General features: G+C 56.1%; 52 protein-coding genes (1 of these 52 running past the window's edge). 18 read left to right on the forward strand and 34 right to left on the reverse strand.

Features of this window, described 5'->3' with window-relative positions; all coding sequences use genetic code 11:
• The 3 genes from coaE to polA form a co-directional block, all read right to left on the reverse strand.
• Positions 1–482: dephospho-CoA kinase (coaE, locus tag VFE46_03270; protein HZZ27003.1), on the reverse strand; the 482-nt coding region annotated here is incomplete at its 3' end.
• A 220-nt stretch (positions 483–702) separates the two neighbouring features.
• Positions 703–1875, reverse strand: coding sequence for a hypothetical protein (locus VFE46_03275; protein HZZ27004.1), 1173 nt, complete (start codon positions 1873–1875; stop codon positions 703–705).
• Positions 1876–2217: 342 nt separating this feature from the next.
• Positions 2218–5271: a DNA polymerase I gene (gene polA / locus VFE46_03280; protein ID HZZ27005.1), complete on the reverse strand. Its 3054-nt coding sequence runs from the start codon at positions 5269–5271 to the stop codon at positions 2218–2220.
• Between the two features lie 286 nt (positions 5272–5557).
• Here polA and VFE46_03285 point away from each other — a divergent pair, with 286 nt between their 5' ends.
• On the forward strand, positions 5558–7174 hold the full coding sequence (locus VFE46_03285) for a hypothetical protein (GenBank protein HZZ27006.1): 1617 nt from the start codon (positions 5558–5560) through the stop codon (positions 7172–7174).
• A 119-nt stretch (positions 7175–7293) separates the two neighbouring features.
• Here the strand turns inward: VFE46_03285 and VFE46_03290 are convergent, their stop codons facing one another.
• Positions 7294–8217: a diadenylate cyclase gene (locus VFE46_03290; protein HZZ27007.1), complete on the reverse strand. Its 924-nt coding sequence runs from the start codon at positions 8215–8217 to the stop codon at positions 7294–7296.
• Positions 8218–8497: 280 nt separating this feature from the next.
• Here VFE46_03290 and VFE46_03295 point away from each other — a divergent pair, with 280 nt between their 5' ends.
• Positions 8498–9370: an SDR family oxidoreductase gene (locus VFE46_03295; GenBank protein HZZ27008.1), complete on the forward strand. Its 873-nt coding sequence runs from the start codon at positions 8498–8500 to the stop codon at positions 9368–9370.
• Between the two features lie 26 nt (positions 9371–9396).
• Here the strand turns inward: VFE46_03295 and VFE46_03300 are convergent, their stop codons facing one another.
• On the reverse strand, positions 9397–9654 hold the full coding sequence (locus tag VFE46_03300; protein ID HZZ27009.1) for a hypothetical protein: 258 nt from the start codon (positions 9652–9654) through the stop codon (positions 9397–9399).
• Between VFE46_03300 and VFE46_03305 the strand changes: the two genes are divergently transcribed.
• Complete coding sequence (locus tag VFE46_03305; GenBank protein ID HZZ27010.1) at positions 9653–10159, forward strand: hypothetical protein; 507 nt, start codon at positions 9653–9655, stop codon at positions 10157–10159. The genes VFE46_03300 and VFE46_03305 overlap by 2 nt on opposite strands.
• A gap of 515 nt (positions 10160–10674) precedes the next feature.
• Here the strand turns inward: VFE46_03305 and VFE46_03310 are convergent.
• Both VFE46_03310 and VFE46_03315 read right to left on the reverse strand, forming a co-directional pair.
• Positions 10675–11115: a SufE family protein gene (locus VFE46_03310; protein ID HZZ27011.1), complete on the reverse strand. Its 441-nt coding sequence runs from the start codon at positions 11113–11115 to the stop codon at positions 10675–10677.
• Positions 11116–11168: 53 nt separating this feature from the next.
• Complete coding sequence (locus tag VFE46_03315; protein ID HZZ27012.1) at positions 11169–12074, reverse strand: sulfurtransferase; 906 nt, start codon at positions 12072–12074, stop codon at positions 11169–11171.
• A gap of 379 nt (positions 12075–12453) precedes the next feature.
• Here VFE46_03315 and VFE46_03320 point away from each other — a divergent pair, with 379 nt between their 5' ends.
• Both VFE46_03320 and VFE46_03325 read left to right on the forward strand, forming a co-directional pair.
• Positions 12454–14931 (forward strand): DUF1549 and DUF1553 domain-containing protein, encoded by a 2478-nt coding sequence (locus VFE46_03320; protein ID HZZ27013.1) that lies wholly within the window; start codon positions 12454–12456, stop codon positions 14929–14931.
• A gap of 111 nt (positions 14932–15042) precedes the next feature.
• A complete protein-coding gene (locus VFE46_03325; protein HZZ27014.1) occupies positions 15043–16548 on the forward strand; it encodes a DUF1501 domain-containing protein in 1506 nt (501 codons plus the stop codon).
• Between the two features lie 154 nt (positions 16549–16702).
• Here VFE46_03325 and VFE46_03330 read toward each other — a convergent pair whose 3' ends face one another.
• Positions 16703–17443, reverse strand: coding sequence for an NAD(P)H-hydrate epimerase (locus tag VFE46_03330; protein ID HZZ27015.1), 741 nt, complete (start codon positions 17441–17443; stop codon positions 16703–16705).
• 101 nt (positions 17444–17544) lie between these two features.
• Here VFE46_03330 and VFE46_03335 point away from each other — a divergent pair, with 101 nt between their 5' ends.
• Entirely contained in the window at positions 17545–17778 is a 234-nt protein-coding gene (locus tag VFE46_03335) for a zinc ribbon domain-containing protein (protein HZZ27016.1), read from the forward strand.
• A gap of 143 nt (positions 17779–17921) precedes the next feature.
• On the opposite strand, the gene VFE46_03340 is transcribed toward VFE46_03335, so the two are convergent.
• Positions 17922–19223 (reverse strand): hypothetical protein, encoded by a 1302-nt coding sequence (locus VFE46_03340; GenBank protein HZZ27017.1) that lies wholly within the window; start codon positions 19221–19223, stop codon positions 17922–17924.
• A 22-nt stretch (positions 19224–19245) separates the two neighbouring features.
• Entirely contained in the window at positions 19246–20790 is a 1545-nt protein-coding gene (gene guaB / locus VFE46_03345; protein HZZ27018.1) for an IMP dehydrogenase, read from the reverse strand.
• Between the two features lie 213 nt (positions 20791–21003).
• Between guaB and VFE46_03350 the strand changes: the two genes are divergently transcribed.
• On the forward strand, positions 21004–21231 hold the full coding sequence (locus tag VFE46_03350; protein ID HZZ27019.1) for a type II toxin-antitoxin system Phd/YefM family antitoxin: 228 nt from the start codon (positions 21004–21006) through the stop codon (positions 21229–21231).
• A complete protein-coding gene (locus tag VFE46_03355; GenBank protein ID HZZ27020.1) occupies positions 21228–21620 on the forward strand; it encodes a type II toxin-antitoxin system VapC family toxin in 393 nt (130 codons plus the stop codon). Before VFE46_03350 ends, VFE46_03355 begins: the two co-directional genes overlap by 4 nt.
• Positions 21621–21829: 209 nt before the next feature.
• Here VFE46_03355 and VFE46_03360 read toward each other — a convergent pair whose 3' ends face one another.
• From VFE46_03360 to VFE46_03380, 5 genes are all read right to left on the reverse strand, one after another.
• The gene (locus tag VFE46_03360) at positions 21830–22438 is read right to left on the reverse strand and encodes a peptidylprolyl isomerase (protein HZZ27021.1); all 609 of its coding nucleotides are present in this window, start codon (positions 22436–22438) and stop codon (positions 21830–21832) included.
• Positions 22439–22719: 281 nt separating this feature from the next.
• The gene (locus tag VFE46_03365) at positions 22720–23835 is read right to left on the reverse strand and encodes a PilT/PilU family type 4a pilus ATPase (GenBank protein ID HZZ27022.1); all 1116 of its coding nucleotides are present in this window, start codon (positions 23833–23835) and stop codon (positions 22720–22722) included.
• 39 nt (positions 23836–23874) lie between these two features.
• Positions 23875–25701, reverse strand: coding sequence for a PQQ-binding-like beta-propeller repeat protein (locus tag VFE46_03370; protein HZZ27023.1), 1827 nt, complete (start codon positions 25699–25701; stop codon positions 23875–23877).
• An 80-nt stretch (positions 25702–25781) separates the two neighbouring features.
• Positions 25782–27104, reverse strand: a complete 1323-nt coding sequence (locus VFE46_03375; GenBank protein HZZ27024.1) for a nucleotide pyrophosphatase/phosphodiesterase family protein — start codon at positions 27102–27104, stop codon at positions 25782–25784.
• 218 nt (positions 27105–27322) lie between these two features.
• Positions 27323–28213, reverse strand: a complete 891-nt coding sequence (locus tag VFE46_03380; GenBank protein HZZ27025.1) for an SAM-dependent methyltransferase — start codon at positions 28211–28213, stop codon at positions 27323–27325.
• A gap of 253 nt (positions 28214–28466) precedes the next feature.
• Here VFE46_03380 and VFE46_03385 point away from each other — a divergent pair, with 253 nt between their 5' ends.
• From VFE46_03385 to VFE46_03400, 4 genes are all read left to right on the forward strand, one after another.
• A complete protein-coding gene (locus VFE46_03385) occupies positions 28467–28709 on the forward strand; it encodes a hypothetical protein (protein HZZ27026.1) in 243 nt (80 codons plus the stop codon).
• Positions 28690–29115, forward strand: a complete 426-nt coding sequence (locus tag VFE46_03390) for a TA system VapC family ribonuclease toxin (protein HZZ27027.1) — start codon at positions 28690–28692, stop codon at positions 29113–29115. Before VFE46_03385 ends, VFE46_03390 begins: the two co-directional genes overlap by 20 nt.
• A 3-nt stretch (positions 29116–29118) precedes the next feature.
• A complete protein-coding gene (locus tag VFE46_03395; protein ID HZZ27028.1) occupies positions 29119–30267 on the forward strand; it encodes an aminotransferase class I/II-fold pyridoxal phosphate-dependent enzyme in 1149 nt (382 codons plus the stop codon).
• A 188-nt stretch (positions 30268–30455) separates the two neighbouring features.
• Positions 30456–31343 carry a protocatechuate 3,4-dioxygenase gene (locus tag VFE46_03400; protein HZZ27029.1) on the forward strand — a complete coding sequence of 296 codons (888 nt, stop codon included), beginning with the start codon at positions 30456–30458 and terminating at the stop codon, positions 31341–31343.
• A 112-nt stretch (positions 31344–31455) separates the two neighbouring features.
• Here the strand turns inward: VFE46_03400 and VFE46_03405 are convergent, their stop codons facing one another.
• The 3 genes from VFE46_03405 to VFE46_03415 form a co-directional block, all read right to left on the reverse strand.
• Positions 31456–32016 carry an isoprenylcysteine carboxylmethyltransferase family protein gene (locus VFE46_03405; GenBank protein ID HZZ27030.1) on the reverse strand — a complete coding sequence of 187 codons (561 nt, stop codon included), beginning with the start codon at positions 32014–32016 and terminating at the stop codon, positions 31456–31458.
• A gap of 80 nt (positions 32017–32096) precedes the next feature.
• Positions 32097–33410, reverse strand: a complete 1314-nt coding sequence (gene clpX / locus VFE46_03410; GenBank protein HZZ27031.1) for an ATP-dependent Clp protease ATP-binding subunit ClpX — start codon at positions 33408–33410, stop codon at positions 32097–32099.
• Between the two features lie 263 nt (positions 33411–33673).
• Positions 33674–33937 carry a hypothetical protein gene (locus VFE46_03415; GenBank protein HZZ27032.1) on the reverse strand — a complete coding sequence of 88 codons (264 nt, stop codon included), beginning with the start codon at positions 33935–33937 and terminating at the stop codon, positions 33674–33676.
• Between the two features lie 400 nt (positions 33938–34337).
• Between VFE46_03415 and eda the strand changes: the two genes are divergently transcribed.
• From eda to VFE46_03435, 4 genes are all read left to right on the forward strand, one after another.
• The gene (gene eda / locus VFE46_03420; protein ID HZZ27033.1) at positions 34338–34988 is read left to right on the forward strand and encodes a bifunctional 4-hydroxy-2-oxoglutarate aldolase/2-dehydro-3-deoxy-phosphogluconate aldolase; all 651 of its coding nucleotides are present in this window, start codon (positions 34338–34340) and stop codon (positions 34986–34988) included.
• Positions 34989–35227: 239 nt separating this feature from the next.
• Entirely contained in the window at positions 35228–37216 is a 1989-nt protein-coding gene (locus VFE46_03425; GenBank protein HZZ27034.1) for an Ig-like domain repeat protein, read from the forward strand.
• 99 nt (positions 37217–37315) lie between these two features.
• Positions 37316–37678, forward strand: coding sequence for a hypothetical protein (locus VFE46_03430; protein ID HZZ27035.1), 363 nt, complete (start codon positions 37316–37318; stop codon positions 37676–37678).
• Between the two features lie 444 nt (positions 37679–38122).
• Positions 38123–39013 carry an alpha/beta hydrolase family protein gene (locus tag VFE46_03435; GenBank protein ID HZZ27036.1) on the forward strand — a complete coding sequence of 297 codons (891 nt, stop codon included), beginning with the start codon at positions 38123–38125 and terminating at the stop codon, positions 39011–39013.
• Between the two features lie 249 nt (positions 39014–39262).
• Here VFE46_03435 and VFE46_03440 read toward each other — a convergent pair whose 3' ends face one another.
• On the reverse strand, positions 39263–40501 hold the full coding sequence (locus tag VFE46_03440) for a TlpA disulfide reductase family protein (protein HZZ27037.1): 1239 nt from the start codon (positions 40499–40501) through the stop codon (positions 39263–39265).
• A gap of 381 nt (positions 40502–40882) precedes the next feature.
• Positions 40883–41056, reverse strand: a complete 174-nt coding sequence (locus VFE46_03445) for a hypothetical protein (GenBank protein ID HZZ27038.1) — start codon at positions 41054–41056, stop codon at positions 40883–40885.
• A 696-nt stretch (positions 41057–41752) separates the two neighbouring features.
• Between VFE46_03445 and VFE46_03450 the strand changes: the two genes are divergently transcribed.
• Together VFE46_03450 and VFE46_03455 are read left to right on the forward strand one after the other, a co-directional pair.
• Positions 41753–43021, forward strand: a complete 1269-nt coding sequence (locus VFE46_03450; GenBank protein HZZ27039.1) for a hypothetical protein — start codon at positions 41753–41755, stop codon at positions 43019–43021.
• A gap of 357 nt (positions 43022–43378) precedes the next feature.
• Entirely contained in the window at positions 43379–44728 is a 1350-nt protein-coding gene (locus VFE46_03455; GenBank protein HZZ27040.1) for a BBP7 family outer membrane beta-barrel protein, read from the forward strand.
• A gap of 318 nt (positions 44729–45046) precedes the next feature.
• On the opposite strand, the gene VFE46_03460 is transcribed toward VFE46_03455, so the two are convergent.
• The 14 genes from VFE46_03460 to VFE46_03525 form a co-directional block, all read right to left on the reverse strand.
• Positions 45047–45463 (reverse strand): hypothetical protein, encoded by a 417-nt coding sequence (locus VFE46_03460; protein HZZ27041.1) that lies wholly within the window; start codon positions 45461–45463, stop codon positions 45047–45049.
• 313 nt (positions 45464–45776) lie between these two features.
• The gene (flhB, locus tag VFE46_03465; GenBank protein HZZ27042.1) at positions 45777–46856 is read right to left on the reverse strand and encodes a flagellar biosynthesis protein FlhB; all 1080 of its coding nucleotides are present in this window, start codon (positions 46854–46856) and stop codon (positions 45777–45779) included.
• 96 nt (positions 46857–46952) lie between these two features.
• Positions 46953–47735, reverse strand: a complete 783-nt coding sequence (locus VFE46_03470) for a flagellar biosynthetic protein FliR (GenBank protein HZZ27043.1) — start codon at positions 47733–47735, stop codon at positions 46953–46955.
• Positions 47732–47998 carry a flagellar biosynthesis protein FliQ gene (gene fliQ, locus VFE46_03475; protein ID HZZ27044.1) on the reverse strand — a complete coding sequence of 89 codons (267 nt, stop codon included), beginning with the start codon at positions 47996–47998 and terminating at the stop codon, positions 47732–47734. The genes VFE46_03470 and fliQ overlap by 4 nt, the downstream gene beginning before the upstream one ends.
• A gap of 44 nt (positions 47999–48042) precedes the next feature.
• Entirely contained in the window at positions 48043–48870 is an 828-nt protein-coding gene (gene fliP / locus VFE46_03480) for a flagellar type III secretion system pore protein FliP (GenBank protein ID HZZ27045.1), read from the reverse strand.
• Positions 48863–49357, reverse strand: a complete 495-nt coding sequence (locus VFE46_03485; GenBank protein ID HZZ27046.1) for a flagellar biosynthetic protein FliO — start codon at positions 49355–49357, stop codon at positions 48863–48865. The genes fliP and VFE46_03485 overlap by 8 nt, the downstream gene beginning before the upstream one ends.
• Before the next feature lie 406 nt (positions 49358–49763).
• Positions 49764–50366: a flagellar motor switch protein FliN gene (fliN, locus tag VFE46_03490; protein ID HZZ27047.1), complete on the reverse strand. Its 603-nt coding sequence runs from the start codon at positions 50364–50366 to the stop codon at positions 49764–49766.
• A 94-nt stretch (positions 50367–50460) separates the two neighbouring features.
• A complete protein-coding gene (locus tag VFE46_03495; GenBank protein HZZ27048.1) occupies positions 50461–51060 on the reverse strand; it encodes a flagellar basal body-associated FliL family protein in 600 nt (199 codons plus the stop codon).
• A gap of 209 nt (positions 51061–51269) precedes the next feature.
• A complete protein-coding gene (locus VFE46_03500) occupies positions 51270–53705 on the reverse strand; it encodes a flagellar hook-basal body complex protein (protein HZZ27049.1) in 2436 nt (811 codons plus the stop codon).
• Between the two features lie 106 nt (positions 53706–53811).
• Complete coding sequence (locus tag VFE46_03505; protein HZZ27050.1) at positions 53812–54333, reverse strand: flagellar hook capping FlgD N-terminal domain-containing protein; 522 nt, start codon at positions 54331–54333, stop codon at positions 53812–53814.
• 95 nt (positions 54334–54428) lie between these two features.
• Positions 54429–56270 (reverse strand): flagellar hook-length control protein FliK, encoded by a 1842-nt coding sequence (locus tag VFE46_03510; GenBank protein ID HZZ27051.1) that lies wholly within the window; start codon positions 56268–56270, stop codon positions 54429–54431.
• 1 nt (position 56271) lies between these two features.
• Positions 56272–56988, reverse strand: a complete 717-nt coding sequence (locus VFE46_03515) for a hypothetical protein (protein ID HZZ27052.1) — start codon at positions 56986–56988, stop codon at positions 56272–56274.
• The gene (gene fliJ, locus VFE46_03520) at positions 56988–57440 is read right to left on the reverse strand and encodes a flagellar export protein FliJ (GenBank protein HZZ27053.1); all 453 of its coding nucleotides are present in this window, start codon (positions 57438–57440) and stop codon (positions 56988–56990) included. The genes VFE46_03515 and fliJ overlap by 1 nt, the downstream gene beginning before the upstream one ends.
• A 61-nt stretch (positions 57441–57501) precedes the next feature.
• Positions 57502–57671 carry the 3' end of a FliI/YscN family ATPase gene (locus tag VFE46_03525; GenBank protein HZZ27054.1) on the reverse strand. Its footprint extends 1183 nt past the window's final position, so 170 of the gene's 1353 nt are visible here — the last part of the coding sequence; its start codon lies off the right edge, out of view — the gene reads right to left on this strand; its stop codon occupies positions 57502–57504.

Here is a 57671-nt window from a genome sequence, read left to right on the forward strand (position 1 = left end):
GCCTCGCGGCGCTCGAATTCCTCGGCACTCCAGCCCCGTTTCAGCGCTCGGGCCAGCCGCTGCTCTCGGGGGCAATCGACAAATGCCAGGGCATCGCACAGGGTATTCCACTGGGCCTTCAGCATGACCGGCGCATCGAGAATAACCAGCGGCAAGCCCTGCTTTGCCAGCTGCAGGGCCTCGGCTTTCAACCGCCGGCGGATTTCCGGATGCGTGAGCCGCTCCAGCTCCGCCAATTCCAGCGGACCGGCCGGCGGCGGCGCGAAAACAATTCGAGCTAGCGCCTTGCGATCGACCTCGCCATCCGGCCCAATCACTTCGGCCCCCCACCGCCCGCCGATGGCCGCCCGCACTGCCGGCTGCCGCAGCACTTCGTGCCCTGCCCGATCGGCATCGAGCACGGCGGCGCCGCGTTGCCGAAACAAATCGGCCACGGTGCTTTTGCCGCTGGCCACGCCGCCGAGAAGACCGAGAATTTTCATGTCACGGTTCCAGAACAAAATGGCTGGCTGCTACGAAAGGAATGCGTGGTTCAAAACCACACGGATCAAAATAGCATGTCCGCGCCGGGGATTTGGCGTCCACTCGATCTTACCAGAATCGCCAACTGACGAGAGCGGCCAGAACAGCTTTCTGCCATGCCGCCTTGCACTGCCGCCAAAACCTGGCGAACCGGCCCAGATCACCTTACTTGCGGTGCGGTTACTTCTGTCGGCAGGATTCGTTTTTAGTGAGAGTCGCGGGCGGCTCGAGCGTGTCTAAGAATTTCTTCATCGCGGCGTCGGAAATAATGTGAGCGTAATGTGTCTCGTCGACGAAAATGTCCCACTTCCCCGTGCCCAGCTCCGCGGTTCGGTTGCGGACGACGTCCGCATAGGCTCGCCAACCATCGCCGGCGAAGCAGTCAGAATCATAACGGTTGACCACTTGACACTGCTGACGGCCACGCCCATAACCGCCGAGCACAAACAATTCCAAATAGTTTGCCGTGCGGTATAACTTGCCGCTGGTCTGTTCCCAATCACCCCAATCGCTTTTCGTGACGCGCAGAAAAATCGGATAAGCCCCCGATACCGGAAAACTGATTTGAATTCGCGGTTCAATCGCTGCCGCCAACACCGTGGTCCAGCCTCCGCCTGAGAGTCCCAGCATCGAAATTTGGCGGTAATGGAAGGCTTCGGCGTAATTCAAAAAGCCGATGACCGGTTCCACAAAATACTTCGTCGCGTGGCCGTTTTTCGGTTGCAACAATTTCATTTCATCGTGCCTGGTCAATTGCATGCGGCCGACATGCGGCAAATCGACAACGGGTCGATTGTTCAGTCCCATCAGCGGCATGCAAAAAGCTGCCACGCTATATCCTCGTTGCAACAGCTCGCCGATTTGCGATTGCAGACTGAAAAAATCAACCTCATGCCCAGCGTGCACCAACACCAATGCGCCGTTGGGTTGTTTGGGAACAAAGTGGTATACATGCGAATTCAGTCCGTATTCCATTTCGAACAAGACGTCGTCGGTATGGTCGACCCATTCCCTAAATGCTTCGCACCGGCTGTCGGTCGCCGGACTCACCTGAATCGGCATAATTTTCGGAAGTTCGTTTGAATTCCAAAGCAGCTGGCATAGATGCTGTCGTAGGATGGCCGCGTCTTGCGGTCTACGAATGCTAATTTCTGTGGAAACATCTTGATTTAGCACCGGCCCATCATACTGGTCCAACATCAAATGCAGTTCGTGCGCCCAGTTATAGGGGAACCAGTGGAAACGATAAGAAAACAAGCCAAAAACGCACCCGATCGCCAACGTGAGCACCGCAAACAGCGGAACGGCAGCCTGACGTGCGCGGCCTGAAATTGGCAAGCGTGTGAACGACATTCCACTATGCTCTGACACGAAACGCCGACAATCGCAGCGGCGGCTGCGTTGAGCGGCTGGCCCTCTGGATTCTGTTCGTTGAGGCCTGACTTCACGCCCGATGGCGCGATTGTTACGTGCTTCACGCGGTTCGGGAAGCTAGCCCGGCGGGTAACTGGAAAGGCCTTGAATTCCGATTAACCTCAGCATAGTTGGCGCATCACGTGATTGCCAGCAGGCAATATGAATAATTGATGCCGCGCGGTCGTCATTTCCGGTTTGGATTGCGCCGGTTATCAGGCATGTGCAATCAAACGAATCCGTGCCAAATCACCCTACTGTGGGGATCATGCTTCGTTGCATTCAACACACGCCCCAGTTGCGGCCGGTTTTCAAATCGACTTTCAGCGGCACCTCCAAGGACATCACGCCCGACATCTCTTCGCGCACCAGTTGCTGCATTTCGTCCGTTTCGTCAGGCGGCACTTCAAAGATGAGTTCGTCATGAATTTGCAGCAGCATTTTGCTGCGCAGCGAACCCCTCACCCTACCCTCTCCCACAAGGGGAGAGGGTTGACGCGCGGCTTCCACATCTCGCCTCGACGAGTCGCCTGCGGAGACCTGCCCCTCTCCCACAGGGAGAGGGTGAGAAGATTTTAGCCGGCGGTGAATGTTCAGCATGGCCAGCTTCATCAAGTCGGCCGCACTCCCTTGAATCACCGTGTTAATCGCCGTCCGTTCCGGCAGTGTGCGCTGCCGGGCTGCTGGATCGCCGGGTTTGGTCAGCGTGATGTCACGCACGCCTTGGATGGCGCGGCGCCGCCCTTGAATGGTCGTCACATAACCTTGCTTGCGGCATTGCACCAGAATCTCGCGCAAAAATAGTTCCACGCCCGGGTAACCGTTGAAATAGGCGTCAATGAACCGGGCCGCTTCTTCCTGCTCGATCTCCAGCATCTTCGACAGGCCGAACGGGCTTTGCCCGTAAATAACGCCAAAATTTACCGCCTTGGCCACACGCCGCATTTCCGAAGTCACTTGATCCAGCGGCACATGATGCACCTGGCTGGCGACGCGGGCATGAATATCTTCGTCACGTTCAAAAGCCGCCAGCAGCGTTTCGTCGCTGGAAAAATGCGCCAGCACGCGCAACTCTATCTGCGAATAATCGGCCGCCAAGAGCAACCAATCGGGCTGGCCGGGCAGGAATGCCGAACGGATTTCGCGTCCTTCCTCCGTGCGGATGGGAATGTTCTGCAAATTCGGATCGCTGGAACTCAAGCGCCCCGTCGCCGCCACAATTTGATTGAACGACGTGTGCACTCGGCCGGTTTGCGGATGCACCATGCTGGGCAGGGCGTCGACGTACGTTCCCTTGAGCTTGGCGTATTGGCGATATTGAATAATTTTTGCCGGCAGCGGATGTTGCCGGGCCAATTCCTCCAGCACTTCGGCATCGGTGCTGGGTCCGGTTTTGGTTTTTTTGAGCACCGGCAGTTTCTGCTCGACAAACAGCACTTCCTGGAGTTGCTTGGGGCTGGCGATGTTGAATTCCCGATCGGCCAGCTTGAAAATTTCCGTTTCCAGCGAGGCCATGCGCTGCCCGTATTGAGCGCTCAATTCCGCCAGGCGCGCGGTGTCGACTTTAATGCCGTTGAATTCCAGTTCCACGAGCACTTCCACGAGTGGCACTTCCAGGTCGTGAAACAGCGGCTCCAAATTGGCTTCTTTCAGCCGCGCCGCCAGCAGCGGCATGAGCCGCAAGGCCACGTCGGCATCTTCGGCTGCATAGTGCGTGATTTCGGCGATCGGTACTTCATCCATCCGCTTTTGATTTTTGCCGCTGCCGATGAGCGCCTCGATTTTCGTCGTGACGTGGTTGAGATACCGCCCGGCGAGCTCATCGAGATTGTGATTTCGCTCGCCGGCATCGAGCAAATAGCTGGCCAGCATGGTGTCGAATTGCAGCCCGGCCAGCTCGACGCCGACGGAGCGAAGCACAATCATGTCGTACTTCAAATTCTGGCCGACTTTCCCAATCGCCGGGTTTTCCAGCACTGGCCGCAGCGCCTCTAAAGTAGATTTCGGATCCAAGCACGGCTCGCCGGCTGGCGCGCGAACCGGAACGTAATATGCCTGCCCCTCTTTCCAAGCGAATGAGTAACCGACGAGTTCCGCCCAGCGTGGATAAATGCTGGTTGTTTCCGTGTCGAGCGATATTTGCCCTTGCCGGCTCAGCTCCTCGACCAGCCACTGCAATCGCTTCGGTGTGCCGATCGTTTCGTATTGGTGCGTGAACTTCGGTGCGTCGGCCTTGGCCAAGGACCGCATTTGATTGGTCAGCCCATGAAAGCCAAACTCGGCGAAGAATTCCGCCGCGCCGGCCGGATCGTAATGACCGGCCTGGCCCTGCTGCCAATTCACAGCAATGTTCATTTCCGAATCGAGGCGCACCAACCGCCGCGTAATCGGAATTTGTTCGCGGCTGGCTAGCAAATTTTCTTTCCGCTTGCCTTTGGGCAACTCGTCGGCGCGGGCCAGGAGGTTGTCCAGCGTTTCGAATTTGGCCAGCCACTCGCCGGCCACTTTGGGACCGACCAGCGGCACGCCGGGAATGTTGTCGACCGAGTCTCCCACCAGCGTTTGAAAATCGACTACTTGATTGGGCCGAATGCCCCACTCGGCCTGGAGTGCCGCCGCATCAAATACCGAATCTTTGCGAATGTTGTAAACTGCCACCCGGTCGGAAATAAGCTGGCGACAATCTTTATCGCCGGTGACCAACAAACATTGCCCGCCCGCTTGCTCCACCTGCCGGGCCAAAGTCGCCAAAACATCGTCGGCTTCGTAACCGGGGCATTCCAAAATCGGAATTCCCAACGCGGCCAACATACGGCGAATGCTCACAATTTGCGGCCGCAGTGTGTCGGGCATTTCGGCCCGATGTTCCTTGTACCCTGTGAACAGATCGTGGCGGAACGTCAGGCCCGACATATCGAACGCCGCAAATAAATAGTCGGGCTTTTTCTGATCGAGCAAGTACATCATGTCGCGGGCAAACCCGAACACCGCTCCGGTGGGCTCGCCGCGCGGGCTGGTCATTTCCGGCAGCGCGTGGAACACCTGAAAAATGAGCGAATGCGAATCGACCACGTACACCGTTTTGCCCGTCAGATCGGGGGGCGTGGCTTTGGCTTCCACTGGCTCGGCCGGCTTTTCGATGCGATCGATTCCCATTTCGGCAGTCGATGGCGTGCCTGGAAATTCGCAATCCGGCGGCGAACGCGGATCGGGCTGCGCGGTGGCAGCAGCTTTATCAGGCGAAGCAGCGATTTTCTCGAGAGTAGCGGGAGCGTCGGCTTCCAGGCCGGGCAGTTCAATTTGCCGCTGAGGTTTTTGGCGCGAGCGCTGTTTCATTATGGCAAAGTGTAACGGCTGAATCGGTTTTATCGAACCGGTGGACCCGCCGCCTGTAATCCTGCGGATTTCCGTAAAACGTACAAATTATACGCACCACCGTGTGTTCGATCGTAGGTGGTGCGGCAGCACAGCGTCAAGCGCGGCAGGGAACTGGTCAAGTGGCTGTCGCCCGTGTGCCGAGTAACGGACTAATGAGTTGTAGGGCGCGCAGCGTGCACGCCGATTGTGTTAAGGGGGTAGAGTTTAGTGGCGATCGCCGGCCACGCGAGTGGAGATTCACGCCATGCTGAAGTTCTGGAAAAGCCGCCGCCAGTCACGGGCAAAATTTGTTCGACAAGCAGCCGGTGGCCAGCGCCATTTGCGCTTCGAAATGCTCGAAACGCGAAAGTTGCTCTCCAGCACCGGCCTGTCCGGTGACTTCAACGGCGATGGCTTTGCCGACCTGGCCATTGGCGCTCCCGGCCGAACCATTGGCGCCGCCAAAGGCACTGGCGCGGTTACCGTGTTGTATGGCACCAGCACCAGCGGACTTTCCACCGCTGGCAACCAACTGTGGGATTTGGCCCGCAGCGGCATGGCTGGCAGCGCTCAAAGCAATGATCAATACGGCGCCGCCATTGCCGTGGGCGATTTCAATGGCGACGGCTACACCGATTTGGCCATTGGCGCGCCCGGCCGAACGGTGGCAGGCGCGGCCGGCGCCGGTGCCGTGAATATCATTTACGGATCGGCCACGGGCCTGACGGTTGCCGGCAACCAATTGTGGACCGAAATTAACGCCATCCCGGGAACGCTGATTCAGGCGAACAGCGCTTTTGGAACCAAACTCACGACAGGCGACTTCAACGGCGACGGGTACGTCGATCTGGCGATCAGCGCGCCCTTTTTGAAAGTTGGCACGGTGAAAAACGCCGGCGGCGTCTATGTTTTATATGGCTCGGCGGCCGGCCTTACGCACGGCAGCACGCAGTTTGTCAGCCAAGGCACGGGGGGCATTTTGGGCACGCCCATGGCCAACAGCGAGTTTGGAAAAGCACTGACCGCCGGAGATTTCAACGAGGACGGCATTGCCGACTTGGCCGTCGGCACGCCGAACTACGTGAAAGGCTCTGCGCAACAAGCCGGCGCAGTCAATGTCATTTACGGCACGTCGTCGGGCCTGAGTTCCGCCGGCAATCAACTTTGGACGCAATTCCCTGTGGTCAATACCGTTGGAACCTTCGTCCAGGGGAACCCCGGGGCCGGCGCGTTGTTTGGTTGGTCGTTGACGACAGGCGATTTCAACAACGACGGCGTTACCGATTTGGCCGTTGGCGCGCCGGGCGAAATTGTGGGCGTCGTCAAAGCGGGTTCGGTGAATATCATTTATGGCGCCACCGACGGATCGGGGCTCATCTCCAAAGGCAATCAATTGATTACGCGCAAGGCGTTGGGATCGACCTCGGCCAACGGCGATGAGTTCGGCTTTGCTCTGGCGGCCGGCAATTTTAACGGCCAGCCCGGCGACGATTTGGCCATCGGCGCGCCCTTGGCCGAGGTGGGCAGCGTACAAGATGCCGGGCTGGTGGCGGTTGTGAGCGGCTCGACCAAAGGCTTGGTGCTGACGGGCGTCACGTTCATCAGCCAGGGCACTGCCGGCTTCGGCGATGCTGCGAAGAAGGGAGATAACTTCGGCGCGACGTTGGCCGCCGGCGATTACAACGGCGACGGATACATCGATTTGGATGTCGGCTCTCCGACGGAAAGCCTTGGCACTGCGATTGGCACGGGCGTAGTGCAAACCTTCTATGGCTCAACGCTCGGCCTCACGCCAAAGCAACAACAACTGTGGCGCGAAGGATTGCCTGGGCTGCAACTGACATTGGCTGCCGGCGATGGCTTCGGCTTGGGCGTGGGATAGTTAGGGGCTAGGGACGGGTGGCTAGTGGAGTAGTGGCTGGTGACTTGTGTCTGGTAGTCTGGTTCCACAAGGCCACCAGTGACCAGACTACCAGACTACCAGACACAAGACCCCACTCCTCAATCGAGCGCCGGTGGTTCGTATTCAAAATCTTTCCACTTCATGGCGCGGCGGAATGGCTCGATCCGCAAGAAGACTTCGCCATCGGAAAAAATGCGGACCGTGCCGTTCGATTCGCTGACCACCACCGCCACCGATTTGGTTTTCTTGGTGATGGCCGCGCCCGCCCAGTGCCGGGCGCCCAAGCCTTTGGAAAGCGTGATGCTTTCGGCCGAAGCGTCAATGTAGCGCGAAGCGGCTTCCACGGTTCCGTCCAGCGCTACCACAAACGCGCCATCCATTTGGGCAATTTCTTTAATCCCCTCGCGCGTTTTCTGGTCGAACAAGCTCCGCTCCTTGCGGCTGTAGCCCTTGACCGGATCGAACACCAGTGCGTGGCTGCTGGCCAGCACTTTGCGCGTATCGCCGACAACAAACAGCGTGCCCACCGGCTTGCCTTCGCGCCCCTCGCGGCCAATTTCCACGGCCAACTCAACCACAGTTTTGAGCGTATCCAGCGGGACCTTCGATTCCAATTGTCGTAAATCGTGCGAAGTGAGCCGGCCCAAGTGCTCGTCCAGATGAATCACGCTGATGGAGTCGATGGTTTCGGCTTCAAAGCCGCTGTAAATGGCGATTACTTTCGCCCCGGCGGCCAGAATGTCGTCGGCCACGCTCTCCAACAGGGCTTGCGTTAGCTTTTCGTGCACGGGGCTTTCGGCCATGTTCAGCACGACCAGCGGAAACCCTGCCTCGGCGGCCCCGTCCAATTCCTGCATGTAGTCGGCCGCCAACACGACGCGCTGTCCGGTAGTCACTTCGCGCAGCTCCTGCCAGGCAATGGGCCCTTCGAGCAAAATCAACAGCGCATCGGCAGTCACCACGTCCGCCAATTGGGCGGCGAGATTGATGATGCTCTGAAATTGCTCGGTGAGTTTATGCACGATCCGACAGCTCGAGCTGAATGCGATGGGTGGTTTGAACTTTTGAGTTTTTGGATTTTCAGTGCTTCCAGCCACTTGTGTCGCATACTACGGACTTTGCTCAGATCGGGCAAGCACAATGCCGGCGAATGTGCTGGCTAAAAGGTGTGGCCAGGGTTAGACTAAAATTGGATGGGCGGCGGCCTCCACGGCCCGCCAAATTTTTTTCGCACGCGGTTGAAGTGATCCAGCAGCTATGTCCCTCGGCGGCACATCATCGAACTCGGCTGCCGCACTGAGCATGTCCGCCATTGCGGCCCCGGGCCCTCCCTTGCCGTTGGCAGCGCCGGCTTCCAAAACGCGGACCACGGCCGGTTACTGGTCCGGCAAAGTCGTCCTGATTACCGGCGGCTCCAGTGGGTTGGGCCGAGCATTGGCCGAGGCTTTCGCCCGCCAGGGAGCGCAAGTGGTCGTCTCGGCCCGCACCGCCGATGCCTTGGAAGCAGTGGCCGGGGAGCTGCGATCGACAGGCGCCCAAGTGCTGGCCATTCCCGCCGATGTTACCCAGCAAGATCAGGTCGAAAAACTTGTGGAGCGAACCGTCCAGCATTTCGGCCGGCTCGACGTGTTGGTGAACAATGTGGGCCGCTCCACGCGGGGAACTTTGATGGAGACCACGCCGGAAGATTTCGCCAATTTAATGGAGATCAATTTTCTGAGTGTGGTCCGCTGCACTCGGGCGGCCCTGCCGCACTTAATCCGCAGCCAGGGGCAAGTGGTGAATATTGGCTCCCTTTCAGGGAAAACGGCGAGTCGGTACGTGGGCGCCTATGCCGCAACGAAGTTTGCCTTGGCCGCTTACACCCAACAATTGCGGTTAGAACTGCAACCGCAAGGCGTGCACGTTTTGTTGGTTTCGCCGGGGCCCATTGTCCGGGACAATGCTGGCGACCGCTATGGCAATCAAATGGAAGGCCTGCCAGCCCGGGCCGCCAAGCCGGGCGCCGGAGTGCGCATTTCGCCGGTCCGGCCGGAAAAACTCTCGCAGGCCATTCTCAACGCCTGCCGCCGCCGCCAGCCGGAGCTAATTTACCCACCGCTTGCGCGCCTGTTCATCGCCGTCATTCAACTCTTCCCGCGCCTGGGCGACTGGTTAGTGCGGAAGATGACTTAGAACTCTATTAAACTCTGCGGATTGATTTAGAAAGGGGCAACCACTTCGTATTCTACTGTCGTTTGACCAATCGAAACTCCTTTCCGCAGCACAACGCGACGTGAATCTTTTTTGCCGTCCACAATTACCAACAAATCACCTTCCGTTCCCGGAGGCAATTCACAAGACTCCGCCAAAACAAAAGTGCAACCATTCGATTTCGCAAGGCGAAATCGCAGTTCTTTTGTGACGACAAAGAATCCTTCAACTTCGGCGGAGTAACCGTCTTTGTGGTAAATTCCCATGATAACTGGCAAGGATTTGATAGAACGAGTACGCCAGTATCTTAACTTAATCGGTCCTGACGTAAAGCTCAAAGAATTTCTTGGCGATGGAACGGACGGGGCAGTTTGGGCAACGAGTAATGACACGGCGATCAAGATTTTTGCCAAAGAAAACGGCTATTTTAACGAACGGGATGCCTATCTCCGGTTAGCCGAGTTCGGGGTAACAGAAAAAATTGATGGGTTCTGGATTCCAAGAATGATCCGTTACGACGACACGTTGCTTGTTATCGAAATGGATTTGATGCAACATCCCCCTTACATTATTGACTTTGCCAAAGTCAGGATTGATCGCCCGCCCGATTTTTCAGAACAAACAATTGAGTATGAAAATCAACAGGGCCTGGAACGGTTTGGGAAAAATTGGCCACGCGTCCAAAGGCTAATGCAAAGTTTGGAAAGTTTCCAAATCTATTATCTTGATCCGTCGCCAAGCAACATCGTATTCCCGTTATCGTCTGAATAGATCCGTTATGGCCGCCTCTCTGCTATAATGCGCGGCATGAGCGATGCACCACCAAAAACTCGCTGGCGATTGCTGGTAGCCCTTATTCTTGTCGTAACAGGAATCACAGCATTTGCATGGTGGCTACTTAGGCTTCCACACACTGCCGGTCCAGCGAGCAATTCAATCTTTGTAATCGCACCCTACTGGTACAACGGCACTTAGGTTTTCGACGATTCGGCTACGGGCCTTAAGCATGAACCGTTTGTTGGAGGGACGCCAGGAATGATAAATGTACTTGTGAAAGACATTCCCGATGCCAAGAATGGTTTTCGATTGACGTTTTCAGCGCAGCCGTTTCCGGGCCATCAGTACAAGCTAACTTGGCTGCGGTGAATCAACTGGCAATTGGTACTGGATTGATAATCCACCAATGGAAGGCTGGATTTGCCCCGCGCTATTTCGATATTACAACGAAGCGCCAAAGTCTCTATACGTGAAAGCGGACGCAGCGCAGAACTAAATGCAAAGCTCCTTCACGAATTCGCCGCCGCTTTGGCCACTTGCTGGCGAATGTAATGTTGCACCGCCGCAAGACCACGCATGCGGACCATGCCTAGCGATTCCAACAGGCCCAGGCGCTTGAGCAAATCTTCCGGGGTAGACAACACCGCTTCGGGAGTTGAGCCGCTAAAGGCATCGACAAGAATTCCGACAAAGCCCTTCACCGTGGGTGCTTCGGGAGCCACGTAGGCATGAACTTGCACGCGGCCCTCAATTAGTTCGACCCAAATGAACGTGGGCGTTTGGCACTCGGCAATTCGGTGTAGCCCCTCGTTGCGCTCGGCTTCATATTTAGTCGGCAGCGGCGGCAGATTTTCCGCAAATTCCAGCAGCAGCTCCAGCCGTTCGCGCGGCTCCAAATCAGCAAACTCCGCGACAATGTCATCCAGCTTCACCCGTTCACCTTGATCCATCGTCGAAAGCCTGTCCCGCTCACACCTCATCACCTGCTCACCCCATCACCCACTCACCCGCTCACAGAAGCCGGCTCTGCATTTGCCACCGGTGCTACCCCACCCGGCTCAGTTCCCTTGGCAATCGGCACGCCCACCATGTTGCCCCATTCGGTCCAGGAGCCGTCGTAATTTTTCACGTTGCCAAAGCCGAGCAGATATTTCAGCACGAACCATGTATGGCTGCTCCGTTCGCCAATCCGGCAGTAAGCAATGGTTCGGCCGCGGCGGCTCAGGCCGTTTTCTTTGCAATACAGTTTTTCCAATTCCTTAGCGGGCTTGAACGTGCCGTCCTCCTGCACTGCCTTCGACCACGGAATGCTGAGTGCGCCAGGAATGTGCCCGCCACGCAAAGCGCCTTCCTGTGGATAGTCGGGCATGGCCAGCAGCTCGCCGGTATATTCGCCGGCGGAGCGGACATCGACCAGCGGCTTGCCGGCCCGGCTGTGTTTTTGCGTTTCTTCGCGGAAAGCGCGGATCGACAAATCGGGCTCCTTGGCCACATAGTGCGTGGCCGGGTAACTCGGTTCCTGATCGCGCGTGTAAGGGCGATTATCCAACTCCCAGCGTTTGCGGCCGCCGTCCATAATCAAGCACTTTTCGTGGCCGTACAACTTGAACACCCAGAACGCATAGCAGGCCCACCAGTTGTTTTTGTCGCCGTAAAACACAACGGTGGTGTCGTTGTCGATGCCCTTGGATTGGCACAATTCGGCGAAGCGCTGTGTGCCAATGTAATCGCGCACAATGGCGTCTTGCAAATCGGTATGCCAGTCGATTTTGACCGCCCCAGGAATATGTCCCTGGGTATATAGCAATACGTCTTCGTCGGATTCAACAATCCGGACGCTGCTGTCGTTCAAATGCTCGGCCACCCAGGCGGTGGAAACCAAAACCTCGGGGTGTGCGTAGGAAGTCATGGGATGGTCCTTTGTGTATTCAAATTTGCGTATTCGATTTAACCTGTCGCGACAATGCTGGCGGTGCTGTCAGGAAAGTAACCCCCGGCAATAACGACCCAGTAAACAGAATTTTGTGGGCTTTATTGGCGGAGGCAATGTCCAAACAGCCCCCCGGGTAGGAACGGCCCTGCCCCTTCAAACCTAACCCTTTACCACCCTTCAGCATACAAAAGCAGTTTTTCCGCCGCAATTGGCCAGAAAATCCGCCCCAAACACGAAGAAAACCTTGATTGCCAACATCTGCCGATAAACACTAATATAAACCTACCACAACACACCTGCCGTTTTCTGTTCCACACACTCACCCTAAACGCCACCGCGCTAGCGGTCCACACACATGACGCCCAACCAGGGGCTGGTCGCCAAATGTGCGGCCCGGCAACGCAACGGATTTGCGGGCCAAATTGTTAGAGTATTGTTCATCCTCATAACGTGGTCACTTGCCGGATGGCCGTTTTGCGCCATCGCGGAAGACCATGTTAGTGCACCCTCTGCGCGCATTAGCCCGGCGGCAACCGCGAAGCCAACCGGGGCAGCGCCTGCCGCCGAGGGAATCAAATCGCTTTTGATTTCCAAGCCATCGGCCGATCGCAATAGTAAGTCGGCAAAAACCGGAGAGTTCAAAACCGGCGACTGGCCGTTCCGACCGCTTTCGCGACCCGACGTGCCGAAGCTGACGAAGCTTGGCAATTGGGTGCGCAATCCGGTCGATGGCTTCATCGGACAGAAATTGGAAGCGGCCGGCATTCAGCCCAACGCGCCGGCCGATAAGCTCACCCTCTTGCGGCGGGTCACTTTCGATTTAACCGGCCTGCCGCCGACATCGGAAGAACAAGCTGCTTTTTTGGCTGATTCCTCCCCCGATGCCTATGCCAAAGTGGTCGATCGCTTGTTGGCATCGCCGCGCTATGGCGAACGCTGGGCACAGCATTGGCTCGATGTGGTTCGCTACAGCGAGACCGAGGGCTTCAAAAAAGACAGCCTGCGCCCCGATGCCCATCGTTACCGCGATTATGTCATCCGCGCCTTCAACACCGATTTGCCGTACGATCGCTTTGTCCGCGAGCAAATTGCCGGCGACGAGCTGGAGCCGAACAATCCCGAGGCGCTGATTGCCACCGGCTTCATTCGGCTCTATCCGGAAGACATCAACGCTTCCAACATGGTGCAGCAGCGGCAAGAAATTCTCGACGACATTACCGAGAACACCGCTTTGGCGTTCATGGGATTAACCGTCGGCTGTGCCCGCTGCCACGACCACAAGTTCGATGACATCAAGCAGACCGATTATTACCGCCTGCAAGCGTGTTTTGCCGCCATTTTGCCCGCCGACGGCGTTTCGATTGCCTCCAAAGACCAGGTCGAAAACTACGACAAGCGGATGGATAAATGGGAGCAGGAAACCAAGCCGATTCGCGATCAGATCGACCACGAGCTGGCCGACGAGCGCGAAGCCGCCCGGCAAGACGCCATTTCCGCGTACGATCCGCAAACACTGGCCGCCATTAACATGCCGCCGGAAAAACGCTCCTGCTTCCAAAAGCAGCTGGTGGCCGAGGCGGAAGAGTGGATCGATTCCCGCATTGCCCGCGCCTATCGGCGGTGCGATCCGGAAGAACGCAAGCTGTACGATCAGCAAATGGAAGAGCTCTCGAAGTTCGATTCCATTAAGCCCGAGCCGCTGCCCACGGCCATGTCGGTGACCGATGGAGACGGTGCGCCGCCGCCGACGTGCGTCCTCTCCGGCGGCAATTATTTGCGGCCAGGGCAAGAAGTGGCGCCCGGCTTTCCCGAATTTTTGGGCGCCAGCGAACCGGAAATTGCACCACCCGCCGGCACGTCGAATTCCACCGGCCGCCGCGGCGCACTTGCCGAATGGCTCACTCGAGCCGATAACCCCATGACCGCTCGTGTGATGATCAACCGGTTGTGGGCGAATCATTTCGGCCAGGGGATTGTCGCCACGCCGAACGATTTTGGCGCAATGGGAGGCAACCCGTCGCATCCGGAATTGCTCGATTGGCTGGCATACGAGTTCATTTCGGAGGGTTGGCATTTGAAGCCCATCCAACGGCTGATGGTGCTTTCGGCCACGTATTGCCAAGCGTCGAAAATCGATCCGTCCACTGCCGTGCATGCCGCGGCGCTGGCTGCCGATGCCGCCGACAACTTGCTGTGGCATACCCGTCGCCAACGGCTCGAAGGCGAAGAGCTTCGCGACGCCGAGCTGCAAGTTTCCAGTCAATTGAATTTGCGAATGTATGGCGACAGTGCCCATCCGGAATTGCCGCAAGTGTTGGAAGACACGAAGTACGGGTGGGATCCCGATCAAAAACCGGTCGACCGCAACCGTCGCTCCATTTACGTGCTGGCGCAGCGAAATATGCGATTGCCGCTCTTGGAAACATACGACCAGCCCGACATGCAAAACAGTTGTCCGCGGCGCACTTGCACCATTACTGCGCCGCAGGCGCTGGAAATGCTCAATGGCGAAGGAACCGAGGAAGCGGCCCGGCAGTGGAGCGCCAAATTACTGGCCGAGTGCGATCACGGGGACGGTCAGCTCGACGAAGCTAAGCTCGTCCGTACCGCGTACACTCAAGCGTTTGGGCGCCTGCCGCGAAAAAGCGAAATCAAAAATGCTGAAAAATTTGTCGAGGAGCAGGCGGCCACCATCGCCGAAGAATCAACCCCGCCGCTCGAAAAGCAACTTCCCACCCCACTGCCGGCTAAGTTCAACCGCGCCAAAGCGGCAGCCTTGGTCGATTTTTGCCACGCCTTAATGTGCAGCAACGAGTTTTTGTACGTCGATTGACAGCATCCGTATAAAGCCGCGACCGTTGGTCGCGCTGGACTAGAGATGCGTCATCAACTCCGCTTCATGCGCGACCAACGGTCGCGGTTTTATAAGATCGAATCAAAACCCATGCCCACCATTCCCCATTCCCCACTCCCCATTCCGCACTACGAATCCGCTCAATCGCGCCGCGATTTCCTGTTTCGCGCCGGCGGCGGCTTCGGCGCGCTAGCCCTGTGGTCGCTATTGAGCCGCGATGCCATTTCCATCGCCCGCGCCGGAACCGATTCTGCACTGGCTTCCGATGCCGCCGCGGCTGCCAACGCCGCGCTCAATCCGCTGGCGCCCAAGTCGCCCATGTTTGCGGCCAAGGCGAAATCGGTCATTTGGTGCTTCATGGATGGCGGACCCAGCCATCTCGATTTGTTCGATCCTAAGCCCACACTTTCCAAACTGGCCGGCCAACCGCTGCCGGCGAGTTTTCCCCGACCGGAAACTGCCATGGGCAAAACGGCCAACACGCCGCTGATGGCCAGCCAGCGAAAATTCAAGCAATACGGCCAGTCGGGCATTTGGGTCAGCGATTGGCTCCCCGAAATTGCCACGTGCGTCGATGACATGGCCGTCATCCGTTCCTGCTGGGCCGATGGTCTTACCCATGTGGGCAGCGTGTGCGAAATGAACACCGGCAGCATTCTCATGGGCCGTCCCTGCGTGGGCGCATGGGTTTTGTACGGCCTGGGAACTGTGTGCGACAACTTGCCCGGCTACGTGGTGCTCACCGATTATCCGCAAGAGCCTCCCGGCGGCGCCCGACAATGGAGCACAGGCTTCATGCCCGCCACGTATCAGGGAACAAAATTTCGCGACGGCAAAACGCCGATTCTGCACGTCACTCCACCGGCCGGCATCACCGCTGCCCGCGAGCGCGGTCAGCTCGATTTCATTCAGCAGCTCAATCGTCAACATTTAGCGGCCGGCCGCAGCGACGATAAAGATTTGGAAGCCCGCATCGCTTCCTACGAACTGGCCTATCGCATGCAGGTGGCCGCTCCCGAAGCGACCGATATTTCCGGCGAAACGGCCGAAACGCTGGCACTGTACGGCGTCGATAAGCCCGAAACCGCCGCCAACGGCCGCAATTGCTTGTTCGCCCGCCGGCTGGTGGAGCGCGGCGTGCGCTTTGTGCAACTGTACATGGGCTCGGGCAGCAAGTGGGATGCCCATACCGACGTGGAAGGCAATCACGCTCAGTATTGCAAAGAAACCGATCGCCCCATTGCTGGGCTGCTCAAAGACCTGAAGCGCCGCGGCATGTTAGAAAACACGCTGGTCATTTGGGGCGGCGAATTTGGCCGCACGCCGATGAGCGAAAGCGGCACCGGCCGCGACCACAATCCGTACGGCTTTACCATGTGGATGGCCGGCGGCGGCATCAAGCCGGGCACCGTGTACGGCGCGACCGATGATGTAGGCCTGTACGCGGTGGAAAACAAAGCCCACGTCCACGATATTCACGCCACGGTATTGTCGCTGCTGGGTTTAAATCACGAGCAGCTCACGTTCCAACACCTGGGCCGCGACGAACGGCTAACCATCACCAGCGGCACGGTCATCAAAGACATCATCGCGTGAATGGGAAATAGCGAATAGCAAATAACGAATGGGGAATGGGGAATGGGGAATGGGGAATTCATAAAGCCGCGACCGTTGGTCGCGCTGAACAACCCACAAGCCATCCACATCCGCTGGCGGTTTAGCCGCGAGGCACCGCCGAGCGCGCTGCGGCCTATCGCGCAATTTCCTCAATCAATCTGCGCGGGGCGCCAATATCGCAGACGTGAATCTGGCCGACGTATTGTTCCGCGCCGCTGACAAAGAATCCTGGCTTGGCCGCCACGAACGTGCATGTGTGGGCGGCGCGAATGGTGTGCTTTCCTGCCGCGCCGGTGTCACAATCTAGTCCGCTGGGCAAATCGACGGCCAAGATCGGAATGCCGCTGGCGTTCATCTGGTCGATCGCTTCCGCATAGGGCGATTTCGGCTCCCCCGTTGCGCCGGTGCCCAAAATGGCATCCACTAAAAAATTGGCGCCGCGTAGAACCGCATCGAATCGCGCCTGATCGAATTCGCTTTCCGCCTGGCCGGCAAACACTTCAATCGCCAAACCCGTCTTTTGGATAATCGCAAAATTCGCCGCGGCATCGCCGCGCAGTTCGCTCGGATTACACAGCAGCAAGACTTTCACGCCGATGCGGCGCAAATCTAAATGCCGGGCAATTACGAAACCATCGACGCCGTTGTTTCCCTTGCCGCAAACAATGGCGACGGAATTCTCACCCCTCACCCTGCCCTCTCCCACAAGAGGAGAGGGTTCGCTGGATTGTCCTGACGATTTGGCCAGCAGCCCACACAACACATCGGCTGCGCCGCGCCCGGCGTTTTCCATCAGGACCAATCCGCTTAGGCCGTAATCGGCAATTGCGCGATGGTCTACTTCCCGAACTTGTGCCCGATTGAGCGTGAGCATGTAAATTGTTCGCTAGCTTGGACGAAATATGATTTGACGTGGCTGGCGGCTAATTCCATATAATAATGGGTATTACCGATGTAGATAACCTGGAGCCTGTCATGCCCATTTACGAATACAACTGCCCCGCCTGCGAGAGCCAGTTCGAGCTCTTGGTCCGCAGCAGCGAGAAACCCGCCTGCCCGCAGTGCGGATCGAAAAAGCTCGAAAAGCAACTCAGCGTGCCGGCCGCCCATACCGCAGCCTCCAAATCGGCATTGCCCGTTTGCGAATCTCCTGCCGGCGGTTGCGGCCTGCCCCAATGCGGCGGCGGTAGTTGTGGATTCGGCAATTGATTTCCCTCACTCGGCGCGCAAAATAAACTTTGCGCGCGGCGCAATAAAAAACCCCGGCCAAGCGGCCGGGGCTAAGCATTGCGGTGGAAGTATTCGAAGCCCTTGTCGGCGAAACGGATTCGCGTGCGATCAATTCACCGTCATCACGGGAACAGCGCCGCCACGCCGCTGTAACCAACCGCGCCGGTGCATAAACCGCGGCAGCTAAGCGGGAACGGATCGCAAATCCAGGGGGCACAATCGCCCGGCCGGTACACGCCCAAATCGTAAATACATTCGTTGGGGGTATACACGCCCACCATGTAAGGCAGGAGTACCAGGTTTCCGAAAAAGTGCCCCACCGATTTGGCATATTCCAGACCCCATGGTCCGCAGGAGTGGCCGTAGCGTTCCAAGGCTTCTTCCTCAAAATACAGTGGCTTGTGGCACAGTGCCGAGGCCTTCCACGTGTACGTGGTGCCGGGCCAGCAGCGCGGTGCAAATGGATCGGTCGAAAGCGAGCATTCAAACGGCACCTGGTCCCCCTTGGCGCTATTGCCCGGCGGAACAATGTCGACGTTCAGCTTGTTCAGGGTCATCGCTTTGATCTGATCGTAATCCTCTTTGCAGGCCAACGCCGGATTGCTATGCGTTTGCCGCGAAAATTGCGGCTCGCCGCCAGGCAGCAAATCGGGCGTGCCTCCCGGCGTCGGCGGTCCAGGAAGTTGGGTTTGATAGGTGTGCGTCGGCAGGCCGCTGCGCATAGGCTCGGGCGCGGATAACTCGGCCGGATCTTGCTGCGCCGGTTCAATCCGCATGCTGCTTGGGCCGCTTTGAGCCGCGGGTGGCGGGAGCGAATCGATTTCGTCCGGCGGCGTCATCGCAATGCGGTGCGACGTTTTCACCGAGGGCAAATTGTCGCCAAACGGATCGGTCAGCGCCAAATTTCCCGAGTTGTTGCCGCTGGAATTTCCGGCGGTCAGCCGAACTTTGGTTTTTACTTTCGGCTGCTCGGCTGAAATCGAGTTTTCTATGGCCGGGTCGTCGAATTCGGCAGTGACCACCGCATGCTTTTGAACTGCATTCTTGCTGCTGCTTTGCGATTTGTTGGCTGTCGCAGTGTCCTTGTCGGTAGAACTGCTTGAGGAGGAACCACTGGCTGCGCTGTCGCTGGCCTTATCATCACTGCGCTGTGGCCGCACGGGGTGCCATACCAAGCGCGTTCCCGGCGCTGCAGTAGTGTTGGACGGAACGGCATCGTCTGCGCAGGCTGGCCGCTGGCCGACTGCCATCGCCAAGCCCGCAAATAGAGCCACGGAATACAGCGCTACCGGCCCGGATCGGTATTTTTTGAAGTGCGAAATTCGCAACTCCGCCGTGCGCGCTTCGTGGGCCACTCGAGATTCCAGCACGAGAACTTCATGGGCCGTTCGTGCTTGGTCATGGGTGCTTGATGCGGCGTCCACGCCGAGCTGCGCGGTTGACGAATCATTCGTCTCCCGAATATTCTGCGCTGTAGTTTGGTGCTTCCTGCGTAATGGCGATGTCATGTGGATGACTCTCCCGCACACTGGCGTGTGAAACTTGTATGAATTGTGCTTCCTTGCGCAACTCTTCAATGTCGCGCGCGCCCAAATAACCCATTCCCGCTTTCAATCCGCCCACCAACTGATACACAAACGTGCTCAGCGGCCCTTTGAACGGCACGCGTCCTTCAACACCTTCCGGCACTAACTTGCTGGCGCTGCGAGCTTCCTCTCCGCGCGCCACCGCTTGTCGATACCGCTCGCTCGAGCCTTTTACCATGGCGCCCAGGGAACCCATGCCCCGGTACACCTTGAACGTTCGGCCTTGATACAAAATTTGCTGGCCCGGGCTTTCCGCAGTGCCGGCAAACAATCCGCCGATCATGACCAAACTGGCCCCGGCTGCAATCGCTTTCGTTATATCTCCGCTGTAGCGAATGCCGCCGTCGGCAATGATGGGCACGCCCGCCGCTTCCGCTGCGCTGGACGCATCCATAATGGCCGTAATTTGCGGCACGCCTACTCCGGAAATGACCCGCGTGGTGCAAATGGAACCGGGCCCGATGCCCACTTTCACCGCATCAGCTCCGGCGGCAATTAAATCTGCCGCGCCTTGCCTGGTCGCCACGTTCCCGGCGACCACATCGATTTTCTCCCATCGTTTTTTGATGTTCTTTACTGTCTCGATCACATTGGCCGAATGGCCATGGGCACTGTCGACCACCAACACATCCACCGCTTTGCCGATCAGGCTTTCGGCCCGTTCGTAATCGTGGACGCCAATCGCGGCTCCCACGCGCAGGCGGCCCAGCTTGTCTTTGCAAGCATTCGGGAACCGCTTCTGCATGTCGATGTCTTTGATGGTAATCAGGCCCGTCAGCGTATAATCTTCGTCAACCAGCAAAAGTTTCTCGACCTTATTTGCCATCAAAATCTTCTCAGCTTCCGCAAGCGTTACAGTCCCCTGTGCTGTCACCAGGTTCTGACGGGTCATAATCTCGCTGATGGGCGTGTCGCTGCTCTCCAAAAACCGCAAATCCCGCCGCGTGATAATGCCAATGAGCTTTTTGCTGCCAGGGCCAGAGGCCGATGAAGACTCGGGCTTCCTGGCCCCCAGAGACCCTGTGCTAGCAACAATTGGCACGCCGGAGATGTTGGCCTGATTCATCACCTCCCGCGCCTTCGCTACCGTTGCTGTCGGCGGCAGCGTTACCGGATCGAAAATAATGCCATTGGCGGAGCGCTTCACCTTGTCGACCTCTTCCGTCTGCTGGCCGACCGACATGTTCTTGTGAATCACCCCCAGGCCGCCCTCTTGCGCCAGGGCAATCGCCATGTCGCTTTCCGTGACCGTATCCATGGGCGAGCTGACCAGCGGAATGTTCAGCCGAATGTTGCGCGTCAGCCGCGTGCCAACACTCACCTCCGCCGGCACCACCTCGCTATAGCGCGGCAGCAACAACACATCGTCAAACGTGATGGCTTGGGCAACGAGTTTTTGGGGCATTGAAGATTAATCCGAACGCTGGGATGTAATCCGTCATTATTGCGGTCATCACGAATATTGACAACCGGGCGGGCGTTGCTCTCTGCGCATGAAGCGGCCTGAGGAAATTTTCGCCGCACTGCGGAGAATTTAACGCAAGTTGCCACTTCTGCAATCCGCAGGGTAGAATTAACGGGTCGTTTGAATTGGAATTCTTGCCAACACATTCAAGCCATGTCCACCGTTTCCATCGAAGAAGCACAGGCAAAATTGCCGGAATTGATTGCGCACTTGTCGCCCGGCGAAGAAGTTGTCATTACGCGCAACGAGCGCCCCGTGGCAACGTTGGTGGGGCCGCACAGCGAAACGTCGCAGCCTGTTTTTGGTCGAGGCCGCGGCAAAATTGAAATCGTTTCCGACGATAACGAACACCTTGAGCACTTCAAGGATTATCTGCCGTGAGGCTGCTGCTCGACACGCATGCCTGGCTGTGGTTTTATCTGGGCGACACACAATTGAGCGACCAGGCTCGGTCGCAGATCGTTGACCCAGCCAATACTAAACTGATCAGCCCTGCCAGTTATTGGGAACTGGCGATCAAAATCAGCTTGGGAAAATACGTGCTGCACGAGCCGTTTGATCAATTCGTTCAGCACGCTTTGATCGACAACGGATTTCTTATCCTTCCAATTGAGCCGCAACATGCGGCCCACGTGGCCACCTTGCCGTTCGTGCCACGCCACAACGATCCTTTTGATCGGCTGTTAGTTGCTCAGGCAATTGTCGAGCAAATACCTATGATCAGCAATGATGCCGCTTTCGATGCCTATGGCATTACTCGTATCTGGTGACGGCGAATATAGAATGATACGCCGGACAATTGATGACACGATTACCAGGAGAATTCCCCATGCAAACCCTGTTTCACCGTTCTATGACCGGCAAACAGGCTGCAGAAATATTTTCAGCCGTGCGCTGGCGCGAGCCTGGGCTATGTTGTCCCACGCCTTCGGCGTGAATCGCAACAGACTTCAACGGGCAAAGCCGAGCCGGAAACCCGTTATTTCACTACGCCGCAATCGTCAACGACAATTTTGGCGGTTGGCTTGCCGTCCGGGGGCGGGCCGCCGAACTTTTCCATCTTTTTCACCACGTCCATGCCGTCGACCACTTTGCCGAACACCACGTGCTTGCCGTCGAGAAAATCGTTTTTCACCGTCGAGATGAAAAACTGCGAGCCGTTGGTGTTGGGTCCGGCATTGGCCATGCTGACATCGCCCGGGCCGGTGTGCTTGAGCGTGAAGTTTTCGTCGGCGAACTCCTTGCCGTAAATCGATTTGCCGCCGTAACCATCGCCGCTGGTGATATCGCCACCTTGGCACATGAAGCTGGCGATAATGCGATGGAATGGGCTGCCTTTATAACCGTAACCTTTTTCGCCGGTGCACAGCACGCGGAAATTCTCGGCGGTTTTGGGAACCACATCGGGCCGCAGCTCGATGACAATGCGGCCCAGCTTTTTACCGTCGGCGGAAATGTCCATGTAGCAGCGGGGCAGCTTCGACTTGGCTCCTTGCTCGGTGCCTTTATTGTCGTCAGCCGCCAGCAGCAGCGAGGCGCTGCATGCCAGCGCGAATACTGAGGCCAAAATTGTTGTCCGCGAAATCATAATCTTCTCCGTAAGGTAAGTGGGCGTGAGGCAAGAGTTCCGCGGCAAAGTGCCGCCGCTTTATTTCGATCAACGTGGAAGCATTTTAGCCGATGCGGTGCGGCGGGAAAAGCGCGGTTGCGGAAGAAGCACCAATGACCAAGTTCCAATGACCAATGGATAAAGCCGCTGAGTGTCATTGGTGCTTGGTCATTGGTCATTCGCCAGAAATTCCGGGGGCTCGGCGGCCTCGACCCCGGCCACCCTTGCGCCCGGCCACCCTCGCGGTGGAACCGCCGCGGCTAGCTATGGAATTTGGAAATCAGATTATCTGCCTTGACTTCGATGCCGTGCAAACGGGAACGCAGCGCGCCCGGATGCGGAGCAAATTGCTCGGCGATGTGCGGATCGATCCATTCTTCGTGCACCAGCCGGTACAGGCTGCTGTTGAAATCGTGCATGCCGTCCTGCTCGGAGCCGGTGATGACGGCGGGAAGCTCTTCGTCTCGCCCTTCGCGAATGCGCTCCGCCACCGTGCTGTTATTCAGCAGCACCTCCGTGGCCGGCACGCGATGCACGTCAGGCTTGATGGTTGGCACCAAGCGCTGGGCCGCCACTGCGCGCAGGCTGGACGCCAAGCTGGTGCGAATGAAGTGGTGATCTTTGGCGTCGAAAAATTCCAACATCCGGGCAAACGCCTGCATGGTGTCGGCGCTGTGCAGCGTGACGAACACCAGGTGGCCGGTTTCGGCCGCCTGAATGCCGGCCAGAATGGTTTCGCGGTCGCGCAATTCGCCAATCATCATCACGTCGGGATCTTGCCGCACGGCGCTGCGCAAGGCGGTGGGAAAATCGGGCACGTCGATGCCGATTTCGCGCTGGCTGAAATACGATTGCTTGGAGTGGAACGCATATTCCACCGGGTCTTCAATCGTCAGAATGTTGCATTGCCGGTGCACATTAATGTGCTCCAGCATGGCGGCCAACGTCGACGATTTGCCGCTGCCGGTGACGCCGCAAATGATGATCAACCCATCGTGGGCATCGCTGGTGAATTGCTCGTACACTTTGGGCAAGTGCAAGTCTTCAAAGCTGGGCACTTGCGGATTCACGCGGCGAATGGCCGCATGCAGGGCGCCGCCGGAGCGGAACACGCTGCAACGATAGCGCTCTCCGGCCGCCGGCTGATGGGAAAAATCGACGCCCCCTTCGGCATCGATGCGGCTGCGCAAGCTTTCCGGCACCAGCGGCCAGAGCAATTGATGCGTGTCTTCGGCCGTCAGCTCGCCGACATCGACATGCAGCAGCTTCGAGGCAATGCGATAGATGGGCGCAGAGCCCACCTTAATGTGCAGGTCGGAAGCCTGCGTTTCCTTCATTTTCAACAGGAGCCGCTCGATGGTCAAAGCCGTGGCCATGCGTTTCCGCCTGAATGGGCGCCAGAAAATGCGAAAACGCTATTGTACCTGGGCCAGCGGCAGTTCGTAACAGGCCATTTCTTCCGCGTTGCGAACAAACAGCTTCCCCTCGGCAATGACGGGATGATTCCAAGTTTTTCCCTCAACGGCCTGGAAGCGGCCCAGTTCTTCTAATTTTTCGCGGTTGGGAGCGACCAAAATTGCCTCGCCCGTTTCCGAGGTCACCACCAACAGCGGCTGATCGGGCAGCAACAGCACCTGGCCCGATCCATAACGGCCCCCTTTCCAGCGGCGCTTGCCTGTTTCCAGATCGAGGCAGCAAAACACGTTGTCGTCGAAGCCGTAAACGCAGCCATCGTAGACAACATAATCGTTGAGCGTGAGTTTCAGCGCCTTGGAATCCCACCGCTGCGCCGGCGACCAGCGATCGCCGTCTGACGTGAGCTTAATCAACTGCACTCCATTTTCCGATTGCGTCAGCAACTGTTCGCCCCCCACGGCTTGCGGTTGCGTAATGGGCAGAAACATGGGGTTGGCGCTGGGACGCTGCCACAGCATTTTGCCGGTGCTGGGATCCAGCGCCACTAATCCGCCGGTGCTGTGCATCAGCAGTTGCGATTGTCCGCCCAGCGAAATCAATTGCGGCGAGCTGTAGCCATCTTTGCCGGCCGCATAGGTCCAGGCCGGCTTGCCGGTGTCGGCGCGGTACGCAAGCAAACTTTTATCGCGCTGGCCGCCGGCAAAGACGATGACCAATCCGTTGACGACCAGCGGGGAATTGGAGTATCCCCATTGCCGCGCGGTAAAGGGCGCTGGCGCCGCTTCGGCCTGGGCATCGGCCACAATATCGTGCGACCAAATTGGCTTGCCGCTGGCGGCATCCAAGCAATTCAATTTGCCCGTGGCCCCCAGCGAATAAATCCGCCCGTCGGCAAAGGTAGGCGTGCCCCGCGGACCGGCGCCGGAAAGCGATTCAAAAAATCGCGTATCCACCGTGTGCGCCCAGCGTTCTTTTCCCGTGGCTACGTCATAGCAGACCGTGGCTTCCTGATCGCCGCGCTGCTCCAGCGTGAAGAGCAGGCCATCGACCACAATCATGCTCGACCAGGCCGGTCCCACGCGCTGGCGCCACAATTGCTTGGGGGGCTGCTGCTGCCAGTCGGTCGCCAATTTCAGACCGTGAACTTGATTGTTGCGCTCCGGTCCGCGAAACTCGGGCCAATCGTCCGGACGCAAGTGAAGCGCAAGACCGGGTTCCGCCGAGCCCGACGTGGCGGAAGCATGCTGGACCAGGAATTTTTGTTCCGAGGTCGGCTGCCAGCGCCAGGCAAACGCAGAATGCTGCCCGCCATCCAGCCCTTCCCAGCGCACCAGGTCAAAATAGCCCCAGCCAAGCAAAATGCCTGCGCACAATCCAATGCGCTGTGCGCGCGGCGAAAGTTTGATCCACCGGGTGGCCATCAGCAGCCAAATCGCCCACACGGTTAGCACGACGGGAAAGCCGGCCATGAAAAATCCCGGCAGCGCCATTCCGGCGGTGGTCGATCGGTCGGCAAACAACCCGGCAATGATCGATCCGCCAATGAACACGGCCAGTCCCAAAAATCGATCGGACCAGCGCGCCCGGCTAAAAAACATCCACCACACGATAAAGCACAACAGCACGACGGCGTACATGCCCCACCGCGAAGCAAAGCGAATGAACATCGACATTTCGACATAGTCGGCGCCGACGTACGATGCCCACAACACCGCTACCAGCACAACCGCCGGCCACAGCCGCAACTTGCGCACCGCGGTGTTGTCGGCGGCGCTGGTCGAGGGGGGAACAAAGCCCTGTCCGGTCGATGCGGAAATAGAACTCATGGCATACCGTCCTTGAATAAATTCACAATGTTTTGCGCCCCGAAAAATGCGTTGCGCCGGGTAAATTGCCGCCGGTCCCGTCAGGGAACTGCTTCAATCGTTGGCGCGCTGGCGCCGGCGGCCGGCTTAATTCCCAACAGCTTGGCCACTGTAGGATGCAAACGCAACGTGCTCACTTCGCCCAAATCTTTGCCGGGCAGTTCGGAACCCCAACAGCTCAACACGGCAAAGCCCAGCATCTTCCGGTCCTCGGCCGGATCGTAACCGTGCATGCCTTTCATTGCGCGGGCGTCTGATTCGGCCGGGGCGGTTATTCCATCGATGTGCGTGCTAAAGTCGTAGCCCGCCTGCATGTTGATCACAATATCGCCCGTGCGACTGTTGTTTGCGTACGCAAATTTTTCGGGCAAATCTTCCCGCAGCCAGAATTTTACAAAGGGGGCATCCTTCAGCCGGGCAATAATTGCCTGCTTGACCGCGTCGCGCTGCGGGCCGGGAACATCGTTCAAGTACACGTTCGCCAGGCTGCCGCTGGTATCGACGACGACTGAATCAGGCACGTCGGCGCCGCCGATCAACTTCCGCGCGTTGACCAGCGTTTTTACCGTGTCCATGCCGTGATCGGCGGTAATGAGCACGTACAGCTTATCTCCCGGCTGCGCATGTTTCTGAAAAATATCTGCCACTTCCTCGACGATTTTCTGCAAAACCTGGTCGGCTTCATGAACGGCCTTGGTGGTGGCTTCCGCTTCCGGCCCGGCGACGTGCCCGGCATGGTCGATCGCAAAGCAATAACCCATCAACAGCCGCAGCGGTTCCTGATGATTGGGAACGTCAAAATCTTTGCGATACACGTCGACCAGGTTCTCCAGCCGCTGGGTGTCTGTTTCATTCTGGTCGAATTTATCGCTGGGATTGAAAATGGTGGCATGTGGCGAGCCGGCAGGCAACTTGTCTTCTTTTTGAGAAAGCGGCCAATCCCACACTGCCGACCGCACTCCTTGCCGCGCCGCGGTAATCCAAATAGGTTCCGCTTGCAGCAAGTTAGGATCGCTGGGCATGTTGTATTCCTGACCCAGGCTGGTGTCTTTGAACTTGTTGGAAACAATGCCGTGCAATCCTGCGCCTACGCCGGTCGCTTCCGAAACGTGGCTGGGAAAGGTGAGCGAGGGGAAAATGGGAACCAATTGCTTGGTGTACGCGCCGTGCTCCATCAAGCTTTTCAAAAACGGCGATTGCCCACGATCCACATAATCGCCCCGGTTGCCGTCCACGCTGATCCACAGCACCGTGTTTTTGCCGGCAGCCGGCGCCTCGGCCGCTGTTGCAACCCGCGGGCCGCAAAGGGTCGAACAAGCCAAACACGCCAGCAAACATCGAACAGGCACAATTGCGCGTCTCATGGTGAACACTCTTCAGAAAGATTGCCACAAAACCAATCTAAAAACTTAACCCGCTCGCTTGGGCATTGTCAACGGCAGGACCGGGTCGATAGGGGGCATTTGTACATAGCCCGACTGTGTCAATCGGGCGACTCCGGCGAGCGAAGAATCCCCGGCGGCTCGCTGCGCTCGATCCAGGCCACCCTCCGTTCATGTTGACCAGCAAGCTGCCTGCGTTTTCAACTCCGCTGCATCAAGCAAATGCCCGACCAGGGCCGCGCACCTTGATACGGCCGACGCGATTCGGGAATGAGCGCCACCAAGCGCAGCTTGAACGGTAATCGCTTCAACCGCGCCGCGGTCTTCAACAGCGATTGCACATCTTTCGCGCGCCAACCCGCGCGCTGGAAAAACTCCGGCCCTTCCTCAGGACCGAATTTCAGCGGCACGCCGGCGGCATCCAATTTCTGACCCATTCCCGCTTGCAGCAACTTCAACAACCCGGGCGAAGCCAAGTCCAACACCCAACTGCGAAAGCTCGCCGGCTGCGCCAAATCTTTCGCCAGGCTACTGACTTCCTCGGGCGATAAATAAATCAGCAGCCCCTCGGTCAGCACCAGCACCTTTTTCGCCTGGCTGCCTAAATCGGCAAACAATTTGCGCCGCTGGTCCACATCGGCCAGATCCAACCGTATGCGCTCCAATTGGCACACCGGCCGGTCGTGCTGCAAAATTTCTTCCTTGTAATCGAGCAACTCCGGCAAGTCGACTTCCACCCACCGCAATTGCGCCGGCAGCGACATCCGGTACGGCCGAGAATCCAGCCCCGCCGCCAAATTCACCACCATGTCGACTCCCTGCTGAACTTCCTGCGAAATAAACCGATCGATCAAAAATGTCCGGGCCACGAACGACCAGGCGTGCGTTTCGCTCAACGAAAAGCCGGCCGCAATTTGCTTCCCTTGCTCGCCGGCCAATCGGGCCGCAAACGGATCGCGAAACACGGCATCGGCCCGCTCCGTTTCCCGGGCCCGATACACCGCCACCCAACGGGCCGTATCAGAAATGTTGCGCAGCGAAGGTTCGTGTTGTGCGGTGGATTCAATCGGCATATTCACGGATTGGGACATATTATATAGCCCGACTGTGTCAGTCGGGACGGGCCGCTTATGTCAGTCGGGACGGGCCGCTGGCGCCGGTCGGGCGAAACCAGCACTGCAACCCAAATTATCCACGATCGGCATCGAAAGAAAAAGCGGCGAACCTTTCGCGGCTAATTCTGTCTTGCCGGCGTTGCCTCGGCTGCAACCAATGCCTTAAATCCACGATTGCGAGCAACCACATCGCAATTGGACTTGATTTCGTTCGTAGACGAGGGAAAATTTGAGTATGGTCATCCAAGGTCGCGTACATCATGGCGTCGTCGTTCTGGAGGGCAACCAGTCGTTGCCCGAGGGAGCGGCGGTAACTATCGTGTATCAAGATAAACCTGCGGCAACCACGGAACGCAAAATGAAGCGCGTTCAATTTCCGCTCGTATCCAGTGATCGTCCGGGAGCGCTTCATTTGACCAGCGAGCGGATCGCTGAAATCATGGACGAGGAAGATGCTGCTTCCGGACATTAACGTTTGGCTCGCGCTCACATTTGCGTCTCACGAGCATCATCGTGCTGCCAAGCAGTGGTACGATAGTCTTGTCGGTGAGATTTGCTTTTTCTCTCGAATCAGCCAACAAGGGTTTTTGCGCTTGGCGACTAATACAACCGTGTTTGGTAGTGAAGCTCTCACGCCAGCGGCGGCCTGGAACAAGTATGATCTAATGCTCTCTGATCCATCTATCGAGTATCGGGATGAACTAGCAGGCATTGAGGTCACCTGGAGAGAAATCACACAACAAGCGGCATTTTCAGTGAGCAAATGGACCGACGCTTATCTGGCCGCCTTTGCAAAAGTCGCTGGTCTTGAAATTGTGACATTCGATAAGGGATTTGCTCGCTTCCAAGATTTGAAATGCACAATTCTTTCGGTTTAAACCATGCACTCCTGGCTCTCCTCTCGCTCTGTAGCGTTCGATAGCTCCGGCATCCGCAAGGTGTTTGACCTGGCGGCGAAGATGAAAGACCCCATCAATCTTTCCATCGGCCAGCCAGATTTCGACGTGCCGGAGCCGGCCCGTCGGGCCATGGTGGAGGCCGTCGAGAACCGCAAAAACGGTTACTCTCAAACGCAAGGCATTGCGCCGCTGCTTGAAAAGCTGCAAACGCAACTGGCGACGCAGTACAAGCACGCCGATCGAAAAGTGTTCGTCACCAGCGGCACTAGCGGCGGTTTGCTGCTGGTGATGATGGCGCTGGTGAACCCCGGCGACGAAGTGATTTTGTTCGATCCGTACTTTGTCACCTACGAGCCGTTGGTGAAATTGATGGGGGGCCGTGCGGTGTTGATCGACACGTATCCCCATTTCACGCTCGATTTGGATCAGGTCCGCGCCGCCATTACGCCCCGCACCAAGGCGATTTTATTCGACAGCCCCGCCAACCCGACGGGCGTGGTGGCCACGCCGGCCGAAGTGGAAGGACTGGCCAAGTTGGCCGCCGAGCGCAATATCGCGCTCATCAGCGATGAAATTTACAGCACGTTTTGCTATCTGCCGTCTTCCACTGGGAGCGGGTCGGGTGAGGGCGCCGGATTCGTCTCGCCGGCCAAGTTCAACCCACAAACGATTGTGGTCGAGGGATTTTCCAAAACATTCGCCATGACCGGTTGGCGAGTGGGTTTTGCACACGGTCCGGCCGCCGTCATTGACGAAATGATGAAGCTGCAGCAATACACCTTTGTGTGTGCCCCGCAGCCGGCGCAATGGGCCTGCGTGACCGCACTGGGCTTGGATATGCAAGTGCACATCGACGCCTACCGTTACAAGCGCGACATGCTGATCGAGGGTTTGCGCGGCGTGTACGAAATCGCCCAGCCCGAGGGAGCATTTTACATCTTCCCCAAAGTGCCCGAAAGCAGCGGCGCCAAATCTGCCAGCGAATTCGTGGAACGGGCAATTGAAAATCAACTGCTGATCATTCCCGGGAAGATTTTTTCCAGCCGCGACACGCATTTCCGCATTTCCTACGCGGCGGAAAATCGGACCATTGAACGCGGCATTGAAGTACTGCTCAAGCTGGCCAAGTAAAAGTCGGATTTTCGCCGGAACTTTGTGCCCAGAATAGTGTTCTTCGTGATAGCGGCCAGTTGCACATTCGGCCAGTTGCACATTCGGCCAGTGCAAGCTTTGGCCGGCTGCGGCAACAGTAAGGTAATGCCCGGGCTTGCGTAGGACTGCCCCGGTGAATCATGGGGCGAACAGTCAAGGAAGTTTTTATGAAATCGTTGCATGGACCCCATTCGCGGCGGCAATTTTTGGGAGGCGTTGCTGCCGGAGCGTCGGCGTTTTCGACCTGCGGGCTTTCAACCTTTTCGGCGCGGGGAGCTTTTGCCGAGGCTTTGCAAATTACGCCGCGGCTGACCGAAGGACCGTTCTATCCCGACAAGCTGCCGCTGGATACCGATAACGATTTAATCATTGTCAACGATTCGCTCACCCCTGCCATCGGCGAAATTACGCACCTGGCCGGCCGCATTCTCAGTGCCGCCGGCGAGCCCATCCGCAATGCTTACGTGGAAATTTGGCAGGTCGACAATAGTGGCATTTACTTGAACTCGCACGACCGCAACGAGGACAAGCGCGACAAAAACTTCCAAGGTTATGGGCGGTTCCTGACCGCAGCGGATGGCAGCTATTATTTCCGCACCATCAAGCCGGTGCATTATACCGGCCGCACGGCACACATTCACTTCGGCATCAGCAAAAACGGCCAGCGCATTTACACCACGCAGTTGTTCATCAAGGGAAATCCGGAGAACGAGCGCGACGGCGTCTTCAACGGCATGCGCGATCCAAAGGCGAAGGATAGCGTGCTGGTCGATTTCAAGCCGCTGCCCGATTCTAAAATTGGCGAGCTATCGGCCAAGTTCGACATTGTGATGGGCCTGACGCCGGAGGATGTGAAAAAAGACGACGGCGACAAAATTAAAGGGGGCGTGGGAAAATCGGAAATGCAGCAAGGCGGCGGCCGCGGCTTCGGCGGTCCCGGCCCCGGTGGCGGTCCTGGTCCCGGCGGTGGCCCGCAGGGACGTTTGGGCGGTGGACCGCCAGGCGGTTTCGGCGGACCACCGGGTGGTCGTGGTTTCGGTCCGCCACCAGATTGAAATCGGTAGAGCAAGTATGACAAAAGTGTATCGGCGATAGCCGGATGCTCACAGCATCCGGTCCGGAAGGTGTGGCCTTCCGGCTATCCGCAGCGCTAAAATTCCCTCTGCGCTAAACAACAAACGGCACGAGCATGCGCACTTCGCGTTTGAATTGCAAATAAGCGTCGCCAAATTCGTCGGTGAGTACTCGTTCTTCTCGCCGAATTTTCAGCGCGCACGTGATGGCAATCAGCGCCGCGCCGACAAATGCATCCACGGTTCCCATCGTAATCGCGCTGCCGATCGCCCCGGTCACAAAGCCCGTATAAATTGGATGCCGCACCAGCCGATACGGCCCGCCTCGAATCAACCGGTGCCCTTCCTTTAGCGTAATCGTTCCGCTCCAATACTTCCCCAAAAACACGCGGGCCCAAACCGCAAACAATAAACCGATTGCGGTTACCACCGATCCTACAGCGGCCCAGGGCATACGTTCATAGAGCGTATGGTACAGAAACGGCGCGTGATGATCATGAAAAATCAAAAACATACCCAGCGTTAAAGGCAAAACATGCTGGGCGCGCTCAAAATAGCTTTCCGTCTTCTTCGTTGCCGATGTGAACCGGGCCGCCACAAACCAATAGATGCACCAGGCAATCCACAGCCCCGTATTGGCCCCATACCAATTCATGGCAGTTCCGAAATAAAGTGGCGGATGTTTCCTGCCATTTTATTCGTCGGCCGGCGCCGGTTATTAGAAAACGCGCTGCCTCACGCGCTGTTTTTCTTCTCTTCCACCAGCGGGAAAATCCGCTCGCGGCCGGTCACGTTCTGCTCGGTCACCACATAGCGGGCGCCTTGATTTTCGGGCAGGTCGTACATCACGTCGAGCATCACTTCTTCAATGATGGAGCGTAGTCCGCGGGCGCCGGTGTCTTTTTCCAGCGCGCGATGCGCGATGGCCCGTAGCGCCGGCTCGGTAAAGCTGAGGTCGGCGTTTTCCATGGAGAACAGCTTTTGATATTGGCGGATCAGTGCGTTCTTCGGCTCGGTGAGCACGCGGATTAGCGCGGGTTCGTCGAGCGGCTTGAGCGACGAGATCACCGGCAAGCGGCCCACCAGTTCTGGAATCATGCCGAATTCCAAAATATCGTCGCTGCACACGCTGGTCAGCAGCTCGCCCAATTCTTTATCTTCGCGCACACCGGTGGGCTGGCCGAAGCCAATGGTTCGCTTGCCCAGCCGCTTGGCGATAATTTCATCCAGCCCCACGAACGTGCCGCCGCAGATGAACAAAATGTTGGTGGTGTCCATCTGAATGTATTGCTGCTCCGGATGCTTGCGGCCACCTTGCGGCGGAACGTTGGCCACGGTGCCTTCCAGCATTTTGAGCAGCGCCTGCTGCACGCCTTCGCCGCTGACATCGCGCGTAATGGAAACGTTGTGGCTCGTTTTGCCGATTTTGTCGATTTCGTCGATGTACAAAATGCCGCGCTGCGCCGATTCAATGTCGAAATCAGCGGCGTGCAGCAATTTGAGCAGCAAGTTTTCCACATCTTCGCCCACATAGCCGGCTTCGGTCAGCGTGGTGGCGTCGCCAATGGCGAAAGGCACATGCAAAATTTTGGCCAGCGTGCGGGCCAGCAGCGTCTTGCCGGAACCGGTCGGGCCCAAGAGCATGATGTTCGATTTATCGACTTCCACGTCGCTGGGCTCGGCGCCCAGCGTCAATCGCTTGTAATGGCTGTGCACCGCAACGGCCAGAACTTTTTTGGCGTGTTCCTGGCCGATGACGTATTCGTCCAACTGCTGGACAATTTCGCGCGGGCTGGGAATGCGCGCGAACAGTTGCTTGGTGGCGCCGCGGCGACGGCGTTCCTGATCCAAAATCGATTGGCACAGCTCGATGCACTCTCCGCAGATGTACACGTCGCCGGGGCCTTCCACCAGTGGCCCCACGTCGCGGTAACTTTTGCGACAGAAGGAACAAAATGCGTTTTTCTTCGTGGTGCCGCCGCCACTGCCGCCGGTCGAAGTCGGACCACCACTGCGCCGGCCAATGTTAATATCGCGCCCGTTAGGCATGCCTCATCCTTTCGAGTTCTCTCCCACCGTTCCGTCTGCGGAGCGGAGAAGATTGAATCATCGGAGTCGCTCGAGTGGCTTGAACTGGAAAGTTCGCAGTCGCGCCGGGGGCATCCTTGTCCACGCTCGAATTATATTGCTATGTTTCCTTTACCTGTCACAAATAGTCCGGTACCACACTCACCGTCGGCAATTCTCCGCCGAACGGCAACACTTGCTTGCGCGCTTTGACCGCGCTTGTTGGTGAACTAGTGTAATTCGGTCTAACCCTGTTCGCTGTTATCCTTTACCTGCTGTTGGATCTTTTCCGCCAAGAGTGTTTTAATGTTTCGGAATTCCTGGTCGCTAAGCTTACCTTGCCGATGCAGTTCCCGAAAATTGCTGAGCAGTTCGCTGAGCACCGGCCCTTCGTCAACCTTACGATTGCGAAACCTTGACACTACCCAAGCACCCAAGGCGGTAACCGCCGCCATGGCCGCAAATAACAAACCCGCCGTGATAAGTTTTTGGGTAGTTGGGTCTCCCATCGAAAACCTGCTGGCAGCCGATCCCAGCGTGCTGTTTGGCTATGACGACACCATTTATTATGGATACTCTTGCCAAATCAGTCCAGAATGAAAAATCGGCAAGATTTCGCCAGACCGCACGCTGGGTTATGCTGGAGAAGATTCCGACCACCCTCCGCACTGCCGCCCGAATGGCTGGCCCAAGTTCAATGGTTGACATGCGTAGAGGCTCCCCTAACTTTGCGGCATCATGATAAATTGCCGATTGACCCATCGTCCGCATCGGACAAAACCACCCTATCACCGGCTCACCCCATCATTTCGCCGCCCAATCGCTCCGCTAGCGCGTCGCGGCTAAACATCGTTCGTCGTTTATCGATCCGTATTCCCCTCGCCCCTCGCCGCTAACCCCTCGTCGCCCATGCCCACACCCAACAACTTAGATCGAATTCTACGCTGCGGCGTGGTGGCAGTGTTGCGCGCCCCCAGTGGCGAACTGCTGGCCGACGTCGCCGAGGCACTTTTGGCCGGCGGCGTCGAGGCCATTGAAGTCACTTTTACCGTCCCCCGGGCTCACGAGGTCATAGAGCAAGTGGCGGACCGTTTAGGCGACAAACTGCTGTTGGGGGCGGGCACAGTCCTCGATCCGGAAACGGCCCGCACCGCCATTTTGGCCGGGGCGCAGTTTATCGTCTCTCCCACGCTGAATTTGCAGGTCATTGAGCTTTGCCGGCGGTACAGCAAGTTGGTGATGCCCGGCGCACTAACGCCCACCGAAATTCTTACCGCCTGGCAAGCTGGCGCTGATATCGTGAAAGTTTTTCCATCCGATGTTACAGGCCCCGGCTATTTGAAAGCAGTTCTAGCACCGCTGCCGCAAGTGCGACTCATGCCCACGGGCGGCGTCAATTTGCAAACCGCCGCCGATTTTCTCAAAGCCGGCGCGTGTGCCCTGGGCATTGGCGGATCGCTGGTCAATCCGCAAGTCATTGCCCGGCGCGAGTTCGGAAAAATTACCGATTTGGCCCGCCAGTACGTCGAAATTGTGCGCAACACCCGCAGCACAACCTAATCCCGCACCACGATAAAGCCGCGACCGGTGGTCGCGCTCCGTGGTCCGATCGTGGCCACGCTTGCATAGCCCGACTGTGTCTGTCGGACACTTAAACATCGACTGTGTCAGTCGGGCTTGCTCTGCTAGCACCGCCTCCCAGCTTTCCAACTTTCTGTTGTGCGCATCTTTCGCACGGTCGTTTCAAGCCGTTTGCTCGGCAAGGTCGATACCAAACAGATAGACCCCGGAGTATCGTTATGCGCGCACGGCATCGCCCACGAGCTTGGAAACTGGCGGCGTGCGTGCTTGCGCTGTCAGCCTGGTTCTGTGCGACGGTTGCCTCGGCAGCAGACGGCTTGCCCGAGCCCCTGTGCTGGCGGCAGCAAGCGTTTTCGATTCCCTTCAAAATAGCGCAGGAAGATTCGCCCGAGCAGCGCGCCGCCGAAGTGCGGTTGTATGTTTCTTCCAACTCTGGGGCCAAGTGGGACGTGGCCCAAACCGTTTCGCCGCGCGAGACAAGCTTCACGTTCCGCGCTCCTCACGACGGCGAATACTGGTTCCAAATTCGCACGGCCGATCGGCAAGGCAATGTTTCGCCTGCTGTCGGCGGCACGCCGGAGCTGCGCGTCATGGTCGATACCTTGGCCCCGCGGCTCGATCTCACCGCCACGCGCGGCGAGGCGGGCGAAGTCAAAGCCGGTTGGCAAGCGGTCGATCCGCTGCTCGATCCGGACAGTTTGAAAATCGAATATCAAACTTCCGCCGGCACGTGGCGCGCCGTCGCCGTAGAACACACCGCTCCCGGCGCCAACCGCAGCACCACCACCGGCACGCTCACCTGGTTCCCCACCGATGCCGCCGCCGGCAGTGTTGAAGTGCGGGCGGAAATTAGCGATCGGGCCGGCAACGTCACCGTTTCGCAAGCCCAGGCCGTGCCACCGGGCATGTCCGCACGACACGAATTGACAGCCAGCAATGCCGCGCCAAAAACATCCCAAACCGCACAAAACTGGATGTCGACTCCCAATCCCGATTGGGCCACCGTTCCTGGGCCTCGCGCCAACCCGCCGCGGGCTACTGCCGGTTCTGGTGTTGCTAACTCCGCCGTGGTCAATGGCGGCGGCACGAGTTGGCCGGCCGATCGAGCCAGCGATTTGCCGCTGGGCCGCAATCCTATTCCAGACGATTCCACGTCGCGCCCGCCCTTTGCTTCCAATCAAACTTACGCCGCCAATCCCCACTTCAATTCCAATCCGTCGTTCAATTCCGGTCCATCGTACTCCGCCAGCGGGCAATCCAGTGGCGATGTCGCCAGCCGCGCGGTCGAAAACGTAAATCCTCCCATCCGCAATCAAGGCTGGCCGAGCAACGAATCATTCCGCAACAGCCCATCGCATGGCGACAGCCAGCCGTATGCCGGCGCATCGGGCAACGCTTCGCCGGCGAGCCCTTCGCTTTCCATTCCCTCCGCGCCGCCGGCCAGCGCGTGGCCCAACGACCACGACGCTTCCGCCAAAAATTTGCTTCCTCCTGGCGAGCGCCCGCGAATGGTGAATTCGCGCACGTTCGATTTGGATTACGAAGTCGATGGCATTGGCCCCTCCGGCATTGCCAGAGTCGAACTGTGGGGAACCCGCGACGGCGGCCGCACCTGGAACAGTTACGGCGTCGATAACGACAACCGCAGCCCCATTCGCGCCACGGTAGAAGGCGAAGGACTGTACGGCTTTCGTGTGGTGGTGCAAAGCGGCAACGGCCTGGGCGGCCTGCCTCCGCACAGTGGCGACGCGCCCGATTTATGGGTCATGGTCGATCTCACGAAGCCGAACGTGCGTTTGATCGATGCCACGGCCGGCGACGGCATTCACAGCGGCGAATTGCTCCTCCGCTGGGAAGCCAGCGACGCCACTTTGGCCGTGCGCCCCATCACGCTGCTATTCAGCGATCGGCCTGGCGGAAAATGGTCGATCATTGCCGCCGGCCTGGAGAACACCGGCCAATACGCCTGGCGGCCCGATAGCCGCGCGCCCGACCACATTTATTTGCGGATTGAAGCCCGCGATGAAGCCGGCAACGTGGGCGTGTTTGAAGCGGCCCAGCCGGTCACGCTGGATCGCATTCGTCCCGAAGGGCGCATCCGGGGCGTGCGTCCCTCGTCCGACACCGCCAGCGGCCCTGCTCCGGGCAACGCCTCTTCCACCGGGCCCACCGCCGCCACACCGCAAATGTACAACTTCTCGCGCTAAATTGGCCCGTCCGATCATCGCGCCCGGGCCTTTCCTGATTGCTTTGCTCAATTTCCAGCGCTACACTTAATGGGTAGAGTTGATTGCTCGGAGATTGCCATGAGCCAAGCCATTACGCCACAAACAAGTGTCGAACTCGAGCGAATGCACACGCTTTATCGCCTCGGAGGAGCCCAACGCGCCATGGCGCCACACGTCATTTATGTTGATGCTTCTTGCCCTCATCCCGATTGCACGCAGCATTTGCAGGCGATCGATTTTCGCTTAGAGGCCTTTGGCCGGGCGGTGCACGACACCTTAGTGAAAGCCTGGTGGGACGACACCGGCTTTGCCGGCCGTTGTCCGACATGCAACCGCTGGATTCACTTCACCAGTCGCGCCAAGCATCCCATCACCGACGCCCAAGCTCAAGCACTTCCGCAACTTCCCGGCAACTGGGCCAGCGAAGCAGTGATTCTGTAAGGGGTTCTATAAAGCCGCGACCGTTGGTCGTGCTTCAGTGCCACGCCGCGATTCCCTTGGGCGGCGATCCACTTTTGACCGCGCCGGTAAATAAAAAACCCGCCGCACGGCCAAGCCAAGGTGACAAAACAAATGTAGCCGCGCGACGGGCAAGTGCGCTCAAAAACAAAGCTGTTGTCACCGAATCGAAACACTACCACTATCTTAAAGTGCCGGGCCGCCAGTTCGATTCGCCCTAAGGGGCAACTAAGGACAAACCGGCGCCTGGCCGCCGGCCCGGCAGGTTTCTTTAGGGAGCGAATGGCGCGCCGATAAACGTCTCTAGTCAAGAATTGTTTGACTCACTTAAGAGGGCGGTGGTACGTTGACGGCTACCGCAGGAAAGAAACTTAAAAACGAATGAACGCGCCCCTGGCAAAATTCATTGATTGGTCCGCTCTTCAGATGGCATACGTCGTTGCTCCCCTGAGACACGCGCCCAAGCCAAAATGGAAATTGGCCGAAGCGCTCGAATTTCTGAATGGGCCGGACTTTTTTCCCGCTGCAAGCAATTCGGCGCGGATTGAATTTGATGGGCGGCGGCATTTCAGATTTCCCACGCCGCGCCCGAGCGAAGTCAAGGAGAACAACATCGTTTACGGCCGGCTCTATCGGTGTGCCCAGCGCTGGCAGGAAAGGCCGGTGATCATTCTGTTGGATGGCAGTCCTGCCCTCGGTTATCACACCGTGCTTCCTTGGATTGCCTGCCGGTTTAATCGGGCAGGATTCAATGCGGCCCTACTCGTCGCTCCCTACCAGCTTCAACGCCGCCCGCGCCGGCCCATTGAGGAGAATTGTTTGGAGTTCGCGCGGGCCATGGCACAGAACGTCGACGAGATTCGCGCGCTGACTGGCTGGCTGCTTGATGAAGGTTGCCCATCCGTCGGGCTTCTGGGTGTTTCGTTTGGGGGATGGACTGCGGGATTGACCGCGTGCGGCGATGCTCGCATCGCCTGTGCCGTTCTGACTGTGCCCGCCGTGCGCTTGAGTCGGTCTTCTCCTGTCATCTGGCCGCGGGTTCGGAAAGCGCTCCAGGCTCTAAGGCCGGCACAGGAAGCGATGGATACGACCCGGTTAAATCTGATATTATCGAAGCCAGTCATCCCGAAAGAAAATATATTATTGATTGAAGGAATCCACGATTTGCTCGCGGAGCCGCAACCGATCGAGGAGCTTTGGCAAAAGTGGCAGCAGCCGGAAATCTGGCGGTTGCCTCATGGTCACGTTAGTATGGGGTTCGTGCCGGGCTTGACGGGCCGCGTTCTGCATTGGCTGAAGCCGCGAATGGAGAAATAAGCACTGAAACATTTCCTATGGACACCGAAAAAATATTTAACGCAATTGCCAATGTTGATAACCTATTTCTCCTCCTGACACCTTTTTCTCCTCCGATGTCATCACCCAGCTAGTCGATCAGGGCCGTGATGCGCAGCCTACGAAAGAATTCCTCATACAGCTGCTACCGGATATCTGGCTTCGCACTCATCCTGAATCTTATCGTCGCTGCTCACGATAGCAGCTCGGTTCGAAGAGCAGTTACCAAACTTACGGCATTTCTTTCAGCTTGTCCTCCAGCATCACTTTGTCGCCCCATTTCACCAGATGACCCTCAGGATCGATCAACAGCATAGTGGGAAAGCTACCGATGCCATAGACGGCGCGAGTTTTCCCTTCGCCATCAATCAGCGTTGGAAACGGCAACGGCTTTCCATGCCATTCGCTCCCCACGAACGGCTTTTCGGTCGTTTCAAATTCCGCCACGGTTTTAATGTTTTCCTCATTAGTCACGCAAATCGAAAGAATTTCAAACCGCTCACGATCGGCCGTGTGTTTCTCATAGAATTCCGTCAGCTCGGGTAAACTTCGGTGCAGACACGGTCCACACGTCAGCGACCAAAAATCCAAGAGCACCCACTTGCCGCGCAAATCGGTCAGTTTAACGTCTTTTGAAATCCCGCGCGCATCGGTGATTTTTAGTGCGGGCGGTTCCTTTCCGTAAAAACTGGAATAATCGCCGCGGCCATCAGGAAGCACCACATTCAGCACGCCCAAATCGACGGTCGGCTTATCTCGCGGCACTTCAAGGCGGATGCCGCCAATATAGGATGGCATGTCAGCAGGGGCGTTATGCTTCGTTCGCTCGCTTGGCCGAGGCATACGCGCATCGGGTGAACTGCTGTAGACATCCAGATCGTAGCCGCCCGGCGGCAGCAATAGCGAAAACACGCCCTTGAGCGATCCGCATTGCTCGAAGTGCAAATAATTTTCTTTGTCACCTGGCGGATGGACCATGGCCATCGTCCAGTCGGGCGTTCTTTCCGCTTGTGGGCAATAGATCGTCCCGATTACTCGCACCAGCGGCAATAGGCTAATCTTTATGGGCTTGTCGCAGTCGGTCTTTTCCACCGACACATATCCGCCGTGCCTCTGCTCGTTGTCAGTTACAAATACCGATACCCGTGGCCGATCCTCGACCGTCACAATAAATTCACCATGATCGAGCTGTTTCGCCCTAGACCGAGGGAAAGCCTCCAGTACTCCTTCCTCTTTCCAAAGCGTATCGCGATCTTTCTGCCCGTTCAACTTAATTCGGTCGCCGTGCTCGTTCCATTGCTTTCCATTCGACGACCAGTAAGTGGCCGCGATGAAATCTTCGACGGGCTTTCCGTTGGCGTCGACAACCCGACCATGAATTTGCCAGCTATCACTAGATTTTTCGGGTTCCTCGCCGACGGCAGTTGTTGGTGTAAACAACAACACCGTCATTGCCAGCTGCGCCAACATCAATCCAATCCATCGTGCGTTTAGATGCTGGGCTCTCGTAGAATCAGCGAATGCTTGAAGCGACATATGAGACTCCCGTGGCTGCGCTTCACTATATCAAAAAATCCCGCTCCCGTTGCCCCATTGCCGGGAAGTTGGGCGTAGCGCCTTACGCCAAAACCGTTCCCGCTTCGGATCCCGCTCGTGACCCGCCATGGTTCATGCTCCCAAGGATTTCAATTCGGCGAAATCCTAAGTTTAGCCCGCGCGTCAAGATGCGGTTGGTGGCGCGCTTACCTTATTTGATTGGGTCCATGTATCTGTCGTCGATCATCGTTGATTTATTGGCATATTGTATAAGGAAAGAAAAAGGTTCCAGGAACGAATGGCACTTGAATAAGCTCAACCAGCGTTGAGCAAACGGTTTCGAGCTGCGGCGCGGGGGAGAGTGAGGAAGTGCTGGGAGCGCCGCCGTTTGACGGCGCGCGGTTCGATGCGATCGGGTCGGTCGCCGACTTGGTGTGCGGCGATGGCGGCCAGCAGCGTGGCGTGTTGAGCTGATCTTCTGCTGGACATCGGCGGCCTCCTTGCCTGGAACGTGAAAGATTTGTCAACATTCCTTCACATCCTCAAGAAGGCCGTCCGTGTCCAGATCAGTTCGGCACAACAACTTACGCCTTATTCAAGTGCCATTCGTTCCACGAACCTTTTCCCCTCCCAATCTCCGTCCAACGCCCCGCAGCCGGCAAAGCCCAAATAGCGGTGCGATCTTGATGCGCGCCTGAAGTCTCCTCTGTGTCCTCGGCGTCCTCTGCGGTTAAAAAAACCGCTTTCGTCCACTCGCTCCGCTGGCGCGTCGCGGCTAACGTTATCATCACCTCCTCACCGCAATCACCTCTTCACCCTCATCTTCTCTGTGTCTCTGTGCCTTCGTGGTGAAATCCCGCTTCCTGACGGTCGCTGCTCTATGAGTTGCTTCCGTCCTGCGTCCTTTGCATCCTTCGCGGTTAAAAAATCCGCTGGCCCAATTTGCCGCTTGCATGCAGGACCGGCGTGTAGTATACATACGATCACGTTAGCGTACTTGCGAGTGTTCATGCCGAAATCACAGAAATCGGCTGACGTGCTGCGCAGGCGGAGCGCGAACATGGATTTCGGGCGGAAAAACATCAACAGCAAAACATAGTCAACAATTCATCAACCATGTATACCATAGGACTTAAACTCGACGTTTTGTGTCATACGCCGAAGCGAAGCAGCGCGCGAAATGCCGTGGCCTGGCGGGTTGGCGATGCGACGAAATTCGCGGGTTCTGTCCGGGAAATAAAAAAACAGGACAAAACCGACATGATTCCCGGCGCGGCACAAGGCCGGTATATTGACGCCATGCCCGATGCCTTATCCGCTTTCGAATTTCTAAGCCGCGAAAAAATGCCCGCCGTGCCCGGGGTGTGCGTATTGTTTGGCGATGAGCCGCTTTTGCAGCGCGAATCGCTGGGTCGGTTGAAGGCGGCGGTGTTGACCGGCGAAGACGGCGAAATTTCGTTCACGGCGCTGGACGGAAATCAAGCGGAATTGCGCACCGTGCTGGACGAATTGGCGACCGTTTCGATGTTTGGCGGCGGGCGGCGGTTGGTTGTGGTCCGCGAGGCCGACAAGTTCGTGAGCAAACATCGGGAAGCGCTGGAAGATTACTGCCAAAAGCCGCGGCCTGCTTCGGTGCTAGTTTTGGAAGTGGAATCGTGGCCGGCCAACACCCGTCTCTACAAAAAGGTGGCCGAAATTGGCCTGCAAATAAACTGCAATTTGCCCGCCAACCGCTTTGGAGATGCGGATGAAGACGCCGTATTGAAATGGTTGGCGGCCCGGACGGAAAAGAAATATGGCGCGGCTTTGGCCAGCGGGGCTGGCGAGTTGCTCTTGGAAATTGTCGGCCCGCAATTGGGAAGGCTCGATCAGGAGTTGGCCAAATTGGCGCTGCTGGCCGGCGCCGGTGGTCAGCCGTCAGGGGTCAGTGATCAGAAAGTCGAGCAAAAAGCCGCGACTGTTGGTCGCGCCGGGACAAAAATTACCCGAGAGTTGGTGGAACAGGCCGTGGGCGGTTGGCGGGCGAAAACCGCCTGGACCATGATTGAAGCCGCCCTGGAGGGGCAAGCGGCGGTGGCGCTGGTGGAGCTGGATCGGTTGCTTTTGGCGGGCGAAGAGCCAATCGCCCTATTGGCGATGATGAGTGGCTCGCTGCGGCGCATGGCCGCCGCCACCAGGATTATCGAACAAGCGGAATCGCAGCGCCGGCGGATCACGCTGGCCGATGCACTTCGCGAAGCCGGGATGACGCCGAAGAAATTTGTGCTCGACAAGGCCGAGCGGCAACTGCGGCAGATTGGCCGGCAACGGGCACAGAACCTTTACGGCTGGTTGTTGGAAGCCGACTTGGCGTTAAAAGGAACGAGTTCCTCCGGCGAAAGAGCGCGGCTGGTGTTGGAACAACTGATTGTGCGGCTCTCGCGGAATATGGCGACGACTGCCGCCGCTCGCTAGGGGGCTGCCGACGGCTGCCGGCATTTAAGCGCACTCATGGAATATCAAGCATGACTGGAAGCAGAGGAAGTGAACTTTCGCTAAAGTTTGTCACTGCGGCGCGAAGATCTGCGGTCCATTTTGATTGGCCCGCACTTAGGCGTTGTGGCGATTTTTCCCGGCGTGTTGTCGGCCGGCGAAACTTCAAAGGCTCCCCGCCAGGAGCGTCGATTTCCCCAGACACACGGAAGGTTATGTGGGATGGATCCCCGTACATTTGGACGACAGTCTGCCGCCTGGCGGCCTGTTCGGCCCAAGCCGCGATGTCACGGTGGCGCGCGGAAGAGTTTTTTCAGGAAATCGTGAGGGATCGAAACCATGACTGCCTATCGTGCTTGGACTTCGTTGGTGGGCGTGCTGTGCTTGACGGGCACGGCAATGGCCCAAACCAACTACTTGGAAGCGAACGACCCGTATGGGGTGCGCTTAACCAAGCTGGATTACTCCAGCCAGCCTTCTCCGGCTTACAGCTACAACGCCGGCGCACCGAGCCAACCAACAGTTGCCAATGCCAGCGTTCGGGCTCCGGATTCGGCGGCCGCTCCGCAATCGGCGCCTGCGACTGCGTCCAACAACGCTTACGACAATGCCTTGAACAACAGCGGCTGGGGCGGAGATTGCAATGAATGCAATATTCCTTTCTGCTGCTGCAACGATACACACTGGTTTGCCTATGCGGGCGGCTTGGTAATGGGTCGCTCCACGGCGAACCATTTTTATACGACGTTCGATCAAACCAATCCGGCCAATCAAGTGCAGTATTTCCCCGGCGCCGATTGGGGCGGCGGAGTGGATACACGCATTGGTTACTGGTTCGGCTGCGGTAGCTGCGGAAATCCGTCCAGCTGCTGCAATTCTTGCGGACCATCCGGACGCTTTGGCGTAGAAGCCGACTACTGGGGCGTATGGGGCATGAACAACAGCGCCTCCATTACTGATGCCTCAGTCGGGCTCAACCAATTGGGCACCGTGCAGAATGATGGGTTTGTCGGATTCCTTGCTCCGGACGACGCCAGCGCATGGTTCGATAATGCCCATGCCGTGGTGTTGCGCCGTAGCGACGACGTGAACAACGTGGAAGTGAACTTCCTGTACATGCCGTGCTGCGATACGTGCAATCGCTTCCAGATGACCGCTTTGGCCGGCATCCGCTACTTCCGCTTCACTGACAACTTGGAATGGGATCAGTTTGCCGGCACCGGGCTTCCCGCTGGCGAACCCAATGAAGCGATTGTGAACGATAATATCACGAACAACTTGATTGGCTTCCAGATTGGTGCGTACTTGAACTACCAGATTTGCAACCGGGTTGGCGTGTTCGCGATTCCTAAGATTGGCATCTTTGGCAATCACATTACGGGTTTCAACTCGATGGCGCTTTCAGATGGCACGCAAGCCACGTTCGACAACAACGGCGATGCTTTGAACTTCCACAATTCGGCGAATGTGTTTTCAATGTTGGGTTCCATCGACGTTGGCGTGAACTGGGCTTTCAGCAACAATTGGAGCTTCATCGGCGGTTACCGGGTCGTGATGGTCAGCGGCGTGGCTTTGGCCGACAACCAGATTCCGCAGTTCTTTGCTGACGAAGCCGGCTGGAAAACCATCAAGTCCAACGGCGACCTGATTATGGATGGTGCGTTTGCAGGTATCCAGGCGCGGTTCTAGTGGTAGGTTAAAACGTAGTCGGTAGGTGCTTGAGCGACAGCTTCGAGTAGATTTTGGATTGCCTTACCTCGGCCGGAGATTGTTCCGGCCGAGGTTTTTTTTATGCGCTGAGAGGTAATGCTGATTCTACTTTATCCATTTTCACCAATTGCTTGACGTCCCGAATTACCCCGGTTAGAGTAACGGCACTGCTATTCGCTATTCCTCGCAATTTACGCACTTTAAATTGTTACTTCGAGGTTATGCCATGAAGATCGCGCATTGGATTGTGTGTTTGACCTTCTCCGCGTTACTTACTGTTGGTTCTGCCGAGGCATATCAATTGCCGCCGCAGGGCCCGTCAAACCCGCCTGGAATGGGAAACTCGATGTCGGCCCCTACGGCAAGGCAGCCTTTAGCGGCTTCCGCTTCGCCAGCTGAAGCGTCGCCACAGACTACGGCATCGCCGGATTCGTGCTGTCCCGGCCCGCGCATGGTGGAACGCACCATTTGCGTACCAACATTCGCGTATGAAAAACGAATGATACCGTGCGTCGAATATACCACAGAGCAGCGCCAACAGACGGTGACGGTGATGCGCCCTGTCCCGGAAACAAAGACGATCACTCGCCAGTATGTTGTGATGGTGCCGGAAACTCGCACACGAACCGAAACATATACGGTGTGCAAGCCGGTGCCGTGCGACAGTTGCAGCGGATGTGGATGCGGCGGTGGTAAGTACGTTCGAGAGACCAAACAGCGCGAAGTGGAATATACGGTGTGTGTGCCGCAGACGAAGCAGTGCAGTTACAACGTCACCGTGTGCCATTATGCTCCTGAGCAGCGTAGTGTGACTGTTGATGTTTGTGTGCCGCATCCCGTGCAAAAGGAAGTGGAGGTTTGCGTGTGTCACATGGTAACCAAGAAAGTATTGGTTCCCGTGCCGACGTGCTGCTGTATGGCGTGTTGCGGTGGCCCTCCATGCGGTAGCGGAATGCCCTATTGCGGCTACGGTCCATCGTGGGGCAGCTGGAATTGTGGCTGGTAACCGGGGATGTTAGTAGGAACCTTACTTTGCACGGCCCGGCAGCGGCTTATTCTTTAGTTGGTACACATACGCCAGCAACTCGGCAACCGCAGCATACATTTTGTCGGGAATAGGGCGATTGATGTCGACTTCTTTGTAAAGCGATTGAGCTAGCGGCTTACGCTCCAGCACCGGAATATCGTGTTCTAAAGCAAGGCGGCGGATCCTAGCGGCCACTACGCCGGCACCCTTCGCCAATACAATGGGCGCGTTCATCGTTGCAGCATCGTATTGAATGGCCACGGCTAACTCGGTCGGGTTTGTGATGACTACATCTGCTTTCGGAACCACCGCGGAAATCCGATGCAGCGCCAGCTGCCGCTGAACCTGCTTTCGACGAGCCACCACGTGCGGGTCGCCTTGCAGATTTTTCATTTCCTCTCGCAATTCCTGAGGGGTCATTCGCAAATCTTGCTCATATTTCCAGCGCTGATAGCCATAGTCGAGAATGGCCAATATGAGCAATGCCATTGCAATTTTCATGCTTGTCCAAATTACTATGTCGAAGACTAATGCCGCAATTTGCGGTATGTCTAGTGCAGCCACGCTTAGGATTTCGTCTCGCCGATGATACAGGCTCCAAAATGCCACGAGTGACACAACTGCCACTTTGAATAAGCCCATCGCCAGACGCACGGCGCTTGATAAAGAAAATAAGCGTTGAATGCCCGATAGCGGATTAATGCGCTCAAGATCAGGTGCAATTCGGTCAGGAGCCCATAACAAACCTGTTTGCAAAACATGAACTAACACTCCCGCCACGAACATCAACCCAAGCATAGGAGATAAGACTTGGATTAGCTCCAGTAGCACTGCATTGGCATGATTCAAGATGAAGCTGGAATCAACTTCAATCCAGCTTTCGCCTCCTAACTGATGTTGAGCCAGCCGGACAAAAAACTGTGCCAACCGCCCCCCCATGACCAGTACAATCCCCAGACCTGCAATTAGCAGCGCAGCAGAAGCCAAGTCGGGACTTTGAGCCACCTGCCCTTCCTCACGAGCTTGCTGCCGCCGATGCGGCGTGGCTTCTTGTGATTTATCGAACGCAGAGTCGGCCATCAGGAGAGCTCAAGGTTCGAGTTTGAGAGTGCGAGCTGCACGCACGGCAGAAGTACAAACTGATGGAAGCCACAAAAATTGGAATATAACGAGAGATCAAGCGACGGAGTGCAGTGATTCGACGATGGCTTGCACCGCAGGTTCAAGTTGTTCTTGGAATAACCAAGCGATCGCACCGATCGAAAGTACCAGCGTCGCAAAACTAACCACGGCATTTAGCCCAAAACCAATCGCTAGAATATTTAATTGGGGAAGAGTTCGGCTGATAAGTCCAAGCACAATCGTGGCCAACATTAGTGCCACAATGGCTGGGGCCGCACACCGCGTCGCCAACGAAAAGCTTTCTGCAAACAGTGTAACAATTAACGAACCCAGTGATGGCTGAAGGTTAGCATGTCCTAACGGCAGAAATGAGTAGGTATCTAATAATGCGCCCAGCAGGAGCCGATGTCCGCCAATGAGAACAAAGACCGCTATGGTCACCAGATTTAACATCGTCGCCATGACCGGTACTTCTGCGTCGATACCCGGATCGAAAACATCGGCCAGCGACATGCCGCTCATCTGGCTCATAATCTGTCCTGCCACCTGCACTCCGCTCATTAAAATCATCACGCCTATTCCCAACACCATTCCAATCAGCAATTCTCCGCCGAGGGATAAGGTATAAGTAACCAAATTAGCCGGCATCGCCAACCGTGCTGTTATTTGCACCGGAGTAATGATCAGCGCCAAAGCAAATGCCAGAAAGGCGCGAACCTGTGTCGGGACAGTGTCCGAACCAAAAATCGGAGCCGTCATCACCAGTCCACTAACGCGTGCCAACACAAACGTGAAGATAACAAACGGCGTAGTGTAAAAATTAGATAGGGCATTCATAGTGCGTGTGGAATGTTTTCGATTAGCTCCCGCGTATAATCGACCACCTGCATCATGAGCCACGGCAGGGTAACGCTGAGCACAAGAATCATCGCAAACAGCTTTGGAACAAAGGCCACCGTTTGTTCCTGAACTTGTGTCAGAGCTTGTACCAGTCCAATCAACAAACCAACGACCATGCCTACAATCAGCACTGGCGCGCTGATCCACAGTGTTAACATCACTGCTTCACGGGCTAAATTAATTGCGTCTTGTGGGTCCATGCACGTTCACTTCAGTTTACGATTGGCAAGTAATCTCACTAATTTTACGATTGAAAACTCTGCAGTAACATTCCGGCTGTCAAATGCCAACCATCGACAAGCACGAATAGCAATAATTTGAACGGCGCCGAAATCAAAACCGGCGGTAACATTAACATACCCATTCCGATCGTCACACTTGCAATGACCAAGTCGAGAATCACAAACGGTAGATAGATTTGAAAACCGATCAGAAAAGCAGTCTTCAACTCGCTGATCATGAAGGCCGGCAATAAAGCTGCCAAAGGCACATCATCAAAACTCTTTGGTTCTGGCGTGTTCGTGGGCAAATATTTGTAAAATAACCAGATGTCAGCGCTGTTGCCGCACCGCATAATCTGTCGGCTCATGAAATCACGGATCGGCTGCACGCCGCGCTGCCAGGCATCTTCCATGCCTAGCTCGTGTTTGGTGTATGGCAACACGCCTTGATCGTAAGTTTGTTTCCACACAGGCCACATGATGATAAGCGTGAGAAACAGTGATGCGGCAGTCATTACTTGAGACGGCGGCAATTGCTGTGTGCCCAACGCTTGCCGCAACAGTCCCAGCACTACCAAAATTCGCACAAAGCTGGTGGTCATTAACATGATGGCTGGCGCCAAGCTCAGCACAGTCATCAGCAACATCACCTGCAGCGTAGACGAGAGCCCCTCTGGGCTAGCCCACTTTTCTGGACCGCCGGAAAGTGGGGAAGGCAGGTCGATTTTGGCCGCGGAATTCGATTGATCAACGTTTTTGACAAAGCTCGGTTGTTCTTGGGCTATAGCAAATTGCGTACTGCAAACTGCACAGAAAATTCCAAGCAGCATTAGCGTGAGTTTTCTATACATCCGTCACCTCTCCGACGATTGCCGATGCACGTCGACTTGGCTGCCCGGAAAATTCGCGGTTACTGCTGGAAAGTGCTGATTGCGGTTTTTCGCGCCCAAGCTGGGCAAAAATTTGCTTGAACGCTACCGTAGCGCTGGATGTTTCCGTTTGTGCGCACAGACCGGCCAGTCGATCAATTTCTATAGGGTCAGTGATTTCGGCCAATGAGTCGACACCCGTGGGCGAAACACATACAAGCAGCATTTTATTGCCGAAGCGCACTAAGTGCATTTGTTGCCGACCGGCAAGCGGAGTGCGGCCTAGAATTTCAACCGCGTCAGACGGCAATCTTCGGGTCGATGTTGGCAAGCTGCGGCGCATCAACCAAGCAAATCCTAAGAACAATCCTAGAACGACCGCCAAGCAGCCCACCACACTGACAATTGCTCCTAATGGACGTTGTCCCTTAACCGATCCTTCGCTCTTATCGCGCGGTGGAGTGGGCAATGGAATCGGTTTATCTTTGTCGGGAGCGGAAAAAGGAGCCGGTTCTATCTCAAGATGTGTCGCCGGATGAACCATTCCTGATGGCGGCGAAACTGCTTCGGTTGGAGGCAAAACGCCAATAGAATGCGTTGAATTCAATGGGCTCTTGAAATTAGCCGGATTCGGTGCGCCCGGATACTCATCAGCATATGCGGCGGAAGTTGCAAATCGGTTGATTAGCACTGTCACCAACAGCAGTGCGGCACAACGTAGTGCAATGCGGGCCTTACAAGTCAACTTGTATCGCGAACGACGAGAAGATTCGATCCGACGAATGCAGCACATCCGTGTGCAACCTCAGCAAAAGATTCCAATAGCTACTTTTGAAATTTCAAATGCACGTCGCCGAATTATTCTAGGATTGCGCTCACGCCACGTGTGGCGCTGCTTCGGGAGCCATTAACTCGGCAACACGGACACAAAAATTCTCGTTCAGAATCAACACCTCAGCACGTGCAATCAGACGACCATTAACAAAAATATCTACCGGGTCGCCTGCCAATTTATCCAATGTCACGACGGAGCCTTTGGCCAACTTGAGCACATCTTCCAAGTGCATATGAGTGCGGCCCAACTCGATGCGTAAGTCGAGCTCTACATCACGAATTAAATCGAGCGTAGCGGCATTGCCGGTATTCGCTCCAGCAGCAAAATCGGGCAATTTGAACGGCTTGACACCGGCGAGTGATTCGTTCGAGGCAGGCGGTGTATTAATAGAGGCAAGGGCTTGCTCGGCTTGGTTGAGCAAATAGTCAATATCACCCTGCGCAATGCCTGAACTCTTGGCAGTTGAAGGAGACGCCACCCCGCCGCCCGAGCTGGCGGCCAGCGACGGAACTGCAGCATTAGAATCGTTCGGAGCCACGGAAGCTCCCGGAGACGACGGAGAGGCTTCGTCGCTTGCGCCCTGCGCTTGCTTCAAAAGCTGGTCGATTTCTTTTTGGCCGATTGGGGCCGTTTCATCAGCCATAGGAGTCCGTTCCTAGCGTGGCTTCTGAGTGGAGCGCAAGGCTACAAATTACCGGAATGAAAGAACAACACCGCAACCACAGGCCTAAATGCCATCATTGTTCGACAATAACAAAGTCGCTGAAGATAACTTCCTTCAACAGGGGTTCGCCTAATAGGGCGTTGGTTTTCGCTAAAATCTGCCGTTTAAGCAACCCCAAACCAGGGTCGGCTAAATCGGTAATTTGAGCATTCCGCAGCGTGGTAATTACTTGGTCACGGAAGCGATGTTTATGTCCCTTCAGCAGCTTCTCCAACTTCGCTGCATCATCCTCTTCAATATCTTCTTTTTTTTCTGAAGCGGACTCGTTACTTGGGCCCATGACTGTGCCATAAAGGTGGAAATCGACCAGCAAATTGTTATTGGAGTTCGGATTAAAGACAGTCAGACTGAATGCGCCGAGATCGATCTCAGTTTGTTCCCGCTCTGCCGAGGCGTGGTGCGCTGATTCAGGTGGAGTCGGCTCGGGTTTGGAGCTAGCACTGGCAGCACTTTCCCCCGAAGGCAGGTACATATAAACCACGAAGCATTGGACCAAAACGATCGCCAATAGAGCCCCGGCAATTTTCATCTTTTTCAGCCAAATGCCGCGGGGCTTCGGCGATGTTTCTTCAGAATCAGAAGATGGCGATGGCAATGACTCAGCTTGGACCATGGGCAAACGCTTTCTAAACCACTGATCAACTCAGCATTGGGCGCGCGGAGGGAAACGAATCCGTCCACGATTATGGGAATAATCCCGTAGGAAACGTAGCTTTTAGCCAATCAATAGGCAAATTGGCGCAGCGCAGACGATAAGAATCCTTCCGGTCGCAACGATTGTGACAAGTCGAAAGGCAAACTGCGACCAGCCGATGGCGAGCCTTACCGGTTTAGCGTGAGGAGTTGCTGGAGCATATCATTCACAGTAGTGATAACTTGGGCATTTCCACGGTAATCCGTAGAGGCCAAGATCAAATTGATTAGGCTCTGGCCAATGTCGGTGTTGGACAATTCTACGGCACCGGCAGTAATTGAGCCGGCGCCACCGGTGCCCGGCTTATTGATGACCGGCAATCCAGAATTCACCCCGGTTGCGTAATCGTTGTCACCCTTAGCTTGCAATCCTTCAGGATTGGCAAAACTGGCTAGCACAATTTGCCCCAGGGTCCGTGTGACACCGTTGCTGAACACACCGTTAATAGTACCGTCTCCGCTAATATTGTAACTGGTTAGGGTTCCCGCCCCGGAACCATCCTGCCGTGCGGCAGCCAATGAGCTACTGGACGATGCCAACCCGGAAACTTCGCTGAAATCGAGATTAAACTGCAACGGCGAAACGCTGGCCACGTGCTGGCGTTCAATTGAAACTGTTGAATTCGAAACTGAAACGACATTTCCCTCGCCATCGAAATTAATCAAACCGGTGCCGACAACCGTACTAGAACCTGAGGTAGGATCGTTGTCGGGCGAATTTGCAAACCAACGGTACGTGGTTCCGGTGCTGTCGCTGCTTTGGAGAACCGAAGTCAGGTTCACGGTGAGCGGAATTCCGAGCGAGTCGAAAACCTGAAAACTAGTCGATGCGGACTGTCCGGCGGCTGACTGGACCGAGCTGAAACCCATGAGAGGTGTACTCGCGTTAGTGCTGCCAGTGGGGGTCAGCTTGAATGCCGACAAAGGAATGCTGATACTGTTATCGGCCCCGTTATTGCCCACCAATTGAATGCGGCCGTCCGTGAGTACGCTGCCGCCGGGAGGTTGGCCAGTGACGTCATTTGGTATGGGGTTAGCCGAATCATCGCCCGGAGTTTGAATGCCGAGCGCATCAGTCATAAAACTGATTAAATCCTGCACGGTTGTAGTGTTGGTAATTTGCAATGTCTTCGGCGACAAATTGCTGCCATTTTGCTCGCCGGTAAAGCTCAATTCTCCCGGCTGAAACAGATTGGCGTAGGTGTTGCCGTTACGGTTGAGCACATTCACCAACACAGTATTGCCAGTTATTTTGGGACCGTCCAAATCGAGTGTGGCGTAGATTGGATTACTGACTAAATTGTTGTTAGTTATTGTGGAATCGGCGATATTGTCCAAGTAGCTAAGTTGCGGATCGGTTGACGGATCGACTTCCGCTACCCGATAAAATGTATCTGGCTGGCCAGTTACATTTCGATAGACATTTATCTTTGCCCCTGCCACGTTGTACACACCAGTCGGCCCAGGCAAATCCGACAGCAACACGTTTCCGTCGGCAATATTCACTGGCCCTAACGGTCCGGAGGGACGACTTTCTGGCACGCCAGGCGCACTCCAGGTCACATAGTACGTGTAATTGCCATTGATGGTTTGAGGATTGTAGGCCGCAAGAGATGAAAGGGACGAATCAGCGGTGGTATCAGTGAATGTCGTAGTAGTATTATCGTTGATTGTACCCACGAGATTAAACGTAGTGTTTTCTCCGGCGGCACTCCGGTAAATATTCCGGGCCACATAATTTCCGTTGGAGTCGGTCGGGAGGTTAGATAAGTCAATCTCGCTGGCATTGTTGGCCGTTACCGTTAATGTGGAAGCCGGACCTTCATTTCCGTCGGCATCGACATACACAATTTTGTAGGTGTAATCGCCGTTGATAGTTCCGGCTCCACTGCCGGAGGCTGTCGCACCTGTGAGATCTGGTGGCAACGCGGCGTGGACTTGAGTGGTGGCAGTGGGTGCTGCAAATTGGCCGTCGCCTAACACGGCACTTTGCAAAATTTCTGCAGTGTTGGCGATTGTTCCTGTCGGTGTTAGTGTTCCCTGCAAAAATACGTTCTGTGTCGCTTGAGCCACTGCCGTGGAACCAAGCGGAATACTCAGCGGCGACAGGGAGTTTGTTTGCAATTGAAAGTTGTTGTCCACGCCGTAGCCTAGCAACTTGTTGCCGGTACTGGTGACCAACTGATTCTGCGAGTTTGTTTGAAATGCGCCGTCCCGCGTATATAGCTGTTCGCCCGTTGCCGCCTGAGCAATGAAGAATCCGTTGCCCTGAATGGCTAAATCCGATGGGCTACTACTAAGCTGAATAGTGCCCTGTGAGAAATCGGGCGTAATGGAAGCGACTTGCGTGCCCAAGCCGATTTGCGTCGGATCGGTGCCGCCACTGAGCCCTTGTGGCCCCGAACCCAGATTTTCCGTTTGCAAGAACTGCGTTGCGAATAGTGCCGTGGATGCCTTGAAGCCATCGGTCGACGAGTTGGCCAGGTTATTGCCCACCACGCTAATCGTAGTTTCAGCAGAATTTAGGCCGGTCAAGGCGGTACTCAGGGCGGATGCCAAACTCATAACAAGACTCCTCTCGGAAAATTAAATTTTTGGATTTAGGCCGCTGGGGGGCTGGGGTGGACGGCAAGCGTCGATTTCTAACTGACTGTTGGCTTTTCAAACGAGATTAACTAGCAACCGTCGGGCTAGTAGTTGCGCTTGATTGTTGTAGCTGCTGTAAAAGTTGTTGCAATGCTTGGTCGGAATTGGCAGTCGTCGATGCGGAGCTGCTGTCGGGCAAAATGGCTTTTACATTCGTGAGCTGAACAGTTTCGACACCGACGTTTAATACTGGACTCCCATTGGCCACAGTGACTTTGTCGACGACACCGGTAATTTCAGTGCCGTCGTCCGCAAGACCGTCAATGGTTTTTCCAATTAGCCCTGTAGCATTGTTCAAACCTTGTCCGAGCAACAATGAATTGAGTGTTGTGTTCAGATTTTGAGTGGCGCCGACCTGCGTGATCTGACCAATTTGCGTGAGCATCGTCGTACTATCCATTGGGCTTAACGGATCCTGATTCTGGAGTTCGGTCAACAGCATGTTCAAAAAATCATTCAGATTCAGCGAGCCGAGTGCGCTGTTGGCCAGTGCCGACGACGTCGCCGAATTTTGCGTCGAATAACCGCTGACGGGTGTCGTGGCCATATCAATTACTCCTCATGTCCATTGAGCGTGCGAACAGATTAAATACGTTTTCTGTATAACTTAACTGTGCTATTTATGCGGACACTCTAATATCACTACACAATGATGTTGATGGTTCCGGTATCTACAGTGCTAACCTGATTATCATTCGATGTTTGGGCACCTTGTGAGTTACCACTGGTCACGAACCTGCGATTGGCATTCATAAAACGCGGCTGATTCTGTCGTGAACCCGCAAAATCCGGAGATGAATTGGGCGATCCCTGGTTTCTGGCGTCTTGGCGTAAATCAACGTCGAACCATTCCACTTTTATGTTTTGTGCTGCCAAGCGTTCCCGTAGCGCCGGCAGATTGTCCAAGAGCAATGATCGAGCGGTATTGGTCTCTGTTTCCAGACGCGCTGTTAATATACCGTTGCGAACAGCTACCTCTACCTTCAATGAGCCCAATTCTGGCGGACTGAGACGTAGTCGGATTTCTCCACCTTGGTCATCAATGTTGCGAAATGCGGTGGCGACTCGCTCGACAAATCGTGCCTGATCGATTGCGTTGGCTGGGTTTCGCTGCGTCGCTGTCGCCGCGGTTCCGCCTTGAGATTCACCCGTCGACAATTGCGCGGGCAAATTTGCGCCAACAATTCGAATGGAATTCGTTATCGGAGCTGCTGGCAAGGATGCCGGCTTATTCGCAGCCACCTCGCGCGATGTATTTAGCTTTTCCGTAGTTTCCTGGATATCATTGGTGCTGTCTTGCGTGAAAACTCCGGGCTTAGGCGGTGGCGATACCGATGCCGCCAAGTTTGCGATTGCGATATCCACCTCATTCAATGAAGTTGAATTCAATTCCTCGCTGACGGTTTGGGCCGTGGCCGTATCATTACTCTGTAGCAGTTGGGTTTTTGACGATCTTGGCGTAGTTTCTTGAAACAGCCCTACCACCGAAAGTTCAGGCAATGCAACATCGCTTGTTTGTGAATTCTCCGCATCGCCTTCTACTTCAACATTCGGTTGTGCGGCCGATTCGGCGCCAGTTGGTTGCAGTGGAGCCGGTTGGCTCGCGGCTGCATGAGTACTGTTGGGAACCGCCGGATTGACACTGTTGATAGCTAAATTGGATTGCGCCTTAGGCACGACTTGGATATTTGATATTGCATCGAGCGCGGAAGCCGTGGGTTGAACAGACACGCCGTTCGATGCCAAAATCCCGGATGATGTGCCAGCCCCCTGTGACGCGCCGGTTGCTGCATTGGTCACAGCTACAATTCCTGAGAGTGATTGCTGCGAACCTACTATCGGTTGGATCATTGTTGTTGAAATAACATCTCCGTCCTCGATAGCATTTGAGGGCCGGGCTGGTGTAACAGCATTTGCAGTTGAACTGTCTGCGCTTTTCGATATTCCGCTGTTCGTTGATTGAACTGGGGTAGGTCCCGCCGGAGAATTGGGCACGACTGAGGTGTCCGATGTCTTTGCTTTGCTAACTTGATCCTTCTCGGTTTTACGGCTAGGTCCGGCACTATCATGCGTCTCTCTGGCCGATTGGTGTTCAGAATTCGATTGTCCTTGGTGATCAATCGACAAATCACGATTATTCGACAAACCTCGTGAATCACCAGACGCCTCGCGCCAGCTTGCGATATCAGTATGCCTATCGTCGATCGAGGGAATGGTCGACGAATCATTCGTGGAAAAAGTTGCCGTCGGATATGGATCGCTTGACTCGGAGCAACTGCAGGGTATCGGACTAATTCTGTCGTTCGTGTTCACCTCGCCCTTGGAAACATCATCGGTTGTAACGGAGGTGGTGGTGGGTTGCCCGGCGCGCCATAGCGCATCGTCGAAATTTCGGCTCTCGACCGTTATTGGTGGAAATGCAGTGTTGGCCGGCAGTAGCGGAGGAGGCGCGAGAAACAAATTATTGAGCGACGCGTTGGACATGTTACCCTGTGGGCTGGGCGATTCGGTTCAATTGCTGCTGCGTATTGTTAATTACTTTTTCATCAGGCATTCCGCGGCGGATGAGGTCCAAAATCTCGTCGAGCTTTTTGTTATCGTCGTCGGTTTTGAATTCACCAATAATTTTGGCCCGTTTAGTAATGGGCATGGCATTCAGGATGGCTACCACATCATCTTGCTGTTGTGTGTCGATCATCTGCACGATTTGATCTTTTGCTTGCTTAGGACGAATGTTTTCCCAAATTTGCCGAATATTATCGCGGCCCGAGGCCACTGCCCCTTCGTGCAATTGGGCCAGTTGCTTTTCAAAGGCGCTTTTCTGACGCTGGTACGATTGTTTTTCATCGTCGATTTGACTCTGCAAGGAATGCAATTCCTGTAAGTGGTTGTCGAGAGCTTGTTCCCGCAATTCCAAATGCCGAAATTGCAAGGCACGGCGGGCTTCAATGTCCTCCAGCGACGGTTGTTCCGGCGTATCTGGTTGCTTGACTACTTCGGAAGCGGAGGCGGCATTTGCGTTGGCAGGGTTCGGCGTTGCTGGCATTTCTAATCCCTGCGCCACTGCGGCCATCTTGGCCACCTTGTCCTTGTCTAAGTAGCCTTTCGTCGACGCATAGCCCAATAGCAAGCACAATGTGATCATTGTTCCAACGCTCAAATATGCGATTACGCTTGCTAAAATTCCCAAAAGGCGGCCCATCAGTTTTCCTCCTTGGCAAAGGTCTGCTGAATGGCGCTCGCATCAAGCTGTTTTACCTCCTGGCGATTTTCTTTTTGGCGATGCCGCGTGATTTGCTGATCACGAAGTTTTTCTATTGTCTTCACTTCGCGGTCAGCTTCGACCAAGGATTGTCGACGCCGCTCCACCTCTGATTGCACTACCTGCCATTGTTCATCGACGGCTTGGCGCTGTGCCTTGAGCATGATTTCGTATCGGCCTGCATCAAGCAAACGGTCCACATTGACGGATCCCGGTTGGCTTGCGACGCGAGATTGTTTGCGCAACTCCGTCAAATGGTCGTTCAACTCCGCGATGCGGTTCACAAGAATCTCCTCTGCCTTTTGAGCTGCAGATAACTGTTGACGACATTCGTCACGCAAGTTTTCGCGCAACCGGAGCAGAGTCGATAATCGGAAACGGAATGCGGCCATTGTTCAATTTACCAAAGTTTAATCAGCAATCAGCAAACAAGCGACCAATGAAGAATGTTGCTTATGAACTTTTGACCGCTGAATCTTGATTCTTGATTGTAGAGCCAAAATGTCGGACCCGTTGACACAAATCGACTAGTCCTTGCTGAGCCGATTCCACCGTTGCTGGCTCGTCAATTCTTTGCCGTAAGTATTTATTGATTTCTTCCAGCAGGTCGATCGCTAAATCAA

Source organism: Pirellulales bacterium (genome assembly GCA_035656635.1).
GTDB lineage: Bacteria > Planctomycetota > Planctomycetia > Pirellulales > JADZDJ01 > DATJYL01.

Coding starts and splice junctions, on each gene's coding strand:
- VFE46_03295 (HZZ27008.1), top strand. CDS start 8,498: ATGTCCGCCATTGCGGCCCCGGGCCCTCCCTTGCCGTTGGCAGCGCCG.
- VFE46_03470 (HZZ27043.1), bottom strand. CDS start 47,735: ATGAATGCCCTATCTAATTTTTACACTACGCCGTTTGTTATCTTCACG.
- VFE46_03495 (HZZ27048.1), bottom strand. CDS start 51,060: ATGGTCCAAGCTGAGTCATTGCCATCGCCATCTTCTGATTCTGAAGAA.
- VFE46_03435 (HZZ27036.1), top strand. CDS start 38,123: ATGGCATACGTCGTTGCTCCCCTGAGACACGCGCCCAAGCCAAAATGG.
- VFE46_03510 (HZZ27051.1), bottom strand. CDS start 56,270: ATGTCCAACGCGTCGCTCAATAATTTGTTTCTCGCGCCTCCTCCGCTA.
- VFE46_03515 (HZZ27052.1), bottom strand. CDS start 56,988: ATGGGCCGCCTTTTGGGAATTTTAGCAAGCGTAATCGCATATTTGAGC.
- VFE46_03455 (HZZ27040.1), top strand. CDS start 43,379: ATGACTGCCTATCGTGCTTGGACTTCGTTGGTGGGCGTGCTGTGCTTG.
- VFE46_03330 (HZZ27015.1), bottom strand. CDS start 17,443: ATGCTCACGCTCAATCGGGCACAAGTTCGGGAAGTAGACCATCGCGCA.
- VFE46_03360 (HZZ27021.1), bottom strand. CDS start 22,438: ATGATTTCGCGGACAACAATTTTGGCCTCAGTATTCGCGCTGGCATGC.
- polA (HZZ27005.1), bottom strand. CDS start 5,271: ATGAAACAGCGCTCGCGCCAAAAACCTCAGCGGCAAATTGAACTGCCC.
- fliP (HZZ27045.1), bottom strand. CDS start 48,870: ATGTATAGAAAACTCACGCTAATGCTGCTTGGAATTTTCTGTGCAGTT.
- clpX (HZZ27031.1), bottom strand. CDS start 33,410: ATGCCTAACGGGCGCGATATTAACATTGGCCGGCGCAGTGGTGGTCCG.
- VFE46_03285 (HZZ27006.1), top strand. CDS start 5,558: ATGCTGAAGTTCTGGAAAAGCCGCCGCCAGTCACGGGCAAAATTTGTT.
- VFE46_03350 (HZZ27019.1), top strand. CDS start 21,004: ATGTCCACCGTTTCCATCGAAGAAGCACAGGCAAAATTGCCGGAATTG.
- eda (HZZ27033.1), top strand. CDS start 34,338: ATGCCCACACCCAACAACTTAGATCGAATTCTACGCTGCGGCGTGGTG.
- flhB (HZZ27042.1), bottom strand. CDS start 46,856: ATGGCCGACTCTGCGTTCGATAAATCACAAGAAGCCACGCCGCATCGG.
- VFE46_03365 (HZZ27022.1), bottom strand. CDS start 23,835: ATGGCCACGGCTTTGACCATCGAGCGGCTCCTGTTGAAAATGAAGGAA.
- guaB (HZZ27018.1), bottom strand. CDS start 20,790: ATGCCCCAAAAACTCGTTGCCCAAGCCATCACGTTTGACGATGTGTTG.
- fliN (HZZ27047.1), bottom strand. CDS start 50,366: ATGGCTGATGAAACGGCCCCAATCGGCCAAAAAGAAATCGACCAGCTT.
- VFE46_03300 (HZZ27009.1), bottom strand. CDS start 9,654: ATGGGAATTTACCACAAAGACGGTTACTCCGCCGAAGTTGAAGGATTC.
- VFE46_03335 (HZZ27016.1), top strand. CDS start 17,545: ATGCCCATTTACGAATACAACTGCCCCGCCTGCGAGAGCCAGTTCGAG.
- VFE46_03390 (HZZ27027.1), top strand. CDS start 28,690: ATGCTGCTTCCGGACATTAACGTTTGGCTCGCGCTCACATTTGCGTCT.
- VFE46_03400 (HZZ27029.1), top strand. CDS start 30,456: ATGAAATCGTTGCATGGACCCCATTCGCGGCGGCAATTTTTGGGAGGC.
- fliQ (HZZ27044.1), bottom strand. CDS start 47,998: ATGGACCCACAAGACGCAATTAATTTAGCCCGTGAAGCAGTGATGTTA.
- VFE46_03395 (HZZ27028.1), top strand. CDS start 29,119: ATGCACTCCTGGCTCTCCTCTCGCTCTGTAGCGTTCGATAGCTCCGGC.
- VFE46_03440 (HZZ27037.1), bottom strand. CDS start 40,501: ATGTTGGCGCAGCTGGCAATGACGGTGTTGTTGTTTACACCAACAACT.
- VFE46_03315 (HZZ27012.1), bottom strand. CDS start 12,074: ATGACTTCCTACGCACACCCCGAGGTTTTGGTTTCCACCGCCTGGGTG.
- VFE46_03310 (HZZ27011.1), bottom strand. CDS start 11,115: ATGGATCAAGGTGAACGGGTGAAGCTGGATGACATTGTCGCGGAGTTT.
- VFE46_03430 (HZZ27035.1), top strand. CDS start 37,316: ATGAGCCAAGCCATTACGCCACAAACAAGTGTCGAACTCGAGCGAATG.
- VFE46_03445 (HZZ27038.1), bottom strand. CDS start 41,056: ATGTCCAGCAGAAGATCAGCTCAACACGCCACGCTGCTGGCCGCCATC.
- VFE46_03275 (HZZ27004.1), bottom strand. CDS start 1,875: ATGTCGTTCACACGCTTGCCAATTTCAGGCCGCGCACGTCAGGCTGCC.
- VFE46_03505 (HZZ27050.1), bottom strand. CDS start 54,333: ATGGCCACGACACCCGTCAGCGGTTATTCGACGCAAAATTCGGCGACG.
- VFE46_03325 (HZZ27014.1), top strand. CDS start 15,043: ATGCCCACCATTCCCCATTCCCCACTCCCCATTCCGCACTACGAATCC.
- VFE46_03370 (HZZ27023.1), bottom strand. CDS start 25,701: ATGAGTTCTATTTCCGCATCGACCGGACAGGGCTTTGTTCCCCCCTCG.
- VFE46_03380 (HZZ27025.1), bottom strand. CDS start 28,213: ATGTCCCAATCCGTGAATATGCCGATTGAATCCACCGCACAACACGAA.
- VFE46_03500 (HZZ27049.1), bottom strand. CDS start 53,705: ATGAGTTTGGCATCCGCCCTGAGTACCGCCTTGACCGGCCTAAATTCT.
- VFE46_03305 (HZZ27010.1), top strand. CDS start 9,653: ATGATAACTGGCAAGGATTTGATAGAACGAGTACGCCAGTATCTTAAC.
- VFE46_03415 (HZZ27032.1), bottom strand. CDS start 33,937: ATGGGAGACCCAACTACCCAAAAACTTATCACGGCGGGTTTGTTATTT.
- VFE46_03425 (HZZ27034.1), top strand. CDS start 35,228: ATGCGCGCACGGCATCGCCCACGAGCTTGGAAACTGGCGGCGTGCGTG.
- VFE46_03405 (HZZ27030.1), bottom strand. CDS start 32,016: ATGAATTGGTATGGGGCCAATACGGGGCTGTGGATTGCCTGGTGCATC.
- VFE46_03375 (HZZ27024.1), bottom strand. CDS start 27,104: ATGAGACGCGCAATTGTGCCTGTTCGATGTTTGCTGGCGTGTTTGGCT.
- VFE46_03320 (HZZ27013.1), top strand. CDS start 12,454: ATGACGCCCAACCAGGGGCTGGTCGCCAAATGTGCGGCCCGGCAACGC.
- fliJ (HZZ27053.1), bottom strand. CDS start 57,440: ATGGCCGCATTCCGTTTCCGATTATCGACTCTGCTCCGGTTGCGCGAA.